This window comes from Salinifilum aidingensis (assembly GCF_054782015.1).
In genome coordinates, this window is record NZ_BAAGTH010000006.1 from 55,770 (window position 1) to 112,218 (window position 56,449).

The window sequence follows — 56,449 nt, forward strand, 5'->3', positions numbered from 1 at the left end:
AGGAAATGACCCTCCTTGAGCTCTCCGAGTTCGTCAAGCAGTTCGAGGAGACCTTCGACGTCAGCGCCCAGGCTCCGGTCGCGGCGGTGGCCGCCCCGGCCGCCGGCGCCGGCGAGGCCGAGGAAGAGGAAGAGCAGGACGAGTTCGACGTCATCCTCGAGGGTGCCGGCGACAAGAAGATCCAGGTCATCAAGATCGTGCGCGAGATCGTCTCCGGCCTGGGCCTGAAGGAGGCCAAGGAGATGGTCGAGGAGGCGCCGAAGCCGGTGCTGGAGAAGGTCGACAAGGAGAAGGCCGACGACGCCAAGGCCAAGCTGGAAGAGGCCGGCGGTCAGGTCACCCTGAAGTGAGTCGACTCGTTCCGCGCTGACGCATTCGCCGGCGCAGAACGCGAAGTGGGCACCTCCCGGAAGGGAGGTGTCCACTTTTTTGCGTCGGATCCCGCCCTCCTCCGCCGGGGCCGCCGCGAGGTGTTTCCGGTGCGCACCGAGGCCATTCCCGGGATTCGGGAAAACGTCCGGTTACCGCCGGCCCGACTTCGGTGAACTCGCCAGTAACCTCCGTGCGCCGCACTCGTTGCACAGGTGTGACGCGATAGACCTTCGGTTAACCGGGTCACATTTGGCAGGCTGCGGATTCCGGGGGCGCTCCCGGTTGCCGCGAAGCGAGGGAAGTGGAGGTCCGGATGGGCGTCGAGGTGGCCGTCGACGGGCTGTCCAAGTCTTTCGGGTCGCAGACCATCTGGCGGGGTGTCTCCCTGGATCTCCCTCCCGGTGAGATCAGCGTGCTGCTCGGCCCTTCGGGCACGGGGAAATCGGTGTTCCTCAAGGCCCTGGTGGGACTGCTCAAGCCCGAGGAGGGGCAGGTGCTCATCAACGGGGTCGATGTCTGCACCTGCTCGGAGCGCGAGCTCTACGAGATCCGGAAGCTTTTCGGCGTCCTGTTCCAGGACGGCGCGCTGTTCGGGTCGATGAACCTCTTCGACAACATCGCTTTCCCGCTGCGCGAGCACACCAAGAAGGGCGAAGGCGAAATCCGGAACATCGTCGGCGAGAAGATGGACATGGTCGGTCTCGTCGGTTCCGAGGACAAACTGCCGGGCGAGATTTCCGGCGGAATGAAGAAGCGCGCCGGGCTGGCGCGCGCCCTGGTGCTGGACCCCGAGATCATTCTCTTCGACGAGCCGGACTCGGGGCTGGACCCGGTGCGGACGGCCTACCTCAACCAGCTGATCGTCGATCTGAACGCGCAGACCGACTCCACGTTCCTGATCGTCACGCACGACATCAACACCGCCCGGACGGTTCCGGACAACATCGGCATGCTGTTCCGGCGCAACCTCGTCATGTTCGGCCCGCGGGAGCTCCTGCTGACCTCGACCGAACCGGTGGTCGAGCAGTTCCTCAACGGCCGGCGGGCGGGCCCGATCGGGATGAGCGAGGAGAAGGACACCGGGCAGATGGCCGCGGAGATGGCCGAGCTCGGGGAGCAGCACGAGGGACTGCCGCAGATCATCCCGCAGCTGAGCGTCTCGCCGGGGGTGCCCGACCGCGCAGCCGTGGTGCGGCGCAAGGACCGCGTGATGCAGGAGCTCGGCGGGCTGGACCCGGCCGCGCAGCAGGAGATCCTCAACACGCTCACGCCCGAGGAGCGCGCCCGCTACGGCGTCGACGGCCGGCAGCATCCCGCGCCGCAGGGGGCGCAACAGCCCCGGCCGGACGGCGGGCAACCGGCGCAGCAGGTCCCGCAGAGCGAACCGCAGGGCAGGCACGCGCAGGGGCAGTGGCTGCAGCCGGAAGCGCCGACCGCTCCGGTCCGGCCCGCCGCTTCGCACGAGGCGTGGTCGGGATCGCTGGACGCCGGGGCGGTGGCCCGGGTCCCGCAGCAGGACGCCGACCCGTCCGCGGGCGGCCCGGAGCCGAACCCGCACGGCGAGGGCCAGTCCGGCCCGGCAGCCGGTGGTGAACCGGCGCCGCCACCGTGGACGGTCGGCTACGAACCCGAGGACGAGCAGCCGTCGCGGCGTCGCTGGTTCGGCCGGAAGCGGGGGGATGCCCGGTGAGTCAGCCCGCCGGAACGCGCATGCCGGGGGCGGGGGCCGTCCGGGAGACCGGGCGGCTGTTCGCGCTCGCGCTCGAAGTGGGGCGGAACCTGCCCAAACGTCCGTTCCAGCTGCGCGAGTTCATCCAGCAGTGCTGGTTCATCGCGAGCGTGACGATCCTGCCGACCGCGCTGGTGTCGATCCCGTTCGGCGCGGTCATCGCGATGCAGCTCGGATCGCTGACCCGGCAGATCGGCGCCCAGTCGTTCACCGGTGCGGCCAGCGTCCTGGCGATCATCCAGCAGGCCAGTCCGATCGTCACCGCGCTGCTCATCGCCGGCGCGGGCGGATCCGCGGTCTGCGCGGACCTGGGTTCGCGCAAGATCCGCGAGGAGATCGACGCGATGGAGGTGCTGGGCGTCTCGGCGATCCAGCGCCTCGTGGTGCCGCGGGTGCTGGCGGCGATGCTCGTCGCCGTGCTGCTCAACGGCATGGTCTCGGTGGTCGGCGTGCTCGGCGGCTACTTCTTCAACGTGATCATGCAGGACGGCACGCCCGGCGCCTACATGGCGAGCTTCAACGCGCTGGCGCAGCTGCCGGACCTGTGGATCGGTGAGGTGAAGGCCTTGGCGTTCGGGTTCCTGGCGGGTGTCGTCGCCGCCTACCGGGGGTTGAACCCGCCGCCCGGTCCGAAGGGCGTGGGAGATGCGGTGAACCAGTCGGTGGTGATCACCTTCCTGCTGCTGTTCGCGGTGAACTTCATTCTGACGACGGTCTATTTGCAGCTCGTGCCGCCGAAGGGCATGTGACGGCGAGGGAACGCAGACATGGTGACGATCTCCCAACGCGCACGACGCGTGTTACGGCGACCGCTGGAGACGTTGGACGACCTGGGCGACCAGATGTCGTTCTACGTCCGCGCCCTGGTGTGGGTGCCGAAGGCGGTCGCGCGCTACCTCAAGGAGACGCTGCGGCTGCTGGCCGAGGTGAGCTTCGGCAGCGGGGCGCTCGCCGTCATCGGCGGCACGGTCGGTGTGATGGTCGGCATGACCGTGTTCACCGGCACGGTCGTCGGCATGCAGGGCTACGCGGCCCTGGACCAGCTGGGCACCTCGGCCTTCTCCGGGTTCGTCTCGGCGTACTTCAACACGCGTGAGATCGCCCCGCTGGTGGCCGGTCTGGCCCTGTCGGCCACCGTCGGGTCCGGGTTCACCGCGCAGCTGGGCGCGATGCGCATCTCCGACGAGATCGACGCGTTGGAAGTCATGGGCGTGCCGAGCCTGCCGTACCTGGTGACCACGCGCGTGATCGCCGGATTCGTCGCGGTGATCCCGCTGTACGTGCTGGGACTGCTCACCTCGTACGTGGCCGCGCGCGCGATCACGGTGTTCGGCTACGGCCAGTCGGCGGGCACCTACGACCACTACTTCAACCTGTTCCTCCCGCCCGAGGACGTCCTCTGGTCGTTCGGGAAGGTGCTGATCTTCAGCGTGGTGGTGATCATGACGCACTGCTACTACGGCTACCGCGCGAGCGGCGGTCCGGCCGGCGTCGGTGTCGCGGTCGGGCGCGCGGTCCGCACGGCGATCGTGACGACCGCACTGCTGGACTTCTTCCTCAGCCTCGCGATCTGGGGCACCACGACGACGGTTCGGATTACGGGATGAGCAGGCAGACGGTGGGGACCACGGTGCGGCGCCGGTTGCTCGGCGTGGCCTTCCTGATGTGCGTGGTGCTGTTCGTGACGCTGACGCTCGCGTTCTACAACCGCGCCTTCGAGTCCACTGTGGATGTCGTGATGAAGGCGCAGCGGACGGCGAACCAGCTGCTGCCGCGCGCGGACGTCAAGGTGCGCGGGATGATCGTCGGTCGCGTCGAGCGGATCGAACCGACCAGCGGCGGCGCGGACGTGCACCTGTCCATCGAGCCGGAGCACGCCGGCAAGGTGCCCAGCAACGTCTCGGGGCTGCTGCTGCCGCAGACGCTGTTCGGCGAGCGCTACGTCTCCCTGCAGCTGCCGGAGCAGGCCTCCACCCAGGAGCTGCACAGCGGCCAGACCATCCAGCAGGACCGCAGCCCCGCCTCGATCGAGCTGGAGCGGGTGCTGTCCAACACGATGCCGCTGCTGCAGGCGGTCCAGCCCGACGACCTGGCGGCCACGCTGAACGCGGTGGACCAGGCGCTCAACGGGCGCGGCGAGCAGATCGGGCGGACGATCACGCAGCTCAACGACTACCTGTCCGGGCTGAACCCCGCGGTGCCGGAACTGCAGCAGAACCTCCGCGAACTCGTCGGCGTGGCCCGCACGTACGAGCAGGCGGCGCCGGACGTGGTGCGGGCGCTGGACAACTTCAGCACCACGGCGCGGACGGTCGTGGAGCAGAAGAGGAACCTGCGGGACATGACCGGTCAGCTGACCACCACCTCGCAGGACACCACGGAGTTCCTGGAGAAGAACGGCGACACGATGGTCCGCCTCGGCGAGCGGACGCGGCCGACGCTGGACGTGCTGGCCAAGTACTCGCCGCAGTTCCCGTGCTTCCTCGAGGAGATGGCGCAGTACGTGCCGCGGATCCGCAAGGCGTTCGGCGAGGGAACCGACGAGCCCGGGCTGCACGTCAAGCTGGAGGTCGTCCCGCACCGCGGCAAGTACGAGCCGAACCAGGACGAACCCGAGTTCAACGACAAGCGCGGTCCGCGCTGCTACAACCTCGTGCCGATGCCGGAACCGATGCCCGAGTACCCGCCGGACGGCCCGTTCAAGGACGGGTCGAAACCGCCGGCCCCGTCCAAGCCGATCCAGGACGGCGTGTACCCGCCGGGCGGTGCGGAACCGTTCATCCCGCCGGGTGCGCAGGGCCAGGACCGGGGGCAGGACGGGGGTGCGTCCACGGCACCGGCCAGCACCCAGCCCAGTTCCGCCGGGCTGGGCACGCAGAACTCGCCGCGGGAAGCCGCGTGGGTGTCCACACTGGTCGCCCCGAACCTCGGCCGGCCGTCCGGTGACGTGCCCGGGTGGAGCTCGCTGCTGGTCGGCCCGGTGCTGCGGGGAACGGAGGTGAGCTACGAATGAACGGCCGCTCGATCGCAGCCCCGCTGACCAAGTTCCTCGTGTTCGTGCTGGTCACCGTGCTCGCCATGGGCGTGCTCGTGATGACCATCGCGAACGAGACCTTCGGCAGTTCGCGCAGCTACAGCGCGCGGTTCACCGATGTCACGGGCCTCAACGAGGGCGACGACATCCGCATCAGCGGGGTGAAGGTCGGCCAGGTGGACAGCATCGAAGTCGTCGACCGCCGCCACGCCGAAGTGGACTTCAGCGTGACCGACCGCCGGCTGCCCTCCTCGGTGACCGCGACGATGAAGTACCGGAACCTGGTGGGGCAGCGCTACATCGCGCTGGAGCAGGGCGCGGGCGACCCCAACCAGTACCTGCCGGAGGGGGCGACCATCCCGCTGGAGCGCACCAAGCCGGCGCTGGACCTGACGGTGATGCTCGGCGGGTTCAAGCCGCTGTTCCGGGCGCTGTCGCCGGAGGACGTCAACAAGCTCTCGCACCAGATCATCCAGGTGCTGCAGGGCGAGGGCGGCACCGTGGAGAGCCTGCTCACCCACATCGCCTCGCTGACCACCGCCATCGCGGAGAAGGACCAGGTGATCGGGCAGGTGATCAACAACCTCAACGGGGTGCTGGGCACGGTCAACCGCCGCGACGAGGAGCTGTCCGCGACGATCGGCCAGCTGCAGGAGCTCACCTCGGGATTGGCGGACGACCGGCGGGCCATCGGGGAGGCGGTCACCGCCATGGACGGCCTCACGCACACCACCGCCGACCTGGCCGAGCGCTCCCGCCCGGGTCTGAAGCGGAGCATCGCCGGGCTCGAGGACACCGCGGCCAACCTCAACGAGCACGAGAAGACCACGGAGCGCGTGCTGCAGAACATGCCGGACAAGCTCAACACCCTCGGCAGGACGGCCTCCTACGGATCGTGGTTCAACTTCTACCTGTGCCAGGCGGAAGGAACCGTCGGCGTGGGCGAGGCCGAGCTCCCGCTGCCCGTGATGCCGCAGACCCAGCCGAGGTGCCAGCGATGAAGCCGTTCACGCAGCGCAATCCCTTCACCATCGGCTTGGCCGGGATGGTCGTGCTGGTGCTGGCGTTCCTGCTGGCCATGAACTTCGAGCGGCTGCCGCTGGTCGGCGGGAAGGCGTACTCCGCCGAGTTCAGCGAGGCCGCCGGCCTGGCCTCGGGCAACGAGGTCCGCGTCGCGGGCGTGCGCGTCGGCGAGGTCACCGGCGTGGAGCTCGCCGGTGACCGGGTGCGGGTCGACTTCCGCGTCAGCGACACCTGGCTCGGTGACCGCACCGCCGCGGCGATCAAGGTCAAAACCCTGCTCGGGCAGAAGTTCCTGGCGCTCGACCCGAAGGGCTCGCAGGAGCTGAACTCCTCGAAGCCGATCCCGCTGCAGCGCACCATGGCCCCCTACGACGTCATGGAGGCGTTCAGCGACCTGTCCACCACAGTGGACAAGGTCGACACGGACCAGTTGGCGCGCAGTTTCCGCACCATGTCCGAGACGTTCGCCGGAACCCCGGACGACGTCCGCGGGGCGCTGGACGGGCTCTCGCAGCTGTCGCAGACCATCGCCAAGCGCGACGCGAAGCTCAAGGAACTGCTCAGCAACACCGAGAAGCTGTCGAAGACCGTCTCCGACCGCAACGCGGAGTTCGAGCGGCTGCTGCAGGACGGCAACCTGCTGCTGCAGGAGATCCGCAGCCGGCGCGACTCCGTGCACTCCCTGCTGCAGGGCACGCGCGAGCTCTCGCAGCAGTTGACCGCGCTGATCGACGAGAACAACCAGCAGATCGGACCGGCGCTGGAGCAGCTGGACCGCGTGACGAAGATGCTGCAGCGCAACCAGGACAACCTGGATCGCAGCCTGGAGAAGTTCGCGCCCTTCACGCGCCTGTTCGCGAACGTGCTGGGCAACGGCCGGTGGTTCGACACCTACATCTGCGGCTTGCTGCCGCCCGCCGTCGGTCCGATCAACCAGAAGGGCTGTCAACCATGAGCAGCGTGTCTCCGCGGCTGTCCAGGCCGGCGTGGGTGAGCCTGCTGGCGGTCGCCCTCGTCGTGCTGCTGGCGGCGACGGTGGCCGGGTGGTGGCTGTTCTTCGGCGCCACGCAGCGCAAGGTCACCGCCTACTTCGACTCGGCGGTCGGCGTCTACCCGCGCGGCGACGTGCGCGTGCTCGGCGTTCCGGTCGGATCCATCTCGGACGTGACGCCGCAGGGCGAACGCGTGCGGGTGGAGATGGACGTCGACCGGGACGTGGCGCTGCCGGCGGACGCCAGCGCGGTCGTCGTGGCGCCCACCGTCGTCAGCGACCGGTACGTGCAGCTCGCGCCGACCTACTCGGGCGGGCCGGAGCTCTCGGACGGCGCGATGATCCCGCCGGAGCGCACGGCCACACCGGTGGAGCTGGACCAGGTCTACAGCAGCCTCAACGAGATCACGAAGACGCTCGGGCCCGGCGGTGCGAACTCGCGGGGCGACCTGAGCAAGCTGCTCGACACCGCCGCGGAGAACCTCGACGGCAACGGTCGGAAGCTGGCCACGACGCTGCGGCACCTCGGCGAGCTCGGCGGGACGATGCAGGGCAGCAGCGAGGAGCTGTTCGCCACCGTCGACAACCTGCAGAAGTTCAGCTCCATGCTGCGCGCCAACGACGACCAGGTGCGACGGTTCAACTCGCAGCTGCAGGAGGTCAGCTCGCTGATGGCCGACGAGCGGCACAACCTCACGGCCGCGATGGCGGAGCTGACGGTCGCGCTGGAGAAGGTCGACTCCTTCCTCAAGAACAACCGCGAGGAGCTCAAGTCCAACGTGGACCAGCTGAACACGGTCGCGAAGACGTTGGTCGAGCAGCGCGCCGCGCTGGACGAGTCGCTGAGCAACGCCCCGCTGGCGCTGAGCAACCTGGCGAACTCCTACAACGGCGCCTCCGGCACGCTGGACACGCGCGCGGTGATCAACGAGCTCAACCAGCCCCCGCTGGCCGCGGTGTGCAAGCTGCTCAGCAAGCGCTCCCCGGACGACGTGCCGGGCCAGGTCTCGCGGCAGTGCGACGCCCTGGCGGAGCGGGGCGGCACCCGCAAGCCCGGCGGCACGCCGGCCGAGATCATCAACTCCGCGCAGAACGGTGACCTGCCGCCGCTGCCGCTGCTCGGCGGGCAGCAGAACGGGCAGAACTCCGGAGGTGGCCGATGAGCGCACACCCGCGAACCGGAACGCGCACGAGCGCCGGTGGCGGACACCGCCTCCGGGTGATCGGTGCCCTGCTGCTGGCCGTGACCGTGTTCGGCGGCTGCGGATTCCGCGGTGTCTACGACATGTCGCTGCCCGGCGGCGCGGACGTGGGCAACGACCCCTACCAGGTGCGGATCCACTTCCGGGACGTGCTCGACCTCGTGCCGAACTCGGGCGTGCGCGTGAACAACGTGCCCGTCGGGCGGGTGTCGGACATCCGGCTGACCGGCGAGTCGTGGCTGGCGGAGGTCACCGTGCAGCTCAACGGCGACGTGGAGCTCCCGGCCAACGCCGTCGCCCGGCTGCGGCAGTCCAGCCTGCTCGGGGAGAAGTACGTGGACCTGAGCGCACCCGCGAAACCGGAGGCCCCTCGGGGCGAGCTCCGCGACGGCGCGCTCGTCCCGGTCGAGCGCACCAACCGCAGCCCCGAGGTGGAGGAAGTGCTCGGCGCGCTGTCCATGCTGCTCAACGGCGGCGGTGTGGCGCAGCTGCAGAGCATCACCTCCGAGCTCAACACCGCGCTGGACGGGCGGGAGTCCGACGCGCGGGAACTGCTGCACAACATCGACGAGCTGGTGACACGGCTGGACGCGCAGCGCGACGACATCACGCGGGCGCTGGACAGCGTCAACCGGCTCAGCGCCAAGCTCAACGCCCAGCGGCAGAGCATCGACAAGGCGCTCACCGAGATCGAGCCCGGGCTGCGCGTGCTCAACCAGCAGCGCGAGGACCTGGTCGCGATGCTGCGCTCGCTCGACGAACTGTCCGGAGTGGCCACCGACGTGGTCGAGCGGGGCGGTGACGACGTGGTGCACAACCTCAACCAGCTCGCTCCGACGGTGCGCAAGCTCGCCGAGGCCGGCAGCGCCCTGCCGAAGTCCTTCGAGGTGCTGGCGACCTTCCCGTTCCCGGACAACGCGGTCGAGGGGATCAAGGGCAGCGACTACGTGAACCTGTACGCGGACGTGGACCTCAACCTCACCCGCATCATCGGCAACCTGGGGCGCTCGCAGCAGCCGCTGCTGCGCGCGCCCGACCTGCCCCTGCCGCTGGGGCAGGAACCCGGGGACCCGCCGGTGGGGCAACCCGAGCGGGACGACGGGCGGCAGACCCCGACGCAGCCCGTTCCCACGCCGAGCGAGCAGCCGCAGCCCTCGGAGCAGCCCGACGACGGCGGTGGCGACGGCGGGGGCGGCGACGGCCTCCTCGGTGGGCTCTTCGGAGGTAACTGATGCTGACGCGCAAAGTCCGCCTGCGAGTGCTCGCGTTCGTGGTCATCGCGCTGCTCGGCGTGGGGTACACCGGCGCCACCTACGCCGGCCTGGACAAGGTGCTGTGGGCGCGCGGTTACGACGTGACCGTGAAACTCGCCAGCACCGGCGGGATCTTCGCCAACGCCGAGGTGACCTACCGCGGTGTGCCCGTCGGGCGGGTCGGCGAACTGCGGTTGACCGAGGACGGCATCGCCGTGCCGCTGAACATCGAATCGGACGCGCCGCCCATCCCGCGCGACGTGCGGGCCGTGGTGGCCAACCGCTCGGCCGTCGGCGAGCAGTACGTCGACCTGCGGCCGCAGAACGACCGGGGGCCGTACCTCGCGGACGGGGCGGTGATCGAGGAGGAGCGCACCAGCACGCCGCTCCCGGTGCAGAACCTCATGATGAACCTGAACTCGTTCGCCGAGTCGGTCCCGAAGGACTCGCTGCGCACGGTGGTGTCCGAACTCGGCACCGCCTTCCGCGGCAACGGGCGGCACCTGCAGACCGTGCTGGACACCACCAGCGAGTTCACCGCCGAGGCGCAGCGGCACCTGCCGCAGACCAAGCGGTTGATCGAGGACAGCCGCGCCGTGCTGGCCACGCAGAACGAGCAGTCCTCGGCGATCAAGTCGTTCAGCGGTGACCTCCGCGCGCTGTCGGCGGAGCTGGAGGAGTCCGATCCGGACCTGCGGGGGCTCGTGCAGCAGTCGCCCGAAACCGCCCGCCAGGTCAGCGGATTCCTCGACGAGCAGGACCAACTCGGCCCGCTGCTGCGGAACCTGACCGGAACGTCCGAAGTGCTGGCGGACCACAACGACGGCATCGAGCAGCTCATGACGCTGTACCCGGGGGTCGTGGCCAACTCCAACAGCGTCGTGCCGGGTGACGGCAAGGCGCACTTCGGGCTCGCGCTCAACGCCTTCGACCCGTTGCCATGCACGGCCGGGTACGAGGAGACTCCGAAGCGCGCCGGCAACGAGATGGCGCCGCTACCGCTGAACTCCGAGGCGCACTGCGCCGAACCGCCGGGAAGTGAGACATCGGTGCGCGGGGCGCAGAACGCGCCGTGACGCGCAGCGCGAGACACGACGCCAGGTCGTTGATGGGAGTGGTTATGTCCGGCGAGAACTCAGCGCCGCGCCGGCGAACCGGGGTGCTGGTGGCGACGTCGCTGTGCGGGCTCAGCCTGGTGGCCTGCGCGGGTACCGGAATCGCGTGGGCGGTCAGCGCCCACGACGCCGACGTGCAGCGCGCGCAGGTGCGCGACGAGGCGCTGCAGGCCGGGCAGGCAGCGGTGGCCAACTTCAACAGCCTCGACCACCGCAACGTCCAGCAGGGCCTGGACCGCTGGGCGCGGAGCTCCACCGGCGCGCTGCACCAGGAGGTCCAGCAGGGGCGGCAGAAGTACGCCGAGCAGATCAAGAAGCGCAAGAGCGCCACCGAGGCGAAGGTCCTCGACGCGGGGCTGACCGAGCTCGACGAGCAGTCCGGAAAGGCCCGGATGATCGCGGTGGTGCAGGTGACGGTGCGTGCGGAGGGGCAGCAGCCGAGCACGCAGCGGCACCGCTACGCGGCGCAGCTCAGCCGCGACGGGGAGGACTGGAAACTCGCCCGGATCTCCCAGGTTCCCAACGGGGGCCAGCAGCCGAACGGGAACGGGGGCGGGCAGCAGAGCGGCTCCGCGGGCCGGCCCGGCGAAGACCCGTCCGCGTCCGGGCAGTGACGCCACCGCACCTCGACCAACCTCGCGCAAGGAGCGAACGCAGTGTCCACGAACCGCCACAACCGTCCGCGCGGCTCCGCCGCCCGCCGCGTCGCCGGTGCGCGGAACCGGCGCGCGGGCGACAACGCGCCCACCGGCGCGAGCACGGCTGAGCACACGGCCGCGGGCGGCTCCGGCCCCGCGACCGAGGGGTCCGCCGAGGAGCAGTCGGCCCCGGGCGGGTCGGAAGCGGAGGGGGCGCAGGCTCCGGCGGGGGCGGAGGGCCCCGCCGCCGGGGCGGCTGCCGGCGACACCGCCGCGACCTCCGGGAGCGGGTCCGCGGAGCACGACGAGGGGGCCGCGGCCGCGGAGGGCGCGGCGGGGGAGGACAGCACCCCGGAGGACGCGGCTGCGGAGGAGGCGGCCGAGGACGGCACCGGTGCTGCGGCAGCGGAAGCCGGTCCGGGCGCCGCGGCGGAGTGCACCGGTGCGGCGCAGGACGGCACGGACGGAGCCCCCGGCGGGGACGCCGGGACCGGGAGCGCCCGAACGCTCCGCTCCCCCTCGGCCAAGCGGCGCAGCGTCCGCGCTGCGCGCCGCGGAACCGCGGGCCAGCACCGCGCACCGGAGCAGGAACCCGCCGGTGCGGACACCGCGGGGGAACCCGCCCGCGCGGGTCGGCTCGCGCGGGTGCGCTCGCGCCCCGTTCCCGTGCTCACCGTGGTGACGGTGCTCGCCCTCGCCTTCGCCGGGTGGTTCGGCTACGAGACCTACGCGCTGCGCTACACCGGTGCCGCGGCCAACGCGGCGCTCACGGACGGCGCGGGAACCAGCGAGGCCAAGGGGCAGATCACCAGCGCCGTGGAGAAGGTCTTCTCCTACGACCACAACAACGTGCAGGCCTCCGAGAAGGCCGCCGACCGGCTGCTCACGGGGTCCGCTGTGGACACCTACGAGCAGCTGTTCGGCGTGGTCAAGAAGCAGGCCCCGAAGCAGCAGCTGGTGGTGACCGCGAGCGTGCGGGAGAGCGCGGTGACGCGCCTGGAAGGCGACCGGGCCGAGGTGCTCGTGTTCGTGGACCAGCGGTCGATGCGCGCGGGGACCGGTCAGAGCAACTCGGCTCCGGCCCAGCTCAGCATCGGCGCGCACCGCGAAGGCGACACCTGGAAGATCAACAACATCACGCTGCGCTGATCCGGCGCGCCCGGTCGGTCCGCGCAGCGGCTCGGTTTCCGGGTCGGTGCGGCGCGCGCGCCGGACGGGGCCCGCCGTCGGCCCCGCTTCGGCGGTGCGCTCGCCTCACGTGCGTGCCAGCCGGTCGCTGATGAGCCGGTTCCGGCCGATGCCGGACCGTCCCTACGGGCCCGCGTGGACGAAGGGCGCCCACTGGCTGGGCGCGTCCGGCTGCTCGTCGCGCAGCCGGCGGGCCGCGTCGTGCAGGGCGTACCCCGCGTGGTCCAGCTCGCCGCCGATGACCTCGCCGTACACGCCCTCCAGCACGGCGCACGCGTTGCGCTCCTCGACCTCCCACAGCGACCCGAGCACGTGCGCGTACCCGGCGAAGCCGAGGACGCCCGGCAGGCACGCGGCGGCCGGGGACGGGGCCTCCGCGGCCGTGGCGCAGTGGCTGAGCACGCACAGCTCGGCGGTGTCCAGCCGCGTCTGCCCGATCTCGACGACGCCGAGCGAGGGGTCCGGTTCGCGGGAGAGCACCGACGCGGCGGCGGGCCGGCTCGGGTACGCCGCGCTCCGCTCGCACACGTGCACCCAGCTGGCGCGCGGCAGCCGGCGCAGCACCTCGCCGGTGGAGACCTCCGCGCCGAGCACCTCGGCCCCGGGGCAGTGCCGCGCGGCGAGCTGGTTGCGCGGCGGCAGCTCGCGCGCGAGGCCGTCCACCGAGCCGGCCGCGACCAGCGCCGAGCCCGCCGCGGGCTGCTGCCCTCCGCGCGGGCGCCGCAACGCGCCCAGCGTCGGCACGTACGAGGACACCACGCACTCCAGCGCGCTCGTGCCGTCCGCCGCGGTCGCCGCGTGCAGCGGCAGGTACGCGGCGGGCCCGTGGGCGCACCACCACACGCGCGGCCAGCGCTTCCCGGCACCGGGGCTGCGGAGGTAGCCCATGCGCTCCAGCACGGGCAGCACCAGGTGGTCCCAGCTCCAGTGCAGGCAGCCGTTCAGCCGCTGCTCGTCCCGGCGCAGGGCCGCGGTGAGCGCGGTGTGCGCCTGCTCGGTGACCGCCTCCGGGGAAGCCCCGGGCAGCGGGAGGGTCACCACCCGCCCGCCGAACACGACCAGCGCATCCGAGCGGTACCGGCTGATGTTCGGCAGCACGATCGCGCCGTAGTCGGCCCCGGCCCGCGCGGCGGCGGTGGCCAGGTCGTCGAACCGGACCGGGCGCAGGTGCCCGCCGTCGACGGTGCGGATGCGCTCGAGCAGCTCGTCCCAGGCACCCGCGCTGCGCGTGCGGTCGTCGACCGGGGCGAGCACCGGTTCGGTGGTGGGCCGGTCGAGCAGGCGGCGCAGCCGCACCGCCTCGTCGGCCAGCTCGGGGCGCTCGCGGTGCAGCGCGCCGAGCTCGCCGCCGGTCGGCAGGAAGTCCGAGAGCACCGCGGTGCGCCCGTGCTCGAGCAGCTCGACCGCGCGGTGCGGCAGGCCTGCCTCGAGCGTGCACGCCACGGCGTCGGCGGTGAGCACGCCCCAGTCCTGCTGCACCGCGGGGGAGGCGACGACCCGCTTGCCGCGCGGCACCAGCGGGAGCAGCTCCACGGCCTGGGCGAACGACTCGGCGGCCTCGGACCAGCGCTGGGCCTCCGCTGCCGCGCGGGCCGCGGCCTCGGCCGCGCGCAGCCGCCGGTCGGCCGGGGCGGTGGGCTGCCCGGCGGCTTCGGTGAGGACCTTGCGCGCCCACCGGTAGTTCCGCCGCCGACCGGAGCGCCGGTGCAGCTCGCGGAGGGCTTCGCCGAGCAGGAGGGCGACGTCGGCGCGCGCGGGCATGCCCTCGGGGAGCCCGCCGAGGCCCTGGGCGAGGCGCTGGATCGCCGCGTCGAGGTCGCGCTCGCTGCGGGTCAGCCGGTAGCGGTGCAGGGAGAGCTCACCGCGCACCGCGGTGTTCTGCGCGGTGAGCGGGCCCGCGCTGCGCTCCTCGGTGGCCGCGTCCTCCGCGAGGTCCGCGGCGACCGCGGCGGCGCGGTCCAGGTCGGCCGTGCCGCCGGCGTGCTCGTGCCGGGCGAGGAGGCTGCGGATGAGCGACAGCCGCACCGGGTCGGCTCCCTCGTCCGCGGCCTGCCGGAGCGCCTCCTCCCCGGCGGTCACGGCGGTGTCCAGCGCGGTTTCGTCGGACTGCTGCGCGTGCTGGCGGCGCAGCAGCGCGCCGTGGAGCGCGAGCACCGCCACCCGGTACGGGTCGTCGCCGCGCATGGCGTGGGCGGCGGAGGCGAGCGGGCGCAGCACCTGCTGCAGGAGCTGCGGCTCGCCGGTGGCGTCGACGTGGTCGAGGGCGCACTCGGCGAGGTGGCGCGCGGCCCTGCCGAGCAGGGGGCTTCCCTCCGGGAGGGCGGCCACCGCCCCGAGGAGTTCCGCGACGGCCGAGTGCAGGTCGGCCACGTCGCCGCTGACGTGGAAGCGCAACCGCAGCGCGCTGGCGAGGTAGCACTGCGCCCGGTGCCGCGCCGGTCCCTCGGGCAGTGCGCTCGCCCCGGTGCGCAGGTGGTGCACGCTCTCGTCGAGCGCGGCGGGGTCGCCGCTGCGCTGGGCGCGCCGGGTGAGCGCGGCGCCGAGGTTGACCTGCAGTTCCGGCGCTTCCTCGTCCGGGGCGCTGCCCGCGGCTTCCCGGAAGGCGTCGATGGACTCCTCGTCGGCCTCGTTGTCGCTGGCCACGCGGGCGTGGGTGCGCAGGCTGGTGGCCAGGCGCACCGCGGCCACGTGCCGGCGCGGGTCGCCGCGCGGGGTCAGCCGGGCGGTCTCGCGCGCGTGGGCGGCGGCCTGCCCGCTCGACTCCGCGCTGCGGGTGCGCCCGGCGTGGTCGACCAGCGCGAGCACCAGGTTGTTGCGGTAGAGCAGCAGGTCCTCGTCGGTTTCCGGGGCCGACGTGACGGCCGAGCGGTAGTAGGCGATCGCGTCTTCCAGGTCGGCGACGTCCGCGCTGGTGACGAAGGTGAGCTGGGCGGCGGTGCCGAGGTTGTTGAGCACCGAGGCGCGTGCGGGGTCGTCCTCGGCGAGCACGCCGGCGGTCGCGCGGAAGACCTCGGTGACCCAGGGCAGCGCGCTGAAGTCCCGGCTGGTGACGACCCGGTTCATCGCCGCGACGGCGTCGGCGTAGCGCTGCTCGGGGGTGCGCTGCGGGTGCTCGCCGGTCGTGGCCACCGGCGGTCGGCCGCGGGGCTGCCCCGGCCCGGGCGAGGCGGTGCTCTCCGCCGCTGGTGGGGTCGGGCCGTCCGGGGGAGCCGGGGCGGGCGGGGGCGTGTCCTCGAGGTGCTCGCGGGAGAACCAACTGGACGCGGAACGCGTCCGGTCGGTGCGGGACCCCTGCCGCTCGCCGGACGAGCTCGCCGATCTGGCGTCGTCGCTCATGAGTCGGTACTCCTGTGCACTGCGGTCACCGGCTGTCTCGCTCCCCCGACTGAAGGACGCGTACACGTTACCGGGATGCGCCTCCTTCGTGGTGCGCTGTGCAACAACCCGCACCGCGCCGCGCCGGCGAGCGCGGGCGTCGTGCCGCGAATGCGGTGGTACGCCGGTGATCCGCACTGACGACCGATCCGCTCGTGGTGACCGATATCACGCAGCGCGGGCGGGAATTCCCGGAACGCGGGAGCCGTTGGACGAGTGCCTTCCGCCGGCGCGCGGGCCGCGGGAGGAGGGCCGCGCTCACCCCGCTTCGAGCGGGCGGACCCGCGAGCCGCCGCGCGGGCGCCGGGTCGTCCGGTGCTCCGCCGGCTGCCCCGGTGGTGTGTTCTTCGGTGTGGGGCACGACACATCTCGTCCGTTCTGCCCGGTTCTCCGTCGCGCCGCCACCGCGCCGCGCCGCGGCGGCGAGGTCGCTCGCGGCGGGCGCCCGCGCCCCCCGCGGCGCTCGGGTGACCAGCTGGTTCATCGTCGCGATCGGGGAGGTGGACCGATCGTGTCGTGCGCCACGAGGGTGATCAAAGCGCCTTCCCTTGACTGTGGGCGGTCGCGGGTTCACTCTGGATCCGAAGCGAGCACCCCCGCCGCTCCTTGCCGGGGGCCTCGACAGCTGCCGTCGTTCCGGCTAGACTGCTACGTTGCGCTGCCCTCTTTCCGCGTGCCCTCGAAGGGGCCCTAGGATCGTGGGCGCCATTGCACCCTTGACAGCCGTGTTAGCGATCAGGCCCTGTGTATCGGTCTCGGTGCATCGGCCTCGATGCCGCACCGTCCCCCGGTGCCGGGCACCGACCGCCGGTGCTGCGCATCGTCGATGCACCGTGCGTCGCTGACGCGGTTGCAGCCAGTTCAGAGTCCCGGAAGGACGCATCTTGGCAGTCTCCCGCGCGACCAAGGTCTCTGCAGCTTCCAACTTCACGTCGGAGATCCCTGGGGCACCCAAGCGGGTCTCGTTCGCGAACATTCACGAGCCGTTGAGCGTGCCGAATCTGCTCGACCTGCAGGTCCAGTCCTTCGAATGGCTCGTCGGCGACGAGACCTGGTTCCAGCGCCGGGTCGACGCCGGCGAGGAGAACCCCCAGGGCGGACTCGAAGAGGTCCTCAACGAGATCTCCCCGGTCGAGGACTTCTCCGGCTCGATGTCGCTGTCCTTCTCCGATCCGCGCTTCGACGAGGTCAAGTCGACCGTCGAGGAGTGCAAGGACAAGGACATGACGTACTCGGCGCCGCTGTTCGTCACCGCCGAGTTCACCAACCACTCCACTGGCGAGATCAAGAGCCAGACGGTCTTCATGGGCGACTTCCCCGTGATGACCGACAAGGGGACCTTCATCATCAACGGCACCGAGCGGGTGGTCGTCTCCCAGCTCGTGCGGTCCCCCGGCGTGTACTTCGACCAGTCGGTGGACAAGTCCACGGACAAGGACATCCACGGCGTCAAGATCATCCCGAGCCGCGGTGCGTGGCTCGAGTTCGACGTGGACAAGCGCGACACCGTCGGTGTCCGCATCGACCGCAAGCGCCGCCAGCCGGTCACCGTGCTGCTGAAGGCGCTGGGGTGGAGCGACGAGGCCATCCGCGAGCGGTTCAGCTTCTCCGAAACGCTGCTGGCGACGCTGGAGAAGGACCACACGGCAGGCCAGGACGAGGCGCTGCTGGACATCTACCGCAAGCTGCGCCCCGGTGAACCGCCGACGAAGGAGAGCGCGCAGACCCTCCTGGAGAACCTCTTCTTCAAGGAGAAGCGCTACGACCTGGCCCGGGTCGGCCGCTACAAGCTCAACAAGAAGATGGGGCTCGACCTTCCCTACCAGACCGGTGTCCTGACGGAGGAGGACCTCGTCACCGCCATCGAGTACCTGGTGCGGCTGCACGCGGGCGAGACCTCGATGCCCGCGCGCGGTGCGGTCGAGGAGGGCTCCGAGGACCCGTCCACCGTCCCGGTCGAGGTGGACGACATCGACCACTTCGGCAACCGCCGGCTGCGCACCGTCGGCGAGCTCATCCAGAACCAGGTGCGCGTGGGGCTCTCGCGGATGGAGCGGGTCGTCCGCGAGCGGATGACCACGCAGGACGTCGAGGCGATCACGCCGCAGACGCTCATCAACATCCGCCCGGTCTCCGCGGCGATCCGGGAGTTCTTCGGGACCTCCCAGCTCTCCCAGTTCATGGACCAGACCAACCCGATCGCGGGGTTGACGCACAAGCGGCGGCTCTCCGCGCTCGGCCCCGGCGGTCTCTCCCGCGAGCGCGCGGGCATGGAGGTCCGCGACGTCCACCCCTCGCACTACGGCCGGATGTGCCCGATCGAGACGCCGGAGGGCCCGAACATCGGCCTCATCGGTTCGCTGGCCACCTTCGGCCGGGTGAACCCGTTCGGCTTCATCGAGTCGCCCTACCGCAAGGTCGTCGAGGGCCGGGTCACCGAGGAGATCGTCTACCTCACCGCCGACGAGGAGGACCGGCACGTCAAGGCGCAGGCCAACGCGCCGATCGACGCCGACGGCAACTTCCTCGAGGAGCGGGTGCTGGGCCGGCGCAAGGGCGGCGAGGTCGAGCTGCTCGCGCCGACCGAGATCGACTACATGGACGTCTCCCCGCGGCAGATGGTCTCGGCCGCCACGGCGATGATCCCGTTCCTCGAGAACGACGACGCCAACCGCGCGCTCATGGGCGCGAACATGCAGCGCCAGGCCGTGCCGCTGCTGAAGTCCGACTCGCCGCTGGTGGGCACGGGCATGGAGCTGCGCGCCGCCTACGACGCCGGTGAGGTCATCCACGCGGAGAAGGCCGGCGTCGTCGAGGAGCTCAGCGCCGACTACATCACCGTGATGGCCGACGACGGCACGCGCCGGACCTACGGGATGTCCAAGTTCAACCGGTCCAACGCCGGCACCTGCTTCAACCAGAAGCCGGTGATCGACGAGGGCGACCGCGTCGAGGACGGGCACATCCTCGCTGACGGCCCGTGCACCGAGCAGGGCGAGATGGCGCTGGGCAAGAACCTGCTCACCGCGATCATGCCCTGGGAGGGGCACAACTACGAGGACGCCATGGTCATCTCCCAGCGCCTCGTGCAGGACGACGACCTCACCTCGGTGCACATCGAGGAGCACGAGGTCGACGCCCGCGACACCAAGCTCGGCGCCGAGGAGATCACCCGGGACATCCCGAACGTCTCCGATGACGTGCTGGCCGACCTCGACGAGCGCGGCATCATCCGGATCGGTGCCGAGGTGCAGGGCGGCGACATCCTCGTCGGCAAGGTCACGCCGAAGGGCGAGACCGAGCTGACCCCGGAGGAGCGGCTGCTGCGCGCGATCTTCGGCGAGAAGGCCCGGGAGGTCCGCGACACCTCGCTGAAGGTGCCGCACGGCGAGACCGGCAAGGTCATCGGCGTCCGCGTGTTCAACCGCGAGGACGAGGACGAGCTGCCCGCGGGCGTGAACCAGCTCGTGCGGGTCTACGTCGCGCAGAAGCGCAAGATCCAGGACGGCGACAAGCTCGCCGGCCGGCACGGCAACAAGGGCGTCATCGGCAAGATCCTGCCGGTCGAGGACATGCCGTTCATGGAGGACGGCACCCCGGTCGACATCGTGCTGAACACGCACGGCGTGCCGCGGCGCATGAACATCGGCCAGGTCCTGGAGAGCCACCTCGGCTGGATCGCCTCGCAGGGCTGGTCCATCGAGGGCGAACCGGACTGGGCGAAGCGGTTGCCGGAGGACCTCTACGACGTGGACCCCGGTACGAACACCGCGAGCCCGGTGTTCGACGGCGCCCGGGAGGAGGAGATCACCGGTCTGCTCGGCTCCACCAAGCCGAACCGCGACGGGCAGCGGCTCGTCGGCGGCGACGGCAAGGCGGCGCTGTTCGACGGCCGCAGCGGGGAGCCGTACCCGCACCCCGTGTCGGTCGGGTACATGTACATGCTCAAGCTGACGCACATGGTGGACGACAAGATCCACGCGCGGTCCACCGGCCCGTACTCGATGATCACGCAGCAGCCGCTGGGCGGTAAGGCCCAGTTCGGCGGCCAGCGCTTCGGTGAGATGGAGTGCTGGGCGATGCAGGCCTACGGCGCCGCCTACACCCTGCAGGAGCTGCTGACGATCAAGTCCGACGACGTGGTCGGCCGGGTGAAGGTCTACGAGGCCGTCGTCAAGGGCGAGAACATCCCCGAACCCGGTATCCCGGAGTCGTTCAAGGTGCTTCTCAAGGAGCTCCAGTCGCTGTGCCTGAACGTCGAGGTGCTCTCCAGCGACGGTGCTGCCATCGAGATGCGCGAGGGCGAGGACGAGGACTTGGAGCGTGCCGCCGCGAACCTCGGCATCAACCTGTCCAAGAACGAGTCGCTGTCTGTCGACGACGTCGCGCACTGACGACCTCGCCGCCGGCCCGCGGTGACGCCGCGGGCCGGCGCCCGACCCAACCTGGCAGGACTGCCGCTGCGGCGGCAGAACTTTCGATCAAGGGAGAAGACCCGACGTGCTGGACGTCAACTTCTTCGACGAACTCCGCATCGGCCTCGCCACGGCCGACGACATCCGCCAGTGGTCGTATGGCGAGGTGAAAAAGCCCGAAACGATCAACTACCGCACGCTCAAGCCGGAGAAGGACGGCTTGTTCTGCGAGAAGATCTTCGGTCCCACCCGCGACTGGGAGTGCTACTGCGGCAAGTACAAGCGGGTCCGCTTCAAGGGCATCATCTGCGAGCGGTGCGGCGTCGAAGTCACGCGCGCCAAGGTGCGGCGTGAGCGGATGGGGCACATCGAGCTGGCCGCCGCCGTGACGCACATCTGGTACTTCAAGGGCGTGCCGAGCCGGCTGGGCTACTTGCTCGACCTGGCCCCGAAGGATCTCGAGAAGATCATCTACTTCGCCTCCTACGTGATCACCTCCGTGAACACGGAGATGCGGCACAACGACCTGCCGACGCTGGAGAGCGAGATCGGCGTCGAGCGCAAGCGCATCGCCGACGACCGGGACTCCGAGCTGGAGCAGCGCGCGCAGAAGCTCGAGAGCGACCTGGCCCAGCTGGAGCAGGAGGGAGCCAAGAGCGACGCCCGCCGCAAGGTCAAGGAGGCCGGCGAGCGGGAGATGAAGCAGATCCGCGAGCGCGCCCAGCGCGAGCTGGACAAGCTCGAGGAGCTGTGGGAGACCTTCACCAAGCTGGAGCCGCGGCAGCTGATCTCGGACGAGACGCTGTTCCGCGAGCTGTACGACCGCTACGGCGAGTACTTCACCGGCGGCATGGGTGCCGAGGCGATCCAGGCGCTGCTGCAGAACTTCGACATCAACGCCGAGGCCGAGGGCCTGCGCGAGACCATCCGCACGGGCAAGGGGCAGAAGAAGCTCCGCGCCCTCAAGCGCCTCAAGGTCGTCGCCGCGTTCCAGAACACCGGCAACGACCCGGCCGGCATGGTGCTCGGCGCGATCCCGGTGATCCCGCCGGACCTGCGCCCGATGGTCCAGCTGGACGGCGGCCGCTTCGCGACCTCCGACCTCAACGACCTGTACCGCCGGGTGATCAACCGGAACAACCGGCTCAAGCGGCTGATCGACCTCGGTGCGCCCGAGATCATCGTCAACAACGAGAAGCGGATGCTGCAGGAGTCCGTGGACGCGCTGTTCGACAACGGCCGCCGCGGGCGCCCGGTCACCGGTCCCGGCAACCGCCCGCTCAAGTCGCTGTCCGACCTGCTCAAGGGCAAGCAGGGCCGGTTCCGGCAGAACCTGCTCGGCAAGCGCGTCGACTACTCCGGTCGTTCGGTCATCGTCGTCGGTCCGCAGCTGAAGCTGCACCAGTGCGGCCTGCCGAAGGAGATGGCGGTCGAGCTGTTCAAGCCGTTCGTCATGAAGCGGTTGGTCGACCTCAACCACGCGCAGAACATCAAGTCCGCCAAGCGGATGGTGGAGCGGCAGCGGCCGCAGGTCTGGGACGTGCTGGAAGAGGTCATCTCCGAGCACCCGGTGCTGCTCAACCGCGCTCCGACGCTGCACCGCCTGGGCATCCAGGCCTTCGAGCCGCAGCTGGTGGAGGGCAAGGCCATCCAGCTGCACCCGCTGGTCTGCGAGGCGTTCAACGCCGACTTCGACGGCGACCAGATGGCCGTGCACCTGCCGCTGTCGGCGGAGGCGCAGGCCGAGGCCCGCGTGCTGATGCTGTCGAGCAACAACATCCTCTCGCCGGCCTCCGGTCGCCCGCTGGCCATGCCGCGGCTCGACATGGTCACCGGCCTGTACCACCTGACCAAGGAGAAGGAAGGCGCCACCGGCGAGGGCAAGGCCTTCTCCTCGGTGGGCGAGGCCATCATGGCCTACGACCGCAAGGAACTGGACCTGCAGGCCAGGACCACCATCCGGCTGCACGACATCGTCCCGCCGCAGGGCGAGGTGCCGGAGGACTGGGAGCCCGGCCAGCCGTGGAGCGCCACGACGACGCTGGGTCGCGTGTGGTTCAACGAGCTGCTGCCGGAGGACTACCCGTACGTCAACGAGCTGCTGCCGAAGAAGAAGCAGGGCGGGATCGTCAACGACCTCGCCGAGCGGTACCCGATGGTGACCGTGTCGCGGACCCTGGACAAGCTCAAGGACGCGGGCTTCTACTGGGCCACTCGCTCCGGTGTCACCATCGCGATCTCCGACGTGGTGGTGCCGCCGAACAAGGAGGAGCTGCTCGACAACTACGAGTCCAAGGCCGACCAGGTGGAGAAGCGGTACCGGCGCGGTGCCCTGTCCCACCAGGAGCGCAACGACGAGCTGGTCAAGGTCTGGAACGCCGCCCGCGATGACGTCGCGGAGGCCATGGAGAACAACTTCCCGGACGACAACTCGATCAGCATGATCGTGAAGTCCGGTGCCGCCGGCAACATGACGCAGGTCGTGCAGCTGGCGGGCATGCGTGGCCTGGTGTCCAACCCGAAGGGCGAGTACATCCCGCGGCCGATCAAGGCGAACTACCGCGAGGGCCTGTCGGTGCTGGAGTACTTCATCTCCAACCACGGTGCTCGCAAGGGTCTCGCCGACACCGCGCTGCGGACCGCCGACTCCGGTTACCTCACCCGGCGCCTGGTGGACGTCTCGCAGGACGTCATCGTCCGGGAGCACGACTGCCACACCGACCGGGGCATCCGGATGCCGATCGCGCAGCGGCAGTACGACGGCACGCTGCTGCGGCACCCGAACGTGGAGACCAGCATCTACGCGCGGACCACGGCCGCGGACATCGCCGACGCCGACGGCAACGTGGTCATCGCCGAGGGCACCGACATCGGCGACCCGGCGATCGAGAAGCTCGTCAACGCCGGCGTCACCGAGGTGAAGATCCGCAGCGTGCTCAGCTGCGAGTCGGAGAACGGCGTCTGCGCGATCTGCTACGGCCGGTCGATGGCCACCGGCAAGCTGGTCGACGTGGGCGAGGCCGTCGGCATCGTCGCGGCGCAGTCCATCGGTGAGCCGGGTACGCAGCTGACGATGCGCACCTTCCACCAGGGCGGTGTCGCCGGTGACGACATCACCACCGGTCTGCCGCGCGTGCAGGAGCTGTTCGAGGCCCGGGTGCCGCGGGGCAAGGCGCCGATCGCCGACGCGCCGGGACGCGTCCGGATCGAGGACAACGAGCGCAGCTGGAAGATCACCATCACGCCGGACGACGGCGGCGAGGAGATCGTCTACGACAAGCTGTCCAAGCGGCAGCGCCTGGCGACGATCTCGGTGGACGGCACCGAGCGGCAGCTGCAGGACGGCGACCACGTCGAGGTCGGCAAGAAGCTGATGGAAGGCGCGGTCGACCCGCACGAGGTGCTGCGCGTGATGGGCCCGCGGGAGGCGCAGCTGCACCTGGTCGACCAGGTGCAGGAGGTGTACCGCTCGCAGGGCGTGGGCATCCACGACAAGCACGTCGAGGTGATCGTCCGGCAGATGCTGCGGCGGGTCATCATCATCGACTCGGGCGCCACCGAGTTCCTCCCCGGTTCGCCGGTGGAGCGCTCGCAGTTCGAGTCGGAGAACCGCCGCGTGGTCTCCGAGGGCGGGGACCCGGCCTCCGGTCGCCCGGTGCTCATGGGCATCACGAAGGCCTCGCTGGCCACCGAGTCGTGGCTGTCGGCGGCCTCCTTCCAGGAGACGACCCGCATCCTCACCAACGCCGCGATCGAGCGGTCCAGTGACAAGCTGGTCGGCCTGAAGGAGAACGTGATCATCGGCAAGTTGATCCCGGCGGGCACGGGCATCAACCGGTACCGCAACATCCAGGTGCAGCCGACGGAGGAGGCCCGGGCCGCGGCCTACGCGATCCCCTCCTACGACGACAGCTACTACACCCCGGACGTGTTCGGTGCCGGCACCGGTGCCGCGGTTCCGCTGGACGACTACGACTTCGGCCGCGACTACCGCTGAGTCCGCGGGCGCGAGTCCGAGCGTCACACCGGCCCCCATCCGCCTCGCGCGGGTGGGGGCCGGTTCGCGTTCGGCGGGGACCGGTGGTGCGCAGTGCGGTCCCGTTGGTCCGGCGCCGCTGGGCCGATCGCGGTCCGGCCGCGCCGCTGGTCCGGCCGCCGCTGGTCCGTGCCGGGTCCCGGTGGCGATTGCTGCCGATGTGGGCGATCCGCCCCGGCGGCGTGCGACCGGGCAGTACCCTCGATCCCTGATCGTGCGAACGTCGGGGTGCATCGCGCAGCGGTGCCCGGTTGTGGAGATCGAGCTATGACTCAGCCTTCGGGGCAGGCGCCGCAGGCCGCGGCAGCGGGGACGGCCGCCATCTCGCCCGTTGCGCGGCGCCCCCGCGCGCTCTACGCGCTGCTGGCCTTGTTCGCGGTGGACATGGCGCTGAACACGGCGGCCGTGGTGATCAGCGTGCCCGGGGAGTACTGGGACACCGTGCTGCTCGTCGGCGCCGGGGTGATCGCGGTCGCGCGCCTCGCTGCCTTCACCGGCCTGTGGCGGGGCAACGGCAGCGCCCGGGAACTGCTCGTGGTCGGGCAGACGTTTCTCGCCGGGGCGCTCGCCCTGGTCGCGTTCATCTTCTACTCGGGATTTCTGCACTCCGGCTCCGCCTTCGTCCTCGGACTGCGCAGCGCGGCGGTCGTGTGCATGCTCCTCGGAAGCTTGCTGGCGCTCTCGGGGGTCGTCCGCGAGTGGTGCTCGCACGGGCGGTTCCGGGTGATCCGCCGTCCCGGGCAGGGCGCGCCGGCGACGGAGGAGGATCCCGACGGGGGAACCGGCCTGGGGGAGTGGACCGGTGTCGTCGGCTGGGGCTGGGCCGCCGACGTCCCGATCGTCCGGATCGGTGGGTTCGACTCGGAACCGTTCGTGGAGGCCAAAGCCCGCAGGTGCCGCACACTCGTCTGGGGGACGTACCAGGGGTTCCCGGCGATGGTGGCGCAGATGCGGTTCATCAAGCGCGTCCCGAGCGGGACGGCGGGGCCGGACATGCGGACGGTGCACGAGGCGAAGCACTACGACGTGGTGTGCGCGGTGCTGGAGACGGACACCGCGCTGCCCGAGCTCACCGTGCGGCAGCGGAAGGACGCGACCGGGGTGGTGGCGGACGTGCTGAAGGGGGACAACGCGCGCGCCGCGCTCCAGCGGAGCAACGTGAGCCTGCCGGAACACCGGGCGGGTGGCCTGTTCTCCGCCCGTTCCAGCAGCGAGGAGTTCGCCCGGCAGCTGGTCACCCCGGAGCTGATGGAGGCCGTGGCGCCCGCTCCGGGGATGGACGTGTTCCGGTTCAACTTCCGGTTCACCGGGAACAAGGTCGTGGTCTGGTCGATGATGACCGCTGACATGCGCCCGGAGTCCATCAAGCAGCAGCTCGGCCGTGCCCACGACTTGTACCGGCGGGCGGCCCCGCTCGCGCGGACCGCGCCCGCGTCGAAACCGGCCTTCGCCCCGCTGCAGGAGCTCACCGAGCAGTTGCGGTAGTCGCGCGCCGGCCCGTTCAGCGCGGCCTCGGCCTATCGGTCCCTGCGATGGCCGAGGCCGCGGGAGACAGGTGGTGCGGAACCTCTGCGTGCCGCTCAGACGTCCAGCTGTCCTTCGATCGTCTCGTTCGACGGGACGTCGCTGAAACCGCCCTTGTCCGCCTGCTGTTCGAGGTCGTCGGCGGCCTTGTCCATGGCGTTGCCGTAGTGTCCGGCGGCCTTGCTCGCGCCGCTGCTGAGCGTTTGCGCGTCGACGGTGGGTTTGTTTATTCCTGTGTTCGTGCCTTCGTTCCCCTGCTGCGCTTCGCGCATCAGGTTGTCGTGGTGTTCCCCCGGGGCTCTGTCGTACTCGTACTTTTTCTTGGCCGTGTCGGCTGAGCTCTTGAGGTCTTTCAGGTCGTCGCTGTGCTCCTTGGCGGAGCCGCCATCCCCGTCCTTCCCCTCCTTGATGTCGTTCATGGCATCGGCCACGCGGGTCGTGTCGATCGCCGCCTTGATCAGGGTGATGGCGTTGACGACCAGGTCGAGGATGTCGACGATCTGTTTGACTTTTTTCGTCGCTTTGGTGGTTGCGACGCTGGCTTCGACGGCGGTCGCGGCGCTGGCCGCGCCGTAGGATGAGCCGAATGTTACGGGAGCTGACGCTGATGCCGAAACCCACGTCATGATCAGCCAGGTGACGAAGTCCGCGATGATGCCTCGAACAACGCCTTCAGCGGCCTCCGCCAGCGTCGAACTTATCTGCAGGAGCTCGGAAACGTTGTGCGCCTGTTTTCCGGTGTTTTCGACGCCCGCGGCGAATGCGGCCAGTTTCGTGCGCGCTGCGTCGGCGGCCTCGCCGTTCCAGTCTTTGAGTCCGCTCTCGGCCTTGTCGATTATTTCCTGCGACAGGTCGCTGAGCTTGTCCTTGACCTCGCCGAAATCCTCGCTTCCCTTTTGCAGGGACTCCTTGTCGCCGCTGACCAGCTGCAGGGCTTCCTCGAGGGGCTGGATCCACTCGAGGAGGAAGCCGAGGCCTTTGTTGATGAGCCAGCTGGCGGGGTTGCTCGCGAAGCTCAGGGCCTCCGAGGCGAGCCCTTCGACGCTTTGCTTGATTCCGGACAGGTCGACTTCGTCGCCTTCAGTGGCCTTCTGGAATTGGTCCCACTGCTTCTTTACGGGAAGGGAATCTTTGGCGCTGTCGTCGAGCATGCCCTCTTGGGTGAGATCTTTGTCGATCATGCCTTGCCGCCCATTGTGAACTTGTCCTCGACCTGCTGGATGGCGTCCTGGTGGGCCCTGTCGACCTCGTCGTAGTCCTTGGCGGTTTCGGTGAGCTTGTCCCCGATGTCCGCGATCCCCTGCTTGATCTGGTCGAGGTGGTCGTCGACCTGCTGCAGCAGGTCGTCGTAATCGCTCTTCACGAAGAGGCCGACCACGCCCCAGGCGGTGTCGGCGACCTCGGCCTCGGAGCTCTTGTCCTTGATGGTCCCGGCCTTGTCCTCCAGCCCCTTGATCTCCTGGCCGGTGTTGTCGATCGCCTCGGTGGGCGCGTTGAAGCCGTTGCCCTTGCCCATCGGTCACCTCCGCCCGTAGAACGTGCCGTCCTCGAAGCCGTCGTCGTCCTCGTCCTCGTCCGGGGCCGGGCGGGGGCGTTCCGCCTCGCCGGGGTCGATGCGCACGCCGAGCATCTCCTCCTGGGTCTGCCGCACCCGTTCGGCGACGTCGCCCTCCGGGGCGAACTCCTGCACGATGCCGGCTTGCTCCCGCGCGGCCTGCGCCACGGCCTGGCGCAGCGTGCTCATCACGGTGCTCGACAGCTGGATGGGCGAGAGCTTGGTGGCGTCCTTGGTGAACTCGATGTTCGTCACCGAGCCGCCGGGCCCGGCGGTGACCGTGACGGCCTTGTCCGCGGAGGTCACCTTGGCCTCGATGGCGCTGATCTGCTCGCGCATCCGGTCGGCGTCGGCCAACCGCTGCTCCGCCTGGTCGCCCATCTCGCGCAGGCGGTCCAGCTTCCGCTGGAGGTCTTCGATGTCCGGCACGTCCTCTCCCGTTGGTCGTGGTGGCCTGCTGCTGGGACGGAAGTATCGACGATCAGGTTCCGCGATGGGGGCGAAATGCGTGAATCGGGGTGCCGAACGCGAAAACGCCGCCCGGTGCGCGACCGGACGGCGTCCTCGGCGACCCCGGTGACGACATCGCTGCCGGGGAGGTGGGGTTTCTCGGGAGGTGCGGCTGCCGGGGAGGTCAGCCCTCGAGGTCGGCCAGCTGCCGGCGGACCCGCTCGACCTCGGCCTCCAGCTCGGCCAGTTTCGCCTCGTGCTGCTCGCGGGCCTGCTGCAGCACGTTTTCGATCGTGTCGGAGATGTCCTCGTGCAGCTCCTTGGCCGCCTTCGACACGGCGGCGGCGGGGACCTGGATGCCCTGCACGACGCGCTTGCCGCCGTGCATGAGCTCGGCCTGCCACTCGCCTTCGGCCGTGCCGGTCACGGTCAGCGTCAGCTCGACGGTCCGGGTCTTGCGGGCGGTGCTCTTGGTGCGCTTCTTCTTCGACTGGGTGCTTTCGCCGCTGTTCTCGTCGCTCGTCGCGGTGCCCGCGTCGCCCTCCGGGGTCGCGGCCCGTTCGGCGCTCCGGTCCTGCGCCTGCTCTTCGGCCGCCTGCGCCGGGGCCTGCTCGGTCGTCTCGGCGTTCGCGGCGGAAGCGGCCTGCGGGTCCTGCTCCTCGGTCACGATGTCACTCCTTCGGCTGGTCGGACTCGGTCGTGCGTGTGATGCGCGCCCTGCTCGCGAACGGTCCCGCTCGCGAACTCCCGGGGAAGGGGCGGCCGCAACAGCACACCCCACGATAGAACAGGAGTTCGCCGCGGGGAGGTGGTGCGGCGGGCCCGCGGGTGGGCAGCGCGGTGGTCGCGGGCGGTGGGCAGCGCCGGAGACGGGGTCACCGGCACGCCACTCGTCCGCTCCCGAGCCAGCCCGCGCGGACGCGGCGGCCGCCGCACGGCCCCGGGCGCCCGGCACCCTGGACACGTTCCGGCGAGATCGCATGCGGCACCATTGCAGACAGCCGCGCGCGCCACGTAAACCGCCAGCGAACATCACGGTGACACGGGACGGAGATGCCCACCATGACCACACCCGGCTCGTCTGCCAGCCCGCTGAACTGGGCAGACAGATTCCGCGCCGCGATGCTCGGTGGCGCGGTCGGTGACGCGTTCGGCGCCGCCGTCCGCAATTCGTCCACTGCGGACGTCCAGCGGTGGTACGGCCCGCGCGGGTTGACCGACTACGCGCCCGCCTTCGGGCGCAGGGGCCAGGCCAGCGACCTGACGCAGCTGTCCGCCTTCACGCTGGAGGCGGTGCTGCGCACCCGGGCCAACGCCGGTGCCGACGGGCAGGTGCTGTCGTACGTGTTCCGCAACCAGCTGCGCTGGCTGCACACGCAGGGGGTGCCGTGGCCGTTCGCGATGCGCCGCTACCTGCACGAGGAACCGGCGCCGACCGGCTGGCTGCTCGGTCGTCCCGAGCTGTACTCGACGCGCAATCCCGGCGGTCCCGCGCTGGCGGCCCTGGGCGGGATGGCGCAGCAGTCACCTGTGGACGCGCGGGGCGGGGTCCGGCCGGCGAGCGCGGCGGAAGGCCCGGTGGACTGCCTCGTGTGGACGGCGCCGCTGGCGGTGTGCGCCGCGCGCCCGGACACGGCCTTCGAGTTGGCCTCCGCGCTGGCCAACGTGTTCACCAGCGCGAGCAACACGCGGGCGGCCGCGGGCACGCACGGTTGCGTGCTCGCCAGGGTGCTGCGCGGCAGCTCCCTGTGGGAGGCGGTGGCCCAGGCCGACGAGCAGCTCGCCGTCACTTCGGTGGGCGAGGAGACCGGGCGGTTCCCCGCCGCGGTGCGGCAGCTGCTGCACGGCGCCATGTTCGTCTCCCGGCGGGAGCGCCCGGTCGGCCCCGGTGAGCTCGACGTGGAATTCGACCTGGCCAGCGGGTTCGGCGAGCTCGGCGTGGCGTTGACCGCCGTGGGCCGCACCCCCTCGTTCGCGGACGCGGTGCGCGCCGCGGTGAACCACTCCGCCGACAGCGCGGTGGCCGGGTCGCTCGCCGGGCAGCTCGCCGGCGCGCTGTACGGGCCGGCGGCGATCCCCGCGGGCTGGCTGGACGAGCTCGAACTGCGGGAGGTCCTCGAAACGCTGTCCCAGGACGCGGTGGACGCCTTCGGCGTTCCGCGCTGGGCCCGGCGCTACGCCGAGCAGCAGACGCCGGTGCTGGCGCACCAGCCCGGTGGGCCGGAGCGGAGCGAGCGCGCGGACCGGACGATGGTGCTGCCCGCGATTCCCGCCTCCGACGAGGCCGACGAGCCGGGCGCGGCGGAAGGGGGCACGGAGCCGCTGCCGGTGGCCGCGGTGCGCACCTCCGCCGCGGAGACCGGCGTCTCCGGCGGTGCGGGTGCGCTCGGGGACGGAGCGGTGACGTGGGAGTTCGCGGGCGGCGGCGCCGACACCGGGCCGGACACCGCGTTCGAGTCGGGGAGCGCGTTCGGGCCGGACACCGCGTTCAGCGCGCCGCACCGGGGGCGCGTCGGGACCGAGGACCCGCCGACCGCGGTGTTCCCCGCGGCCGAGGCCGCGCCGTTGCCCGCCCGCGATGTCGCGGACACCTCCGCGCGCTCGGAGGAACCCGCTGCTGCGGAACCCGCTGTTGAGGCCCCGGCGTGGGAGACCCCTCCTCGGGAGGAAGGAGCCCAGGGGGGAGCGGGTTCAGCGCTCGGCAGCACCGCGGAGGAGGCCCGCTCGGAACCGGGTGCCGCCCCCGCGGCGGAGCAGCTCGCTCCCGAGGCGGAGACGGGGGCAGATGCGGCCCGCGGGGCGGAGGAGCGCGAGACCCCGAGCGGCGCGCCGGAAGCCGAGGTCTCCCGGAGCGGCGCTGCCGGGCTCGGCCCGGATCCGGAGCCGGAGCCGGCGGACGGTCCGCGGCACGCCGAGGTGCGGGGGTGGGGCTGGCAGGACTGGCGCCACGAGTCGTTCCACGACACCGCCGCGGCGGGTGGACCCCGGGACAGCGCGTTCTCCGCAGCCGAGCACGCGGTGCGCGAGTTCTGGTTGCGTTCCGCGGAGTCCCAGCGGGACACCCCGGTGGAGGAGGGCCCTGTGGAGGGGTCCGTGGAGGCTCCGGCGGGGAACGGTTCCGCCGCGGACACCGGTTCGGCGCTCCAGGAGGGGACATCGGCCGGCCCCGCGCATGAGCCCCTCGAACGCCCCGGGACGGCGTCCGCTGCGGAGGAGTCGCTCGCCGAGCGGTGGGAGCGCTCCGCGGAGGCCGCACCTCCCGTGGAGGCCGCACCTCCCGCGGAGGCCGCACCCCCCGCGGCGGAGGGCGCGCGCGGCAGGCACGAGTCCGCCGGGCCCGCACCGGTGCACGCGGTGCCCGAGGGGCAACAGGGCGCGGCGCGCACCGCAGAAGCGGGACGGGCCGAGGCCGGGCGCGGCGGGGAGCACGCCCGCGGCGGTGCTCCCGTGGCGGACGCCCCGTCGCTGGCCGAGCGGGTTCTGGGCGGGTTCCTCGGCAGCGCCCTCGGGGACGCGTGCGGCTACGGGCCCGCCGACGCGCCGGCGGGGTTCGGCGCCGCGGGGGCCGCGAGCGTCACCGAGGTCACGCGGTCGACCCTGTTCACCGCGGAAGGCCTGATCCGCGCCAGCGTCGCCCGGCGCGCGCTCGGCGAGAGCGATCCGCTGCCGGAGCTGCGCCTGGCCCACCAGCGCTGGCTGCACGCGTGCGGGGTGGAGTGGTCCGTGGCGGCCGGCCCGTTCCGCGAAGCGGTCCCGCAGCCCGACGGGTGGTTGGTCGACGTCGCCGGGATGCACGTCGACGGCGGCGCGAGCGGCACCGTGCTGGAAGCGCTCATCGGCTACGGCGCGGGCGGCACCGGAACGCCGGACAACCGGGCCGACGATGCCGGCGCGGTGCCCAGGGGTGCTCCGATCGCGCTGCTGTCCGCCGACCCGGCCGAGGTCTTCGACCTGGCCGCGCGCACGGCGGCGTTCACCCACGCGCACCCGGACGGCCACCTGCCCGCCGGGGCGTTCGCCGTGGTCGTGCAGCAGGGGCTGCTGGGACGCGAGCTCGACGACGGCGTGTGGCTCGCCCTGCAGGTCCTGGAGACCTGCGAGGACTCCGCGCTGACCAGCGGGCTGCTGAGGAGTGCCGTCGAGCTCGCGCGTGCGGACATCCCCGCCGAGGAGGTCCGCGAGCGCCTCGGCGCGGGCAGCACGGGTGCGGAAGCGCTGGCGATCGCGGTGTACGCCGCGCTCACCGGTGGTGCGGACGTGGCGCACGCCGCGGTGCGGGCCGCGCGGCACTCGGGCGAGCCCTGCGTGGTCGGCGCGCTGTGCGGCTGCATCCTCGGTGCGCTGCGGGGGGTCGGACGGCTCCCCGTGGACAGCTTGGCCGGGCTGGAGCTGCGCGCGGTGGTGCAGCGCATGGCGCTGGACTGCGTCGCGGAGTTCGCCGATGACGAGGCCGCGGTCGAGGACGGAGCGGTCGAGGGCGAGACGAGCACCACCCGCCCGGACGACGAGGAGTGGCACGAGCGGTACCCGGTGCGCGCGCTCGGCTCCGAGGCCGCGACCGGCGGGGCTCCGCTCGGTGCGGCCGGCGGTGCTCCGCTCGAGGAGGGGGCGACCGGGTGGCCCGCCGAGTTCGGCGCACCGCTGCCCGCGCCGGCCGAACCGCCGATCCCGGAGTCCGCGAGCGCGCCGGAGGGCGCGGCGCCGGTGAGCGAGCCCGCGCACGTGCGGGCGGCCTGGGAGGGCGGATCCGAGCGCGCCGACTGCGAGGACTCCTCCGAGGAGGGCTGCGCGGAGGTCGCGGCCGAGGACGTCGCGGAGGAGCTCGACCCGGTGGCCGAGACCTCGCCGGAACCGCCCGCGGTGGAGTTCGACGCACCCGATGACGACGTGCCGACCGCTGATCCCGGCAGCGCACGGTTCCGCGAGGAGCCGGGACCGCGTGCGGAGCCGGGGCCGCGCGTCGTGCTGCCGGACGAACCTCCGCTGGGAGCGGACGAGGCGGCCGAGGGCGACTCCGCCGCGGACGAGCAGGCGGAATTGCCGCACCGGGTCGGGCCGGTGGACACCGCGCCCCCCGCGGAGGGGCCCGAACCCCTCGCGGGAGGTCCCGACGGCGCCGCGGCCGAGGCGCCGGACGGCGGCGCGCCGGAACCCGCCGGGGTCGAAGAGGACGCCGGGGTCGATGAGGACGCCGGGGAGGTCGCGGGTGTCGAGCTCGCCGACGAGTTCCCCGCGGGTGCCGCGGAGCCTGCGGCGACCTCCCCGAGCGGAGCGGAGGTCTTCTCGAGCGGAGCGTCCGATGCCTCGCGCGCACGCGCGGAGGATGCGGAGGATGGTGCCCGGCACGCACGCGCGGAGGTTGCGGAGGCGGGGACTCCGCAAGTGGAGGCCTCGCAGGCGGCGGAGTTCTCGTGGGAAGTCGGGACCTCGGAGGAGGCGGCCGAGGGCCGCAGCACCGCGGCGGTGTGGGTGGAGCCCCGCGCCGCGGCGGAGGCGCCGCAGGCGCGCTCCGGTGCGCACGAGGTTGATCCGGCCCCGGAGGCGGGGTTCCCCGGGACGGGGCTGCAGGCTCCCCGGCTTCCGGACGACGGCGCGCGCGAGGTCGAAGTGGACAGCGGGCCCGACGGGACTGCTGAGTCCGTTGGGACTGCTGGGGCCGAGGCGGACGCCGGCGGTGACCGGGCCGACCCCCTGCCGGTGCGATCCTCCGCGATGTCACTCGATCGGGCATTTCCCGGTGCGGACGGGGAGGCCGGGTCGGTCCGCGAGCACGAGCAATTCCGCTCCGCCGGTTCTCCGGCCGAACCCGCCGGGCCGTTGACCGGCACCACCGGGTCGCCGACCGGCCTCGCCGATCCGGCTGCCGGAGCGGCCGATCCGCTGGCGGGGACCGCAGGGGCGGGTGACGTCTCGGACAGGACCGAGCGGTTGCACGTCGGTGCTGGCCTGCCTGCAGGGGCCGGCCGCTCCGCGGACGGGACCTCCGGTGCCGGGGCGGACGCCGAGGAGCGCGCGACGGGATCGGACGGCGCGCGGGCCCCGGAGGACGCGGCGCGCACCGGGGAGCAGTTCCCCACGCCGAAGCCGGCCCCCCGGCGCATCAACGGAGTGGTGGACACCACGCCCCCGGCTCCCGAGGGATCGCAGGAACCAGAGGGGTCTCCGGAGCCGGAGGCCTCCCCGGCCTCGAGGAGTGACCCGGCCCCCGAGGAGTGACCCGGAACCCCCGGCCCGGAACCCCCGGTCCGGAACCCGGGGCGCCCTCCGGGCGGTCCCGAACGGCGGCGGCCCGGACGCGCGGACGGATTCCCCCGTTTCGCGCATGTCCGGGCTTGTCCGGGCGAGTACGCTGGCGGCACAAGCCAAAGCGCTCACCGGTGCCGCGTTCCGCCACCGGTTCGGCCGGGTCAGCCTGGGGGAGCTCCGCGGGCAGTCGGAGCCGCCGCGACCTCGCCGGGACCGGGAATCGGCGGGAAACAGCACCGCAAGAGCGAGCGGTCAAACCGACCCCCGTTTTGACCCCCTGTGAACGGGGCAGGTATCTTTGATTCCTGGACCCGAGCTCATCGGGTCGGTCCGTGTGCTGTTCGCGCGGTGCGCCTCGGGTGGCCCACGCATGCGTCATACGGACAGTGCGGAACTCCTCCCGCAGGCACTGGGCATCCGCGCTGGGCATCCCAGGGTGGCTGCAGTGTCCACACCGAGGAGTGGGCAACACGCCCGACTTCGGGGGTCGGAGGGTTTCCGGAACCAGGACGGTGCCCGGCCGGCGATCGACGGGTGTTCGACGCCGGGGCACCCCGAGGCTCGAACGAGCGCGGCTTGGTCGAGCACCCGAAGAAGACGCGAACGCTGACAGAAAGCCGGTCCATGCCCACCATCCAGCAGCTGGTCCGAAAGGGCCGCCAGGACAAGCCCGCGAAGCTGACGACTGCCGGGCTCAAGGGGAGCCCGCAGCGGCGCGGTGTGTGCACCCGCGTGTACACCACCACCCCGAAGAAGCCGAACTCGGCACTGCGTAAGGTCGCCCGTGTCAGGCTGACCAGTGGCGTCGAGGTGACGGCGTACATCCCGGGCGAAGGCCACAACCTGCAGGAGCACTCGATCGTGCTCGTTCGCGGTGGTCGTGTGAAGGACCTCCCCGGCGTCCGTTACAAGATCGTCCGCGGTGCCGCTGACACGCAGGGTGTGAAGAACCGCAAGCAGTCTCGCAGCCAGTACGGCGCGAAGAAGGAGAAGAGCTGATGCCCCGTAAGGGTCCGGCCCCGAAGCGGTCGTTGTACGCTGATCCGGTCTATGGTTCCCCGCTGGTCACCCAGCTCGTGAACAAGGTGCTGGTGGACGGGAAGCGGTCCTTGGCCGAGCGGATCGTCTACGGTGCGTTGGAAGGCTGCCGGGAGAAGACCGGCACCGACCCGGTGGTCACGCTCAAGCGCGCGCTGGACAACGTCAAACCCACCCTGGAGGTCCGCAGCCGCCGCGTCGGTGGCGCGACGTACCAGGTCCCGGTGGAGGTGCGCCAGGGTCGCTCCACGACGCTGGCCCTGCGCTGGATCGTCATCTACTCCCGGCAGCGGCGCGAGAAGTCCATGGTCGAACGCCTGACCAACGAGCTGCTGGACGCGAGCAACGGTCTCGGCGCGAGCGTGAAGAAGCGCGAAGACACGCACAAGATGGCGGAGTCCAACAAGGCTTTCGCGCACTACCGCTGGTGACGTCGGGTCGGCCCACTGCCCGCTCGGCGCACCGCTTCGACAGCTTGCACCTGCTGTAGGAACGGGGAAGATCTCGTGGCACGCGACGTGCTTACGGACCTCACCAAGGTCCGCAACATCGGCATCATGGCCCACATCGACGCGGGCAAGACCACTGCGACCGAGCGGATCCTCTTCTACACGGGGATCAACTACAAGCTCGGGGAGACGCACGACGGTGCGTCTACGATGGACTGGATGCAGGAGGAGCAGAAGCGGGGGATCACCATCACCTCGGCTGCTACCACCACCTTCTGGAACAACTACCAGATCAACATCATCGACACCCCCGGGCACGTCGATTTCACCGCCGAGGTGGAGCGCTCGCTGCGCGTGCTGGACGGCGCCGTCGCGGTCTTCGACGGCAAGGAAGGCGTCGAACCGCAGTCCGAGCAGGTCTGGCGCCAGGCGGACAAGTACGACGTCCCGCGCATCTGCTTCATCAACAAGATGGACAAGCTGGGCGCGGACTTCGACTACAGCGTCGGCACCATCCGCGAGCGCCTGAACGCCAAGCCGCTGGTGCTGCAGCTGCCGATCGGTCGGGAGTCCGACTTCGAGGGCGTCGTCGACGTGGTCAACATGCAGGCGCTGACCTGGCGCGGTGATGTTGAGAAGGGCGCCAAGTACGCCGTCGAGGACATCCCGGAGGAGCTGCGCGAGAAGGCGGAGCGCGCTCGGGAGGAGCTCGTCGAGTCGGTGGCCGAGAGCTCCGAGGAGCTCATGGAGGCCTACTTCGGCGGCGAGGAGCTCACCGTCGACCAGATCAAGGCCGGCATCCGCAAGCTCACCATCGACCGCGAGGCGTTCCCGGTGCTGTGCGGCTCCGCCTTCAAGAACAAGGGCGTGCAGCCGATGCTGGACGCGGTGGTCGACTTCCTGCCGTCGCCGCTGGACCTGCCGCCGGTGCAGGGCACGCTGACCGACGGGGAGACCGCCGACGAGCGCAAGCCGGACACGAAGGCGCCCTTCTCCGCGCTGGCGTTCAAGGTCGCGGTGCACCCGTTCTACGGCAAGCTCACCTACGTCCGCGTGTACTCCGGGACGATCCAGCAGGGTCAGCAGATCATCAACGCGACCCGCGGGCGCAAGGAGCGCATCGGCAAGCTGTTCCAGATGCACTCCAACAAGGAGAACCCGGTCGATGAGGCGCAGGCCGGGCACATCTACGCCGTGGTCGGCCTCAAGGAGACCGGCACCGGTGACACGCTCTCCGACTCGAACAGCCCGATCGTGCTGGAGTCGATGAGCTTCCCCGCCTCGGTCATCGACGTGGCCATCGAGCCGAAGAGCAAGGCGGACCAGGAGAAGCTGTCCACCGCCATCCAGAAGCTGGCCGAGGAGGACCCCACGTTCCGGGTGCACCGGGACGAGGAGACCGGCCAGACCATCATCGGCGGCATGGGCGAGCTCCACCTGGAGGTCCTCGTCAACCGGATGAAGACGGACTTCAAGGTCGAGGCCAACATCGGCAAGCCGCAGGTCTCCTACCGCGAGACCATCCGCAAGCCGGTGGAGAAGTTCGAGTACACGCACAAGAAGCAGACCGGTGGCTCGGGTCAGTTCGCGCGCGTGATCATCAACCTCGAACCGATCGAGCAGACCAACGACAGCGCGACCTACGAGTTCGAGAACAAGGTCGTCGGCGGGCGGGTTCCGAAGGAATTCATCCCGTCGGTGGACGAGGGCGCGCAGGACGCCATGCAGTACGGGGTGCTCGCGGGCTACCCGCTGGTCGGCGTGAAGGTGACCTTGGTCGACGGCCAGTACCACGAGGTCGACTCCTCGGAGATGGCCTTCAAGGTCGCGGGTTCCATGGCGATGAAGGAGGCCACCGCCAAGGCCAGCCCCTGCCTGCTGGAACCCATGATGGCGGTCGAGGTGACCACGCCCGAGGAGTACATGGGCGACGTCATCGGCGACCTGAACTCCCGCCGTGGTCAGGTCCAGGCCATGGAGGAGCGCAACGGCACGCGGGTCGTGAAGGGCCTCGCTCCGTTGTCCGAGATGTTCGGGTACGTCGGCGAGCTCCGGTCCAAGACGCAGGGGCGCGCCAACTACACGATGCACTTCGACTCCTATGCCGAGGTTCCCGCGAACGTGGCGAAGGAGATCATCGCGAAGGCGACCGGGGAGTGACTCCCCCGTAGAAACCGGTGCGGCGGAGCACCGGTCCCGCACCCGGCGGTGGTGCCGCCGGGCGGTGGTTCCGGTGGTCCGCCTCCCACCACCCGACAGGACTCCGCCTGGCGCACCAAGGTCGTATGGCGGAAAGGTAACAAGTCCAGGAGGACATTCCAGTGGCGAAGGCGAAGTTCGAGAGGGACAAGCCGCACGTCAACATCGGGACCATCGGTCACGTTGACCACGGCAAGACCACCCTGACGGCAGCCATCACCAAGGTGCTGCACGACAAGCACCCGGAGCTCAACCCCTTCACGCCCTTCGATGACATCGACAAGGCGCCGGAGGAAAAAGAGCGCGGCATCACGATCCAGATCGCGCACGTCGAGTACCAGACCGAGGCGCGCCACTACGCGCACGTCGACGCCCCCGGTCACGCCGACTACGTGAAGAACATGATCACCGGTGCCGCCCAGATGGACGGTGCGATCCTGGTGGTCGCCGCGACCGACGGCCCGATGCCGCAGACCCGCGAGCACGTGCTGCTGGCCCGGCAGGTCGGCGTCCCCTACATCGTGGTGGCGCTGAACAAGGCCGACATGGTCGAGGACGACGAGATCAGCGAGCTCGTCGAGATGGAGGTTCGGGAGCTGCTCTCCGAGCAGGAGTTCCCGGGCGACGACATCCCGGTCGTGAAGGTCTCCGCGCTCAAGGCCCTGGAGGGCGACGAGCAGTGGGGCGACCGGATCATGGACCTGCTCAACGCCTGCGACGAGAAGATCCCGGACCCGGTCCGCGCGACCGACCAGTCCTTCCTGATGCCGGTCGAGGACATCTTCTCGATCACCGGTCGCGGCACCGTGGTCACCGGCCGTGTCGAGCGCGGCATGATCAAGGTGAACGAAGAGGTCGAGATGGTCGGCATCAAGGACAAGCCGATCAAGACCACCGTCACCGGCGTCGAGATGTTCCGCAAGCTGCTCGACCAGGGCGAGGCCGGCGACAACGTCGGTCTGCTGGTCCGCGGTGTGAAGCGCGAGGACGTCGAGCGCGGCATGGTCGTCGTGAAGCCCGGCAGCACCACTCCGCACACCGAGTTCGAGGCGCAGGTGTACGTCCTGTCCAAGGACGAGGGTGGCCGCCACACGCCGTTCTTCAACAACTACCGGCCGCAGTTCTACTTCCGCACCACGGACGTGACCGGTGTCGTGACCTTGCCCGAGGGCACCGAGATGGTCATGCCCGGTGACAACACCGAGATGTCGGTGCAGCTCATCCAGCCCATCGCGATGGAGGAGGGGCTGCGCTTCGCGATCCGCGAGGGCGGCCGCACCGTCGGCGCCGGTCGCGTCACGAAGATCACCAAGTGAGTTGACGGGGGCCTGCCCTTCCGCGCGGAGGGCAGGCCTTCTGCGGTTTGCGGGCGTTCCACGCCAACAAACCACCCCGATGAGCAGCGGCGTACTCCGGTATGTCATGCTGTTCGGGTTGCTCGTGTGGGGCGGTTGCGAGCACCGCACGCCGGTGCTCGCGGTCGCTCCGTTGCGAGGGCCTCGCGGCCCTGTCTCGGGCCGGGCCCACCCACCGGACCTCCTCGGTCCGCGGCGGCGGTGCGGCGATCCGGACCGGACTGGCAAGCAGGTGTACGGGTTTTCCCATCCTCTGCGGCGACGTTCGCGGGGGACCGGTGCGCGGCAGTGGGCCGACACGCCCGACCGCGTGTTCCGGGCACCAACAAGCTGAACAGGGTGAACCGAGGGCTGTGCGATCCGGGATCCGGCTCGCCGGCCGCGTCCTGTGCCGCACCGCGCAGCGGTGGCCCGGTACCGCCCGGGCGGGCACGGACGCGCCGGAGCCGGACGACGGTCGGGCTTCCCGGAGATCGGGGTCTGGCGGGCATCGGGGGCGACACCCGGCCGCCACGGCCAGGTGACCGCGCGGTGGGCGCACCGCCGCGGCCGGCGCACCCGGTCCCACAACGAAACCGCGGCACGAGACCAGAAGGAACGGCAAGCCACTATGGCGGGACAGAAGATCCGCATCCGGCTCAAGGCCTACGACCACGAGGCGATCGACGCGTCCGCGCGCAAGATCGTCGAGACCGTGACGCGCACCGGCGCTCGGGTCGTTGGGCCGGTGCCGCTGCCCACGGAGAAGAACGTCTACTGCGTCATCCGCTCCCCGCACAAGTACAAGGACTCGCGGGAGCACTTCGAGATGCGTACGCACAAGCGAATGATCGACATCCTCGAACCGACGCCGAAGACGGTGGACGCGCTCATGCGCATCGACCTGCCAGCCAGCGTCGACGTGAACATCCAGTAAGGCACGGCGACCAGAGGTAGCTGGAGAGAACGAGACCCATGTCTGAGAAGCAGATCAAGGGGATTCTGGGCACCAAGCTCGGCATGACCCAGGTCTTCGACGAGAACAACCGGGTGGTGCCGGTGACCGTCGTGGAGGCCGGGCCGAACGTGGTCACTCAGATTCGCACCCCTGACAAGGACGGCTACTCGGCCGTGCAGCTGGCGTTCGGCGGGGTGAAGCCGCGCAAGGTGAACAAGCCCCGCGCCGGTCACTTCGCCAAGGCCGGTGTCACCCCGCGCCGGCACCTGATCGAGCTGCGCACGGCCGATGCGGGCGACTACGAAGTCGGCCAGGAGATCACCGCCGAGCTCTTCGACAGCGGCGCGGTCGTCGACGTGGTCGGCACCAGCAAGGGCAAGGGCTTCGCGGGCACCATCAAGCGGCACGGGTTCCACCGGCAGCCGATGAGCCACGGTACGCAGGCCGTGCACCGCAAGCCCGGTTCGATCGGCGGCTGCGCGTACCCCGGCCGCGTGTTCAAGGGCATGAAGATGGCGGGCCGGATGGGCTCGAACCGGGTCACCACGCAGAACCTGAAGGTGCACCAGGTCGAGCAGGACTCCGGTCTGCTGCTGATCAAGGGCGCCATCCCGGGTCCCAAGGGCGGCCTGGTGCTGGTGAAGAGTCCTGCGAAGGGTGGTGCGTGATGGGCGCGACGCTCGACGTCCGTACCCCGGACGGCAAGACCGACGGCACGGTCGAACTGCCCGCCGCGATCTTCGACGTGCAGGCGAGCATTCCGCTGATGCACCAGGTCGTCGTGGCGCAGCTGGCCGCCGGCCGGCAGGGTACCCACGCGACCAAGACTCGCGGCATGCGCGCCGGCGGCGGCAAGAAGCCGTACCGGCAGAAGGGGACCGGCAACGCCCGGCAGGGCTCGACCCGCGCCCCGCAGTTCAAGGGCGGCGGCGTCGTGCACGGCCCGCAGCCGCGCGACTACGACCAGCGCACGCCGAAGAAGATGAAGGCCAAGGCGCTGTTCGGCGCGCTGTCCGACCGGGTGCGCGCCGACCAGCTGCACGTGGTCACGCACGTGGTCGGTCCGGAGAAGCCGTCCACGAAGCAGGGCAAGGCGGCGCTGCGCAACTGGACCGATGCCCGCAAGGTGCTGGTCGTGTTGGACCGCCAGGACGAGGAGAACTCCTGGCTGAGCCTGCGGAACCTGCAGGGCGTGCACCTGCTCGACGCGAGCCAGGTCAACACCTACGACGTGCTGAACAACGACGACGTGGTGTTCACCAAGTCCGCGTTCGAGCGGTTCGTCAGCCGCGCGTCGCAGCAGGGTCGTCCGGCCACGACCGCCGCGTCTTCCACAGAGGAGGCTGAGCAGTGAGTGCCGACCCGCGTGACGTGATCATCAAGCCGGTGATCTCCGAGAAGAGCTACGGCTTGATGGAGGAGAACCAGTACACGTTCTTGGTGGACCCGCGGTCGAACAAGACCGAGATCAAGATCGCCGTCGAGAAGATCTTCGACGTTCGGGTTTCCAAGGTAAACACGATCAACCGCGAGGGGAAGCGCAAGCGCACCCGCACCGGGTGGGGCAAGCGCAAGGACACCAAGCGGGCGATCGTCACGTTGTCCCCGGACAGCAAGCCGATCGAGATCTTCGGCGGTACGGCTAGCTGACCGCGTTGACGAGGACGAGGTTGCATTAGGAATGGGCGTTCGCAAGCACAAGCCGACGACGGCGGGCCGTCGCGGCTCCAGCGTGTCCGACTTCGCCGAGCTCACGCGGTCGAAGCCGGAGAAGTCGTTGGTCCGTCCGCTGAACAAGAAGGCGGGCCGGAACAACAAGGGCAAGATCACCACACGCCACCAGGGCGGCGGGCACAAGCGGATGTACCGCATCATCGACTTCCGCCGTCATGACAAGGACGGTGTGCCGGCCAAGGTCGCGCACATCGAGTACGACCCGAACCGCAGCGCTCGGATCGCCCTGCTCAACTACAAGGACGGCGAGAAGCGCTACATCATCGCGCCGAACGGCGTCCGCCAGGGCGACTGGCTCGAGAACGGGGCCAAGGCCGACATCAAGTCCGGGAACAACCTCCCGCTGCGGAACATCCCGCTGGGCACCGTGATCCACGCGATCGAGCTCGCCCCGGGCGGCGGCGCCAAGATCGCGCGGGCCGCGGGCACCCGGGTGCAGCTGGTGGCCAAGGAGGGCCGCTTCGCGCAGCTGCGGATGCCCTCCGGCGAGATCCGCAACGTGGACGCGCGCTGCCGCGCCACCATCGGCGAGGTCGGCAACTCCGAGCACTCCAACATCAATTGGGGCAAGGCCGGCCGGATGCGCTGGAAGGGTCGTCGACCCACGGTCCGCGGTGTCGTCATGAACCCGATCGACCACCCGCACGGCGGTGGTGAGGGTCGCACCTCGGGTGGTCGCCACCCGGTCAACCCGAACGGCAAGCCGGAAGGCCGCACCCGTCGGAAGAAGCCCAGCGACAAGCTGATCGTCCGGCGTCGTCGGACCGGCAAGAAGAAGCGCTGAGCAGGGAGGTAACAACGCATGCCACGTAGCCTGAAGAAGGGCCCGTTCGTGGACGACCACCTGCTCAAGAAGGTGGACGCGCTGAACGAGTCCGGCAAGAAGACGGTGATCAAGACCTGGTCCCGCCGGTCGACGGTCATCCCGGACATGATCGGTCACACCATCGCGGTGCACGACGGGCGCAAGCACGTCCCGGTGTTCGTGACCGAGGCCATGGTCGGGCACAAGCTCGGCGAGTTCGCTCCGACCCGGACTTTCAAGGGTCACGTCAAAGAAGACCGGAAGTCGCGCCGCCGCTGAGCGGGTCTGTGACACGAACGAGGAACAGCAAGGGGTAGCAGGATGACAGCCCGTACTGAGGACACCGCCGCGGCGAACCCGCGCGCGGTGGCGCGGGCCCGCTACGTCCGCGTGTCGCCGCGCAAGGCGCGCCGCGTGGTCGAGCTCATCAAGGGCCGGAGCGCCAGCGATGCCCAGGTCGTGCTCCAGTTCGCGCCGCAGACCGCCAGCGGTCCGGTGTCGAAGGCGCTCGCCAGCGCGGTCGCCAACGCGGAGAACAACCAGTCCCTCGACCCCGACACCCTGTGGGTGCACCGGGCGTATGTGGATGAGGGCCCGACTCTGAAGCGGTTCCGGCCGCGGGCGCAGGGGCGCGCATTCCGCATCCGCAAGCGCACCTCGCACATCACGATCGAGGTCGAGTCGCGGTCGAAGGCGGCGAAGGCCGGCAAGTCCCGCAAGAGCCAGAAGGGGAGGGCCCGGTAGTGGGTCAGAAGATCAACCCGCACGGCTTCCGACTCGGCATCACCACGGACTTCAAGTCCCGCTGGTACGCCGAAAAGCAGTACTCGGATTACGTGGCGGAGGACGTCAAGATCCGCCGTCAGCTCTCTCGCGGCATGGAGCGCGCCGGGATCTCCAAGGTCGAGATCGAGCGCACCCGCGAGCGGGTCCGGGTGGACATCCACACCGCGCGGCCGGGCATCGTCATCGGCCGCCGGGGTGCGGAAGCGGACCGGATCCGCGGCCAGCTGGAGAAGCTGACCGGCAAGCAGGTTCAACTGAACATCCTCGAGGTGAAGAACCCCGAGGCGGACGCGCAGCTGGTGGCCCAGGGCATCGCCGAGCAGCTGTCCAACCGCGTGTCCTTCCGGCGCGCGATGCGCAAGGCCATCCAGTCGGCCATGCGTTCGCCGCAGGTCAAGGGCATCCGCGTGCAGTGCGCCGGCCGTCTGGGCGGTGCGGAGATGTCCCGCTCGGAGGTCTACCGCGAGGGCCGCGTGCCGCTGCACACGCTGCGCGCCGACATCGACTACGGCTTCTTCGAGGCCCGCACGACCTTCGGCCGCATCGGCGTGAAGGTCTGGGTCTACAAGGGCGAGCTGCTCGGTGGGCTGAAGCAGAAGCAGCAGGAGTCCGAGGTTCGTCCGCCGCGCAGCGGCGAACGCGGTGAGCGCGGCGAGCGCGGCGAGCGCGGCGGCCGTTCGGAGCGCGGTGGCCGTCGGCGCGGCGACCGTTCCAAGGGCTCGGCGCAGAGCCCGCAGCAGGCGCGAACCGCAGGGGATGCGGCCACTGCCAGCGCTCCGGAGGTCGCTGAGCCGAAGGCCGATGAGAAGACGGAGGGCTGACACGTGCTCGTCCCACGCAAGGTGAAGTGGCGGAAGAGCCACGCGCCGAAGCGGAAGGGCTTCGCCAAGGGCGGCACCCGGATCAACTTCGGCGAGTACGGGATTCAGGCGCTGGAGCACGGTTACGTGACCAACCGCCAGATCGAATCCGCCCGTATCGCGATCAACCGGCACGTCAAGCGTGGCGGCAAGGTCTGGATCAACATCTTCCCGGACCGCCCGCTGACGAAGAAGCCGGCGGAGACCCGGATGGGTGCCGGCAAGGGCTCCCCCGAGTACTGGATCGCGAACGTGAAACCGGGCCGGGTCATGTTCGAGTTGACCTTCCCGAACGAGAAGACCGCTCTCGAGGCGCTTCGGCGCGCGGCCCACAAGCTCCCGATGAAGTGCAAGATCGTGTCCCGCGAGGGTGGTGACTTCTGATGGCTGCTGGTGTCACCGCGGCGGAGCTGCGTGAACTGAACGACGAGGAGCTCGTGCAGCGGCTGAGGGAAGCCAAGGAGGAGCTGTTCAACCTCCGCTTCCAGATGGCCACTGGACAGCTGCAGAACAACCGTCGGCTGCGCACGGTCCGCAAGGACATCGCCCGGATCTACACGATCATGCGCGAGCGCGAGCTGGGCTTGGTCGACTCGCCCGAGAGCGCTGAGGAGGGCGCTGCATGAGTGAAACGACGCAGGGCGCAACCCGCAATCAGCGGAAGGTCCGGGAAGGCTACGTCGTCTCGGACAAGATGAACAAGACGGTCGTCGTCACGCTCGAGGACCGCAAGCAGCACGCCCTCTACGGCAAGATCATGCGCATGAACAAGAAGGTCAAGGCGCATGACGAGGAGAACTCCGCGGGCGTGGGTGACCGGGTGCTGCTGATGGAGACCCGGCCGCTGTCGGCGACGAAGCACTGGCGGATCGTCGAGATCGTGGAGAAGGCCAAGTAGTGACAGGCGCCCAAGCATGAGGGGCACGCGGTCGGCCGGCCGCCGGACGGTCACCTGCGGTCGGCCGGAGTGCGTGTTGGCATGACCGCGCGTGTCAGGTCGGAAATTTGGCGCGCCAGAGTGTGCTCGGGCACTCCCCGGGCACTTAGGGTCAGGAGTCGGACGTGATCCAACAGGAATCGCGACTGCGTGTCGCCGACAACACCGGGGCTCGGGAGATCCTCACCATCCGAGTGCTCGGTGGTTCCGGTCGGCGGTACGCGGGAATCGGGGACATCGTGGTCGGCACGGTGAAGGAAGCGATCCCCGCCGCAAACGTGAAACGGGGCGATGTCGTCAAGGCCGTCATCGTCCGGCAGAAGAAGGAGAAGCGTCGTCCGGACGGTTCCTACATCCGGTTCGACGAGAACGCCGCCGTGCTGGTGAAGCCGGGCGGCGAGCCGCGGGGTACCCGCATCTTCGGCCCCGTGGCGCGGGAGCTGCGTGACAAGAAGTTCATGAAGATCATCTCGCTCGCTCCGGAGGTGCTGTGATGAAGATCAAGAAGGGCGACGAGGTCGTCATCATCTCCGGCAAGGACAAGGGCGCCAAGGGCAAGGTCATCCAGGCCTTCCCGCAGGACGAGCGCGTCCTCGTCGAGGGTGTGAACCGGATCAAGAAGCACACCCGGGTCTCCCGGAACGAGCGGGGTGCGGAGTCCGGCGGCATCGTCACGCAGGAGGCGCCGATCCACGCCAGCAACGTGCAGGTGCTGGACTCCGACGGCAAGCCGGCCCGGGTCGGCTACCGGTTCGATGAGAACGGCAAGAAGGTTCGGATCTCGCGTCGCAACGGTAAGGACATCTGATCATGACGACAGCAGAGAAGATCGTCCCGCGGCTGAAAACCCGCTACCGCGATGAGATCCGGCAGGGCCTGACCGAGGAATTCGGCTACGACAACCCGATGAAGGTCCCCGGCCTGGTCAAGGTCGTGGTGAACATGGGCGTCGGGGACGCCGCTCGGGACAGCAAGATCATCGAGGGCGCGGTCCGCGACCTCTCCGCCATCACCGGCCAGAAGCCGGAGGTGCGCCGGGCGCGCAAGTCCGTGGCCCAGTTCAAGCTCCGCGAGGGCATGCCGATCGGTGCGCGCACCACGCTGCGCGGCGACCGGATGTGGGAGTTCCTCGACCGGTTGAACAACATCTCGCTGCCGCGCATCCGCGACTTCCGCGGGTTGTCGCCCAACCAGTTCGACGGGCACGGCAACTACACCTTCGGCGTGAGCGACCAGTCGATGTTCCACGAGATCGACCCGGACGAGATCGACCGTCCGCGGGGCATGGACATCACCGTCGTCACGACGGCCAACACAGATGAGGAAGGTCGGTCGCTGCTGCGGCGGCTGGGCTTCCCGTTCAAGGAGAGCTGAGCCGATGGCGAAGAAGGCGCTGATCGAGAAGGCCAAGCGCAAGCCGAAGTTCGCCGTTCGTGCGTACACCCGTTGTGGCCGGTGTGGACGTTCGCGCGCGGTGTTCCAGAAGTTCGGCCTGTGCCGGATCTGCTTCCGCGAGATGGCGCACGCGGGCGAGCTGCCCGGCGTGAGCAAGTCGTCCTGGTGAGTCCCTCCTGCCGGGGGCCGGCGCAACGCCGGTACCCTCGGCGGGCGTGACCAGCGCGTTCGCTCGCGCTCCGCGTCGCGGGAGTCGTGTCGCACACGGCGTGCCAGAAGGGCCTGCCCTCCGGTAGGCGAACATCCACTGTTTCGTCCAGGCCAGGGTCCAGACCTCAGGGCGCCGGACCGGCCCGCCGCCGGCCGGCGGCCGCGCGTTGGGGCCCGTCGGAACCAGACGAGAAAGGTTGTACAGGTCACCATGACGATGACCGATCCGATCGCAGACATGCTGACGCGTCTGCGCAATGCCAACTCGGCATTCCACGACGAGGTCGTGATGCCGCACTCGAAGATCAAGGCGAACGTCGCCGACGTTCTGCAGCGGGAGGGCTACCTGGCCGGCTCCCGCGTCGAGGACGGTCCGAAGAGCAAGCAGCTCGTCTGCGAGCTCAAGTTCGGCCCGAACCGCGAGCGGAGCATCGCGGGCCTGCGCCGGGTGTCCAAGCCGGGTCTGCGGGTGTACGCGAAGTCCACGAACCTGCCGAAGGTGCTGGGGGGTCTCGGGATCGCCGTGATCTCGACGTCCCAGGGCCTGATGACCGACCGGCAGGCCATGCGCAAGCGAGTGGGCGGGGAAGTCCTCGCCTACGTCTGGTGAGGGAGGAGGAACGGACATGTCGCGCATCGGAAAGCTGCCGATCACCGTCCCCTCCGGTGTCGAGGTCACCATCGATGGCCAGCAGGTCACGGTCAATGGCCCCAAGGGCACGCTGGAGCAGGTGGTCCCCGAGCCGATCAACGTCGAACGCGACGAGGACGGCGCGCTTCTGGTCAACCGCCCGGACGACGAGCGCCGCAGCCGCTCGATGCACGGGCTGGCTCGGACCTTGGTCAACAACATGGTCGTGGGCGTCAGCCAGGGTTTCCAGAAGGACCTGGAGATCCAGGGCGTCGGTTACCGCGTCCAGCAGAAGGGCTCGAACCTCGAGTTCGCGCTCGGCTACAGCCACCCCATCGTGATCGAGCCGCCGCAGGGCATCGAGTTCTCGACTGAGGGCCCGGGCAAGTTGTCCGTCAAGGGCATCGACAAGCAGCTGGTCGGCGAGGTCGCCGCGCGGATCCGCAAGTTGCGTCGCCCGGACCCGTACAAGGGCAAGGGTGTTCGCTACGCGGGCGAGAACATCCGCCGCAAGGTCGGAAAGACGGGTAAGTGACGATGAGCGAGAACACCACGACGAAGCGCAGGCCGGTGGGCAAGAGCATCGCGAAGCAGCGTCAACTTGCCCGTCAGAAGCGGCACGTGCGCATCCGCAAGAAGGTCAGCGGTACCGCCGGGCGGCCGCGGCTGGTCGTGAGCAGGTCCCTGCGGAACATCAACGCCCAGGTGATCGACGACCAGCGGGGGCACACCCTGGCCTCGGCCACCTCGCTGGAGCACGACCTGCGCTCCTTCGAGGGGGACAAGACGGCGATGGCCACCAAGGTCGGCGAGCTCGTCGCGGCTCGGGCGAAGCACGCCGGCGTCGAGCAGGTCGTGTTCGACCGCGGTGGTCACGCCTACCACGGCCGTGTCGCAGCGTTGGCCGACGCCGCGCGAGACGGTGGTCTGGAGTTCTGACAAGTGCGTAAGACAGAGAACGGAAGGGACGCCTGATGCCTGGACGCACTCGGCGTGAGGGCGGGGAGTCCGGCGGCAAGGACCGTCGGGACCGCCGCGACGGTGGCCGTGGCGGGGCGGCCCAAGAGAAGACCCCGCAGTTCGAGCGTGTCGTGACCATCAACCGCGTCGCGAAGGTCGTCAGCGGCGGCCGGCGGTTCGCGTTCACGGCGCTGGTCGTGGTCGGCGACGGCGACGGCATGGTCGGTGTCGGTCACGGCAAGGCCAAGGAGGTCCCCTCGGCGATCGCCAAGGGCGTCGAGGAGGCGAAGAAGAACTTCTTCCGCGTCCCGCGCCTGGAGGGCACGATCACGCACCCGGTCCAGGGCGAGGACGCGGCCGGCAAGGTCCTGCTCCGCCCGGCCAGCCCCGGTACCGGTGTCATCGCCGGCGGGCCGGTCCGCGCGGTGCTGGAGTGCGCGGGCGTGCACGACGTGCTGAGCAAGTCGCTGGGCAGCGGTAACCCGATCAACATCGTCAAGGCGACGGTGCACGCGCTCAAGCATCTGCAGCGTCCGGAGGCGGTGGCGGCGCGGCGCGGTCTGCCGCTCGAGGACGTCGCCCCGGCATCCATGCTGCGTGCGCGTGCCGGTCAGGGAGCGTGATCGCGATGGCACAGCTGAAGATCACCCAGGTGCGCGGCCTCGTCGGAACGCGCCAGGCCCAGCGGGACACCATGCGTACCCTCGGCCTGCGCAAGATCCGCCAGTCGGTCGTGCGCCCGGACACCCCGGAAACCCGCGGCCAGATCAAGGCCGTCCACCAGTTGGTGGCGGTTGAGGAGGTCGACTGACATGGTCATCAAGATCCACGACCTGAAGCCGGCGCCGGGCGCGAAGCGCAAGCCGCTGCGCGTCGGCCGCGGCGAGGGCTCGAAGGGCAAGACCGCCGGCCGCGGTACGAAGGGCACCACGGCCCGGAAGACGGTGCCGCCGATGTTCGAGGGTGGGCAGATGCCCATCCAGATGCGCCTGCCGAAGCTGCGCGGCTTCCGCAACCCGTCGCGCATCGAGTACAAGGGCGTGAACGTCGGCCGGATCGCCGAGGTCTTCCCGCAGGGCGGTCAGGTCGGCCTGGCCGACCTGGTCGACGCGGGCCTGGTGAAGAAGAACGAGCTCGTGAAGGTGCTCGGTGACGGCGACGTCGACGGCGTCAAGCTGGACGTCTCCGCGCACGCCTTCACCGGCAGCGCCCAGGAGAAGATCACCAACGCCGGTGGTTCGGCGAACAAGGTGAAGATCACGCGCAAGCCCAACAAGTGATCTGCCGGTGACCACGCCGCGTAGGCGTGGCACTCGACCTGCGGGCCGGCCGTCAGCACCGACGGCCGGCCCGTTCGCGTGCGGCCGTCCCGTGCTCCGGGACGTCCTCGTGCGCTGCGGTGCTTCCCGCCGTTCGAGTCGGGGCGGCCACGGGTGCGCGGCCCGCGGCAGCGCGTCCGGGCAGCGCGTCCGGGGCTTGCGCAAGGTGCCGTGCTGGTCGCTGACGGTGGTCAATTTCCCGGCTGCTAGAGTGCCGAACGCAGTGTCGTGTCCGGACGCCCGTACCAGTGCGGCCGTACCAGTGCGGCTCTACCGGTACGGGCCGCGTGCGGCCGCCCGCGTGTCGGCCTCGCGGTGCACCGGTTCCCGCGCAGCGGTCGTGCCGGTCTTCCCGCGCAGCGGTCGTGTCGGTGCGGACGTGGCGGGGCGGTACTGTGCACCTGTGCCCGGTGAAGCGGGCGTCCCAACCATCGCGCCGGCTGACGCCAAGCCGGCCACCGTCCCAGCCGGTTGCGACCGGTGTAGGAGGAGGTTCGCGTGCTCGGCGCCTTCCGCTCGGCTCTGACGACGCCGGACCTGCGCCGCAAGATCCTGTTCACGCTGGGCATGCTCGTGCTGTATCGGCTCGGCGCGCTGATCCCGTCGCCCGGGGTGTCGTACCCCAACGTCCAGCAGTGCATCGAACAGGTCCAAGGCGGCGACAACCAGAGCGTCTACTCGCTGCTCAACCTCTTCAGCGGCGGCGCCCTGCTGCAGTTGTCGGTGTTGTCGCTGGGCATCATGCCCTACATCACCGCCAGCATCATCGTGCAGCTGCTGCAGGTGGTGATTCCGCGCTTCGAGCAGCTGAAGAAGGAAGGCCAGTCCGGGCAGGCGAAGCTGACCCAGTACACGCGCTACCTCACGGTGGCGCTGTCGATGCTGCAGGCCACCGGCATCGTGGCGCTGGCGGTGCGCGGGCAGCTGTTCCCCGGCTGCACCGTCCCGCTCGTCCCGGACAACTCGGTGCTCAACCTCGTGACGATCGTGGTCGTGATGACCGCGGGCGCCATCCTGCTGATGTGGATGGGCGAGCTCATCACCGAGCGCGGCATCGGCAACGGCATGTCGCTGCTCATCTTCACCTCGATCGCCGCGCAGATCCCGAGCCAGGGCGGCCGCATCCTGAACTCGCACGGCGGGCTGGTCTTCGCCGTGGTGCTCTGCTTCGCCGTGGCGATCATCGCGACGGTCGTGTTCATCGAGCAGGCGCAGCGCCGCATCCCGGTGCAGTATGCCAAGCGCATGATCGGCCGCCGGATGTACGGCGGCACGTCGACCTACCTGCCGCTGAAGGTCAACCAGGCGGGTGTCATCCCGGTCATCTTCGGGTCCTCGCTGCTGTACCTCCCGCAGCTGCTCGGGCAGCTCGCCGGCGGGCAGGAGACCTGGTGGGCGACGTTCATCCAGACCTACATCGTCGACCCGTCCAGCTGGGTGCACATCCTGCTGTACATGGCGTTGATCGTGTTCTTCGCCTACTTCTACGTGTCCATCACGTTCAACCCGGAGGAACGTGCCGAGGACATGAAGAAGTTCGGCGGGTTCATCCCGGGGATCCGCCCCGGGCGGCCGACGGCCGAGTACCTGAGCTTCGTGCTCTCCCGAATCACGCTGCCGGGCGCCCTCTACCTCGGCATCATCGCGATCCTGCCGAACTTCTTCCTCGGCATCACCGGCGATGGCGGCGGAGGAGCGCAGAGCGCGCAGAACTTCCCGTTCGGCGGCACGGCCGTGCTGATCATGGTCAACGTCGGCTTGGACACGGTCAAGCAGATCGAGAGCCAGTTGACGCAGCGCAAGTACGAGGGTTTCCTGCGCTGAGCCCGGACGGGAGGCATCGAGCCGGTCCAGTCAATGGGATCGGACTATGAGATGTCGGGTGCGCACCTGTATACCTCGGTCCGGTGCGCGCCACGTAAAGTCGGCGCGACGCCGGCGGCGCCGGCGTGGTGAGGGCAGCGGGCGCGCGCCGCGATGCGCGCGTCAGCGATTGGATTCGGAGGCAAACCCTTGGTGCGATTGGTTCTCTTCGGCCCCCCGGGGGCGGGTAAGGGCACGCAGGCCGAGGTGCTCAGCGAGCGGTTGTCGGTTCCGCACATCTCCACGGGCGACCTGTTCCGCTCCAACATCGGGAACCAGACCCCGCTCGGGGTGAAGGCGAAGTCCTACCTGGATGCCGGTGAGCTCGTGCCGGATGAAGTGACCAACGAGATGGTGCGCGTGCGCCTGGCGGAGCCGGACGCGCGCGAGGGCTTCCTCCTGGACGGGTACCCGCGTACCACGCCGCAGGCGGACGTGCTCGGTGAGATCCTGGCCGAGAACGGCGTCGAGCTCAGCGCGGTGCTCCAGTTCGAGGTCGGCGAGGACGAGTTGGTGCGGCGCATGCTGGAGCGCGGCCGGGAGGACGACAACGAGGACGTGATCCGGCGCAGGCTCGCGGTCTACCGGGAGGAGACCGAGCCGCTGCTGGACTACTACGGCGACAAGGTCGTCACGATCGACGCGGTCGGGACGATCGAGGAGATCTCCGAGCGCGCGCTGCAGGCGGTGCGCGCGCGCAGCTGAGGCAGCGGGCCGGACCGGGGGACTCCGCCGGTCCGGCCGTTCCGCCGGCGCCCGGGGTTCGGCGGCGCCCGGCGGGTACGAACGGGAGGGGAGCGCGACGTGTTGCGACGTGGTCGGGGCATCGAGTTGAAGTCCGCCGGCGAGATCGAGGCGATGCGCGCGGCGGGCCTGATCGTGTCCCGCACGCTGGCCGAGGTGACGCGGCAGGCGCAGCCGGGTGCGAGCACGGCGGAGCTGGACGAGGTCGCCGAGCAGCTCATCCGCGACGCCGGCGCGGTCCCCTCGTTCAAGGGCTACCACGGGTTCCCCGGGTCGATCTGCACGTCGATCAACGAGAAGATCGTGCACGGCATCCCGTCGGGCGGGGACGTCCTCGCCGACGGTGATCTGCTCTCGGTGGACTGCGGTGCGATCCTCGACGGGTGGCACGGCGACTCGGCCGTGACGATCGAGGTGGGCGAGGTCGCCGAGGGCGACAGGGCGCTCTCCGCCGCGACGCGCAAGGCCATGTGGGCGGGCATCGAGAAGATCCGCCCCGGCAACCGGCTGACCGACATCTCGCACGCGGTGGAGACGGCGGCGCGGGACGCCGCGGCGGTCGACGGCCTCGACTACGGCATCATCGCCGAGTACGGCGGGCACGGCATCGGTACGCAGATGCACATGGAGCCGTTCCTGCCGAACCTGGGCAAGCCGGGGCGGGGTCCGAAGTTGCGCGTCGGCATGGCCATCGCGGTGGAGCCGATGCTCACCGGGGGGACGGCGGAGAGCGAGGAGCTCGACGACGAGTGGACGGTGGTCACGCTCGACGGTTCCCGCGCGGCGCACTGGGAGCACACCGTCGCCGTGACCGAGAACGGGCCCTGGGTGCTCACCGCTCCCGAGGAGTGATCCGGCCGGCTCCTGAGGAGTGATCCGGCCGGCCGACTGAGCTCCTCCTGGCAGCGAGGCCGCACCCGGCGGTGACCGCTTGATGCACGCCCGATGGTGTGGTGATCGTTCGTCCCCCGGTCGGGTGGGGATGATTCACAATTTTCATGAAAATTGCGCTCTCTGGAACGAGTCCAGTTCGGCGGGGTCGGGGAGGACTGGTGAGCTGCGGCTGATTCCCGCCTCGCGGCATCAGCGCGGTCGGACCTTGGGGCGGCGGCAGACGTAGATCTTCGCCGGCGGGACGTTCCGCATCACCACGCTCCGCGGCAGCACCTCGTCGAAGGTCGCGCCGAGCAGCGCGAGGAAGTCGCGGGTGGAGCGGCGCCACAGCGTGGTGACGTAAGTGACGGTGGTGAACGGCGCCGAGGGTTCGAGCACGCGTGCGCAGACATCGAGCAGGCGGCGCTGGCGGTCCGCGTCGAGCAGCGTCCAGGGGATGCTCGTGACGAGCGCGTCGACGGTTCCGATGCCGCGCTCGGCGAGGTGCTCGGGCAGATCGGCGAGGTCCCCGTGGATGACGTCGAGCCAGGGCTTGTGCCGGCGCAGGTAGGCGACGAGCTCGGGGTCGACTTCGATGGCGAGTTGTCGGGTGGCCGGGCTGACGCGCTGCGCGATGCGCTCGCTGAGCGCTCCGGTTCCGGGGCCGACTTCGACGACGACCGGGGCGCGTCCGTCGTCGGGGGCGGCGACGGCGGAGCTGGGGACCACACCGGCCACGGCCGCGCCGACCCGGCCGCTGGTGGGCAGCACCGCGCCCACGGTGGCCGGTGCGCGCAGCGCCCGGCGGGCGAACGTCCAGTACTCGCGTGCCGTCTCCGCGGGGTTGTGCGATGCGGTGTTCACCGGGCCTCCCTGCCGGTCGGGAACGGGCTGCCCCACCAGGAGCGTCCCGCCGCGGTCCTCGCGGGGCAATTCCGCAGTCGCCCCGCGGTCTCTCCGGGGCCGACCTCTCCGGGCCGCTTCCGCGGAGGCTCGGACGCCCGGAGGTCCGGTGCCCCGAGTCCTGGGACTTCCGAGCCCCGGGAGTTGCGCGTTCCGGGACCTCCGCGGTCCGGCGGTGCGCCCGGAGCGCTCGCGCGGCCGGGTGGCGCCGCCCCGGCTCGACGCAGGGCTGACTCGCCGGGCCCGGCCCAGTGCGGAGCGCAGGCCCGGCTCAGCGCAAGGCCGGCTCGCCGGCCCGGCTCAGCGCAGGGGGCGGCGGCACAGGTAGTGCAGGATCGGCGGGAGGTTGCGCCACGTGGTGTGCGTGAGGACCTCGTCGAACGTGCGGTCGATCCGCTGGCGGAAGCGCCGGCCGCTGGAGCTCCGCGCCACCGGCAGGTAGGTGACGGCGGTGAACGCGCCGGCGCCGCCGAGGACCCCGGCGGCCTGGTCGAGGATGCGCTGCTGCTGCTCCTCGTCGAGCAGGGACCACGGGATGCTGCTGATCACCGCGTCGGCCCGCTCGACGCCGAGTCCGGCCAGCAGCGAGCCGAGCTCGCGGGCGTCGCCGTGCACGACCTCCATCCAGGGCTTGTGCGTGCGGAGGTGGTCGGCGAGCTCCGCGCCGAGCTCGATGCCGATGTGGCGGGCGCCACCGGGCAGGCGCCGGTGGATGCCCTCGCTGAGCGAGCCGGTTCCCGGGCCGAGTTCGACGACCACGGGTTCCCCGGTGGTCGGCACCACCTGCGCGACCGTGGCGGCGACGGCGGACGAGGTCGGCGTGGCGGCACCCATCATGCGGGGTTTCCGCACCGCGTTGTCCAGGAAGGTGCGGTACTCGCTGACCTTGTTCCCGAGCCCGGTGCTGCCGGGACGCGCGGCTGCGGCTCGGCGCGGGAGGGCGAGCGGGCGGGAGCGCTGCGGGCTGGCTGTCACTTTTCTCCTCGGTGTGTGCCGTGCGGACCGACGGTGGGGCGGTCCTGGCGGGCGCGGCGGTGCGGGCACGGCCGCGCCCAGCGGGCGGTGGCGACCGCCCGCGAACCGGGCTCGGGCGGGGGCCGCCCTCCGCAGGTCACGACGCCGTGCCCGGCAGGAGCGGGCCTTCGGCGGGGGTGCCCGGATGCGGGGCGTTGCGGACCCGATGCGCGGGACCCCGAGGCGCCGGGCCAGCGGTGCGGGCCGCGGGCGTCGGAACCGGTGTCGCGGACCGCGCGGCGAGTCCTGCATCGAACGTGATCGAACTTAGTGAGGGGGAGTGGCCGGGTGCAACCTGCGCGCCGCGCTGGTGATGCGTGCGATTCCCGGCCTGTACACTGTGTGGCGGTACGCGAGATGAGCAGCCCCGATGGCGGGGGCCGGAGCTCCGAGGCGTACGATGGAGCATCGGCGCACTCGTAGTGTCGGGAATGCATGTCCGACGCCTGCGTACGCCAGAATCTCAGTTGATCCGGTGTTGTTCCGGTCACGCCCGCTCGGGCTGCCCGGATGCGGCACCGGGCCGTGAGCGGCTCGCCCCGCGCGGGCCGCGGCGGTCACCGGCTCCATGATCGTAGTGGTTCCGCGCGGCGGGGCGCTGGGGTCATCGGGCAACCGCGGTCGCAGGGGCGTTTCGGCGGCAGCGGGGCGCGGACTGGGAACGGCGTGCGGGGTCCGGTCGGGACTTGCGTTCGGGTTGCGACCGCGTTCGCACCGGTGCTGCGCAGGGCGCTGTCGTGAGGTCGGCCCCGACCCCGCGACGCGGACGACCGTCCGATCAACCGTCACCGTCACGAAACGCGGAGGACATGGGCAAGAAAGACGGGGCCATTGAGGTCGAGGGTCGGGTCATCGAACCGCTCCCCAACGCGATGTTCCGCATCGAGTTGGAGAACGGCCACCAGGTCCTCGCACACATCAGTGGCAAGATGCGACAGCACTACATCCGCATCCTGCCCGAGGACCGGGTCGTCGTGGAGCTTTCCCCGTACGACCTTTCCCGTGGGCGCATTGTCTACCGCTACAAGTAGTGACCTCCACGGTGTCCGGGAGCACCGGGCACGTGTCCGAGCAGGAGAGCAGCGGCCGTGAAGGTCAAACCCAGTGTGAAGAAGGTCTGCGACAGCTGCCAGATCATCAAGCGGCACGGCAACGTGCTGGTGATCTGCACCAACCCGCGCCACAAGCAGAAGCAGGGCTGACGCAGCTTCGCTCGCAGCGACAGCGAGAGAAGGCCTCCTCCGGCCTGCCGGCCCACGAGTCGGGCCGGCTGACCCCCGGGCCAGGCCGG

At 70.4% G+C, this 56,449-nt stretch carries 53 protein-coding genes (1 of these 53 running past the window's edge); 46 read left to right on the top strand and 7 right to left on the bottom strand.

Translation table 11 applies throughout. From position 1 onward, the window contains the following. From rplL to ACYVJE_RS10135, 12 genes are all read left to right on the top strand, one after another. On the top strand, positions 1 to 350 hold the 3' portion of the coding sequence (rplL, locus tag ACYVJE_RS10080; protein WP_459157409.1) for a 50S ribosomal protein L7/L12. It extends 40 nt beyond the left edge of the window; the window shows 350 of its 390 coding nt (coding positions 41–390); the start codon falls outside the window, past its left edge; its stop codon occupies positions 348 to 350. A gap of 335 nt (positions 351 to 685) precedes the next feature. Further along, a complete protein-coding gene (locus ACYVJE_RS10085; protein WP_461144267.1) occupies positions 686 to 2,062 on the top strand; it encodes an ABC transporter ATP-binding protein in 1,377 nt (458 codons plus the stop codon). A gap of 20 nt (positions 2,063 to 2,082) precedes the next feature. After that, on the top strand, positions 2,083 to 2,850 hold the full coding sequence (locus ACYVJE_RS10090) for an MlaE family ABC transporter permease (protein ID WP_459160085.1): 768 nt from the start codon (positions 2,083 to 2,085) through the stop codon (positions 2,848 to 2,850). A gap of 18 nt (positions 2,851 to 2,868) precedes the next feature. Next, the gene (locus ACYVJE_RS10095; RefSeq protein ID WP_459157407.1) at positions 2,869 to 3,708 is read left to right on the top strand and encodes an MlaE family ABC transporter permease; all 840 of its coding nucleotides are present in this window, start codon (positions 2,869 to 2,871) and stop codon (positions 3,706 to 3,708) included. Continuing rightward, positions 3,705 to 5,114: an MCE family protein gene (locus ACYVJE_RS10100; protein ID WP_461144268.1), complete on the top strand. Its 1,410-nt coding sequence runs from the start codon at positions 3,705 to 3,707 to the stop codon at positions 5,112 to 5,114. The genes ACYVJE_RS10095 and ACYVJE_RS10100 overlap by 4 nt, the downstream gene beginning before the upstream one ends. Next, the gene (locus ACYVJE_RS10105) at positions 5,111 to 6,136 is read left to right on the top strand and encodes an MCE family protein (RefSeq protein ID WP_459157405.1); all 1,026 of its coding nucleotides are present in this window, start codon (positions 5,111 to 5,113) and stop codon (positions 6,134 to 6,136) included. The genes ACYVJE_RS10100 and ACYVJE_RS10105 overlap by 4 nt, the downstream gene beginning before the upstream one ends. After that, entirely contained in the window at positions 6,133 to 7,113 is a 981-nt protein-coding gene (locus tag ACYVJE_RS10110; protein WP_459157404.1) for an MCE family protein, read from the top strand. Before ACYVJE_RS10105 ends, ACYVJE_RS10110 begins: the two co-directional genes overlap by 4 nt. Then, on the top strand, positions 7,110 to 8,312 hold the full coding sequence (locus ACYVJE_RS10115; protein ID WP_461144269.1) for an MCE family protein: 1,203 nt from the start codon (positions 7,110 to 7,112) through the stop codon (positions 8,310 to 8,312). Before ACYVJE_RS10110 ends, ACYVJE_RS10115 begins: the two co-directional genes overlap by 4 nt. Continuing rightward, positions 8,309 to 9,583 carry an MCE family protein gene (locus ACYVJE_RS10120; RefSeq protein ID WP_461144270.1) on the top strand — a complete coding sequence of 425 codons (1,275 nt, stop codon included), beginning with the start codon at positions 8,309 to 8,311 and terminating at the stop codon, positions 9,581 to 9,583. Before ACYVJE_RS10115 ends, ACYVJE_RS10120 begins: the two co-directional genes overlap by 4 nt. Next, positions 9,583 to 10,680, top strand: coding sequence for an MlaD family protein (locus tag ACYVJE_RS10125; protein WP_459157401.1), 1,098 nt, complete (start codon positions 9,583 to 9,585; stop codon positions 10,678 to 10,680). The genes ACYVJE_RS10120 and ACYVJE_RS10125 overlap by 1 nt, the downstream gene beginning before the upstream one ends. 44 nt (positions 10,681 to 10,724) lie before the next feature. After that, positions 10,725 to 11,333 carry a hypothetical protein gene (locus ACYVJE_RS10130; RefSeq protein ID WP_459157400.1) on the top strand — a complete coding sequence of 203 codons (609 nt, stop codon included), beginning with the start codon at positions 10,725 to 10,727 and terminating at the stop codon, positions 11,331 to 11,333. Positions 11,334 to 11,375: 42 nt separating this feature from the next. Beyond that, positions 11,376 to 12,506 carry a hypothetical protein gene (locus ACYVJE_RS10135; protein WP_461144271.1) on the top strand — a complete coding sequence of 377 codons (1,131 nt, stop codon included), beginning with the start codon at positions 11,376 to 11,378 and terminating at the stop codon, positions 12,504 to 12,506. 162 nt (positions 12,507 to 12,668) lie between these two features. Here the strand turns inward: ACYVJE_RS10135 and ACYVJE_RS10140 are convergent, their stop codons facing one another. After that, on the bottom strand, positions 12,669 to 15,881 hold the full coding sequence (locus tag ACYVJE_RS10140) for a CHAT domain-containing protein (RefSeq protein ID WP_461144272.1): 3,213 nt from the start codon (positions 15,879 to 15,881) through the stop codon (positions 12,669 to 12,671). Between the two features lie 923 nt (positions 15,882 to 16,804). On the opposite strand from ACYVJE_RS10140, the gene rpoB reads away from it, so the two are divergent. From rpoB to ACYVJE_RS10155, 3 genes are all read left to right on the top strand, one after another. Beyond that, positions 16,805 to 20,314 (top strand): DNA-directed RNA polymerase subunit beta, encoded by a 3,510-nt coding sequence (gene rpoB, locus ACYVJE_RS10145; RefSeq protein ID WP_459157397.1) that lies wholly within the window; start codon positions 16,805 to 16,807, stop codon positions 20,312 to 20,314. A gap of 106 nt (positions 20,315 to 20,420) precedes the next feature. Further along, on the top strand, positions 20,421 to 24,332 hold the full coding sequence (locus ACYVJE_RS10150; RefSeq protein ID WP_461144273.1) for a DNA-directed RNA polymerase subunit beta': 3,912 nt from the start codon (positions 20,421 to 20,423) through the stop codon (positions 24,330 to 24,332). 306 nt (positions 24,333 to 24,638) lie between these two features. Continuing rightward, positions 24,639 to 25,856, top strand: a complete 1,218-nt coding sequence (locus ACYVJE_RS10155) for a hypothetical protein (protein ID WP_461144274.1) — start codon at positions 24,639 to 24,641, stop codon at positions 25,854 to 25,856. A 95-nt stretch (positions 25,857 to 25,951) separates the two neighbouring features. On the opposite strand, the gene ACYVJE_RS10160 is transcribed toward ACYVJE_RS10155, so the two are convergent. The 4 genes from ACYVJE_RS10160 to ACYVJE_RS10175 form a co-directional block, all read right to left on the bottom strand. Then, a complete protein-coding gene (locus tag ACYVJE_RS10160) occupies positions 25,952 to 27,076 on the bottom strand; it encodes a hypothetical protein (RefSeq protein WP_461144275.1) in 1,125 nt (374 codons plus the stop codon). Further along, positions 27,073 to 27,411, bottom strand: a complete 339-nt coding sequence (locus tag ACYVJE_RS10165; protein WP_461144276.1) for a hypothetical protein — start codon at positions 27,409 to 27,411, stop codon at positions 27,073 to 27,075. The genes ACYVJE_RS10160 and ACYVJE_RS10165 overlap by 4 nt, the downstream gene beginning before the upstream one ends. Positions 27,412 to 27,414: 3 nt before the next feature. Then, positions 27,415 to 27,879: a YbaB/EbfC family nucleoid-associated protein gene (locus tag ACYVJE_RS10170; RefSeq protein ID WP_461144277.1), complete on the bottom strand. Its 465-nt coding sequence runs from the start codon at positions 27,877 to 27,879 to the stop codon at positions 27,415 to 27,417. Positions 27,880 to 28,084: 205 nt separating this feature from the next. Further along, entirely contained in the window at positions 28,085 to 28,567 is a 483-nt protein-coding gene (locus ACYVJE_RS10175; protein ID WP_459157391.1) for a DUF6319 family protein, read from the bottom strand. Between the two features lie 395 nt (positions 28,568 to 28,962). Here ACYVJE_RS10175 and ACYVJE_RS10180 point away from each other — a divergent pair, with 395 nt between their 5' ends. The 29 genes from ACYVJE_RS10180 to map all read left to right on the top strand — a co-directional run bounded on the left by ACYVJE_RS10180 (position 28,963) and on the right by map (position 53,220). Next, entirely contained in the window at positions 28,963 to 34,116 is a 5,154-nt protein-coding gene (locus ACYVJE_RS10180; RefSeq protein ID WP_461144278.1) for an ADP-ribosylglycohydrolase family protein, read from the top strand. A gap of 654 nt (positions 34,117 to 34,770) precedes the next feature. Further along, entirely contained in the window at positions 34,771 to 35,145 is a 375-nt protein-coding gene (gene rpsL / locus ACYVJE_RS10185; RefSeq protein WP_459160084.1) for a 30S ribosomal protein S12, read from the top strand. Continuing rightward, positions 35,145 to 35,615 (top strand): 30S ribosomal protein S7, encoded by a 471-nt coding sequence (gene rpsG / locus ACYVJE_RS10190; RefSeq protein ID WP_459157389.1) that lies wholly within the window; start codon positions 35,145 to 35,147, stop codon positions 35,613 to 35,615. The genes rpsL and rpsG overlap by 1 nt, the downstream gene beginning before the upstream one ends. 75 nt (positions 35,616 to 35,690) lie before the next feature. Beyond that, positions 35,691 to 37,793 (top strand): elongation factor G, encoded by a 2,103-nt coding sequence (gene fusA, locus ACYVJE_RS10195; protein ID WP_461144279.1) that lies wholly within the window; start codon positions 35,691 to 35,693, stop codon positions 37,791 to 37,793. Positions 37,794 to 37,954: 161 nt separating this feature from the next. Continuing rightward, complete coding sequence (tuf, locus tag ACYVJE_RS10200) at positions 37,955 to 39,148, top strand: elongation factor Tu (protein WP_459157387.1); 1,194 nt, start codon at positions 37,955 to 37,957, stop codon at positions 39,146 to 39,148. A 649-nt stretch (positions 39,149 to 39,797) separates the two neighbouring features. Continuing rightward, positions 39,798 to 40,103, top strand: coding sequence for a 30S ribosomal protein S10 (rpsJ, locus tag ACYVJE_RS10205; RefSeq protein ID WP_459157386.1), 306 nt, complete (start codon positions 39,798 to 39,800; stop codon positions 40,101 to 40,103). A 38-nt stretch (positions 40,104 to 40,141) separates the two neighbouring features. Continuing rightward, complete coding sequence (gene rplC, locus ACYVJE_RS10210) at positions 40,142 to 40,792, top strand: 50S ribosomal protein L3 (RefSeq protein WP_459157385.1); 651 nt, start codon at positions 40,142 to 40,144, stop codon at positions 40,790 to 40,792. Then, positions 40,792 to 41,478 (top strand): 50S ribosomal protein L4, encoded by a 687-nt coding sequence (gene rplD / locus ACYVJE_RS10215; RefSeq protein WP_459157384.1) that lies wholly within the window; start codon positions 40,792 to 40,794, stop codon positions 41,476 to 41,478. Before rplC ends, rplD begins: the two co-directional genes overlap by 1 nt. Then, positions 41,475 to 41,774 (top strand): 50S ribosomal protein L23, encoded by a 300-nt coding sequence (rplW, locus tag ACYVJE_RS10220; protein WP_459157383.1) that lies wholly within the window; start codon positions 41,475 to 41,477, stop codon positions 41,772 to 41,774. Before rplD ends, rplW begins: the two co-directional genes overlap by 4 nt. 31 nt (positions 41,775 to 41,805) lie before the next feature. Then, on the top strand, positions 41,806 to 42,642 hold the full coding sequence (gene rplB / locus ACYVJE_RS10225; RefSeq protein ID WP_459157382.1) for a 50S ribosomal protein L2: 837 nt from the start codon (positions 41,806 to 41,808) through the stop codon (positions 42,640 to 42,642). 18 nt (positions 42,643 to 42,660) lie between these two features. After that, complete coding sequence (gene rpsS / locus ACYVJE_RS10230; RefSeq protein ID WP_459157381.1) at positions 42,661 to 42,942, top strand: 30S ribosomal protein S19; 282 nt, start codon at positions 42,661 to 42,663, stop codon at positions 42,940 to 42,942. A 42-nt stretch (positions 42,943 to 42,984) separates the two neighbouring features. Continuing rightward, positions 42,985 to 43,407, top strand: coding sequence for a 50S ribosomal protein L22 (gene rplV, locus ACYVJE_RS10235; RefSeq protein ID WP_459157380.1), 423 nt, complete (start codon positions 42,985 to 42,987; stop codon positions 43,405 to 43,407). Beyond that, the gene (gene rpsC, locus ACYVJE_RS10240; protein WP_459157379.1) at positions 43,407 to 44,270 is read left to right on the top strand and encodes a 30S ribosomal protein S3; all 864 of its coding nucleotides are present in this window, start codon (positions 43,407 to 43,409) and stop codon (positions 44,268 to 44,270) included. Before rplV ends, rpsC begins: the two co-directional genes overlap by 1 nt. 3 nt (positions 44,271 to 44,273) lie before the next feature. Continuing rightward, a complete protein-coding gene (rplP, locus tag ACYVJE_RS10245; protein ID WP_459157378.1) occupies positions 44,274 to 44,693 on the top strand; it encodes a 50S ribosomal protein L16 in 420 nt (139 codons plus the stop codon). Next, the gene (gene rpmC / locus ACYVJE_RS10250) at positions 44,693 to 44,935 is read left to right on the top strand and encodes a 50S ribosomal protein L29 (protein ID WP_459157377.1); all 243 of its coding nucleotides are present in this window, start codon (positions 44,693 to 44,695) and stop codon (positions 44,933 to 44,935) included. Before rplP ends, rpmC begins: the two co-directional genes overlap by 1 nt. After that, a complete protein-coding gene (gene rpsQ, locus ACYVJE_RS10255; RefSeq protein WP_459157376.1) occupies positions 44,932 to 45,207 on the top strand; it encodes a 30S ribosomal protein S17 in 276 nt (91 codons plus the stop codon). Before rpmC ends, rpsQ begins: the two co-directional genes overlap by 4 nt. Before the next feature lie 164 nt (positions 45,208 to 45,371). Further along, a complete protein-coding gene (rplN, locus tag ACYVJE_RS10260) occupies positions 45,372 to 45,740 on the top strand; it encodes a 50S ribosomal protein L14 (protein ID WP_459157375.1) in 369 nt (122 codons plus the stop codon). Next, positions 45,740 to 46,054, top strand: a complete 315-nt coding sequence (rplX, locus tag ACYVJE_RS10265; RefSeq protein ID WP_459157374.1) for a 50S ribosomal protein L24 — start codon at positions 45,740 to 45,742, stop codon at positions 46,052 to 46,054. The genes rplN and rplX overlap by 1 nt, the downstream gene beginning before the upstream one ends. 2 nt (positions 46,055 to 46,056) lie before the next feature. Next, a complete protein-coding gene (rplE, locus tag ACYVJE_RS10270; RefSeq protein ID WP_459157373.1) occupies positions 46,057 to 46,620 on the top strand; it encodes a 50S ribosomal protein L5 in 564 nt (187 codons plus the stop codon). A 4-nt stretch (positions 46,621 to 46,624) separates the two neighbouring features. After that, a complete protein-coding gene (locus ACYVJE_RS10275) occupies positions 46,625 to 46,810 on the top strand; it encodes a type Z 30S ribosomal protein S14 (protein ID WP_459157372.1) in 186 nt (61 codons plus the stop codon). A gap of 252 nt (positions 46,811 to 47,062) precedes the next feature. Then, a complete protein-coding gene (rpsH, locus tag ACYVJE_RS10280; RefSeq protein ID WP_459157371.1) occupies positions 47,063 to 47,461 on the top strand; it encodes a 30S ribosomal protein S8 in 399 nt (132 codons plus the stop codon). A gap of 16 nt (positions 47,462 to 47,477) precedes the next feature. Beyond that, positions 47,478 to 48,017, top strand: a complete 540-nt coding sequence (rplF, locus tag ACYVJE_RS10285) for a 50S ribosomal protein L6 (protein WP_461144280.1) — start codon at positions 47,478 to 47,480, stop codon at positions 48,015 to 48,017. A 2-nt stretch (positions 48,018 to 48,019) separates the two neighbouring features. Next, positions 48,020 to 48,421 (top strand): 50S ribosomal protein L18, encoded by a 402-nt coding sequence (gene rplR, locus ACYVJE_RS10290; protein ID WP_459157369.1) that lies wholly within the window; start codon positions 48,020 to 48,022, stop codon positions 48,419 to 48,421. Positions 48,422 to 48,456: 35 nt separating this feature from the next. Continuing rightward, positions 48,457 to 49,065, top strand: a complete 609-nt coding sequence (rpsE, locus tag ACYVJE_RS10295; RefSeq protein WP_459157368.1) for a 30S ribosomal protein S5 — start codon at positions 48,457 to 48,459, stop codon at positions 49,063 to 49,065. Between the two features lie 5 nt (positions 49,066 to 49,070). Then, a complete protein-coding gene (gene rpmD / locus ACYVJE_RS10300) occupies positions 49,071 to 49,253 on the top strand; it encodes a 50S ribosomal protein L30 (RefSeq protein ID WP_459157367.1) in 183 nt (60 codons plus the stop codon). 1 nt (position 49,254) lies between these two features. Then, positions 49,255 to 49,722 carry a 50S ribosomal protein L15 gene (rplO, locus tag ACYVJE_RS10305; RefSeq protein ID WP_459157366.1) on the top strand — a complete coding sequence of 156 codons (468 nt, stop codon included), beginning with the start codon at positions 49,255 to 49,257 and terminating at the stop codon, positions 49,720 to 49,722. Between the two features lie 537 nt (positions 49,723 to 50,259). Beyond that, positions 50,260 to 51,585, top strand: coding sequence for a preprotein translocase subunit SecY (gene secY, locus ACYVJE_RS10310; RefSeq protein WP_459157365.1), 1,326 nt, complete (start codon positions 50,260 to 50,262; stop codon positions 51,583 to 51,585). Between the two features lie 189 nt (positions 51,586 to 51,774). Beyond that, positions 51,775 to 52,329, top strand: a complete 555-nt coding sequence (locus ACYVJE_RS10315; protein ID WP_461144281.1) for an adenylate kinase — start codon at positions 51,775 to 51,777, stop codon at positions 52,327 to 52,329. Between the two features lie 99 nt (positions 52,330 to 52,428). Continuing rightward, positions 52,429 to 53,220: a type I methionyl aminopeptidase gene (gene map, locus ACYVJE_RS10320; RefSeq protein ID WP_459157363.1), complete on the top strand. Its 792-nt coding sequence runs from the start codon at positions 52,429 to 52,431 to the stop codon at positions 53,218 to 53,220. 231 nt (positions 53,221 to 53,451) lie between these two features. On the opposite strand, the gene ACYVJE_RS10325 is transcribed toward map, so the two are convergent. Further along, entirely contained in the window at positions 53,452 to 54,105 is a 654-nt protein-coding gene (locus tag ACYVJE_RS10325; RefSeq protein ID WP_461144282.1) for a class I SAM-dependent methyltransferase, read from the bottom strand. Positions 54,106 to 54,444: 339 nt separating this feature from the next. Continuing rightward, positions 54,445 to 55,119, bottom strand: a complete 675-nt coding sequence (locus ACYVJE_RS10330) for a class I SAM-dependent methyltransferase (protein ID WP_461144283.1) — start codon at positions 55,117 to 55,119, stop codon at positions 54,445 to 54,447. 848 nt (positions 55,120 to 55,967) lie between these two features. On the opposite strand from ACYVJE_RS10330, the gene infA reads away from it, so the two are divergent. After that, a complete protein-coding gene (infA, locus tag ACYVJE_RS10335; RefSeq protein WP_114451020.1) occupies positions 55,968 to 56,189 on the top strand; it encodes a translation initiation factor IF-1 in 222 nt (73 codons plus the stop codon). A 57-nt stretch (positions 56,190 to 56,246) separates the two neighbouring features. Continuing rightward, on the top strand, positions 56,247 to 56,360 hold the full coding sequence (gene rpmJ / locus ACYVJE_RS10340; protein WP_459157360.1) for a 50S ribosomal protein L36: 114 nt from the start codon (positions 56,247 to 56,249) through the stop codon (positions 56,358 to 56,360). Positions 56,361 to 56,449: the final 89 nt, after the last annotated feature.

What these genes read in the sequence shown, in the direction of transcription:
- ACYVJE_RS10085 (WP_461144267.1), top strand. Translation starts at nt 686, where the DNA reads ATGGGCGTCGAGGTGGCCGTCGACGGGCTGTCCAAGTCTTTCGGGTCG.
- ACYVJE_RS10090 (WP_459160085.1), top strand. Translation starts at nt 2,083, where the DNA reads ATGCCGGGGGCGGGGGCCGTCCGGGAGACCGGGCGGCTGTTCGCGCTC.
- ACYVJE_RS10095 (WP_459157407.1), top strand. Translation starts at nt 2,869, where the DNA reads ATGGTGACGATCTCCCAACGCGCACGACGCGTGTTACGGCGACCGCTG.
- ACYVJE_RS10100 (WP_461144268.1), top strand. Translation starts at nt 3,705, where the DNA reads ATGAGCAGGCAGACGGTGGGGACCACGGTGCGGCGCCGGTTGCTCGGC.
- ACYVJE_RS10105 (WP_459157405.1), top strand. Translation starts at nt 5,111, where the DNA reads ATGAACGGCCGCTCGATCGCAGCCCCGCTGACCAAGTTCCTCGTGTTC.
- ACYVJE_RS10110 (WP_459157404.1), top strand. Translation starts at nt 6,133, where the DNA reads ATGAAGCCGTTCACGCAGCGCAATCCCTTCACCATCGGCTTGGCCGGG.
- ACYVJE_RS10115 (WP_461144269.1), top strand. Translation starts at nt 7,110, where the DNA reads ATGAGCAGCGTGTCTCCGCGGCTGTCCAGGCCGGCGTGGGTGAGCCTG.
- ACYVJE_RS10120 (WP_461144270.1), top strand. Translation starts at nt 8,309, where the DNA reads ATGAGCGCACACCCGCGAACCGGAACGCGCACGAGCGCCGGTGGCGGA.
- ACYVJE_RS10125 (WP_459157401.1), top strand. Translation starts at nt 9,583, where the DNA reads ATGCTGACGCGCAAAGTCCGCCTGCGAGTGCTCGCGTTCGTGGTCATC.
- ACYVJE_RS10130 (WP_459157400.1), top strand. Translation starts at nt 10,725, where the DNA reads ATGTCCGGCGAGAACTCAGCGCCGCGCCGGCGAACCGGGGTGCTGGTG.
- ACYVJE_RS10140 (WP_461144272.1), bottom strand. Translation starts at nt 15,881, where the DNA reads ATGAGCGACGACGCCAGATCGGCGAGCTCGTCCGGCGAGCGGCAGGGG.
- ACYVJE_RS10155 (WP_461144274.1), top strand. Translation starts at nt 24,639, where the DNA reads ATGACTCAGCCTTCGGGGCAGGCGCCGCAGGCCGCGGCAGCGGGGACG.
- ACYVJE_RS10160 (WP_461144275.1), bottom strand. Translation starts at nt 27,076, where the DNA reads ATGATCGACAAAGATCTCACCCAAGAGGGCATGCTCGACGACAGCGCC.
- ACYVJE_RS10165 (WP_461144276.1), bottom strand. Translation starts at nt 27,411, where the DNA reads ATGGGCAAGGGCAACGGCTTCAACGCGCCCACCGAGGCGATCGACAAC.
- ACYVJE_RS10180 (WP_461144278.1), top strand. Translation starts at nt 28,963, where the DNA reads ATGACCACACCCGGCTCGTCTGCCAGCCCGCTGAACTGGGCAGACAGA.
- rpsL (WP_459160084.1), top strand. Translation starts at nt 34,771, where the DNA reads ATGCCCACCATCCAGCAGCTGGTCCGAAAGGGCCGCCAGGACAAGCCC.
- rpsG (WP_459157389.1), top strand. Translation starts at nt 35,145, where the DNA reads ATGCCCCGTAAGGGTCCGGCCCCGAAGCGGTCGTTGTACGCTGATCCG.
- rpsJ (WP_459157386.1), top strand. Translation starts at nt 39,798, where the DNA reads ATGGCGGGACAGAAGATCCGCATCCGGCTCAAGGCCTACGACCACGAG.
- rplC (WP_459157385.1), top strand. Translation starts at nt 40,142, where the DNA reads ATGTCTGAGAAGCAGATCAAGGGGATTCTGGGCACCAAGCTCGGCATG.
- rplD (WP_459157384.1), top strand. Translation starts at nt 40,792, where the DNA reads ATGGGCGCGACGCTCGACGTCCGTACCCCGGACGGCAAGACCGACGGC.
- rplB (WP_459157382.1), top strand. Translation starts at nt 41,806, where the DNA reads ATGGGCGTTCGCAAGCACAAGCCGACGACGGCGGGCCGTCGCGGCTCC.
- rpsS (WP_459157381.1), top strand. Translation starts at nt 42,661, where the DNA reads ATGCCACGTAGCCTGAAGAAGGGCCCGTTCGTGGACGACCACCTGCTC.
- rplV (WP_459157380.1), top strand. Translation starts at nt 42,985, where the DNA reads ATGACAGCCCGTACTGAGGACACCGCCGCGGCGAACCCGCGCGCGGTG.
- rpmC (WP_459157377.1), top strand. Translation starts at nt 44,693, where the DNA reads ATGGCTGCTGGTGTCACCGCGGCGGAGCTGCGTGAACTGAACGACGAG.
- rpsQ (WP_459157376.1), top strand. Translation starts at nt 44,932, where the DNA reads ATGAGTGAAACGACGCAGGGCGCAACCCGCAATCAGCGGAAGGTCCGG.
- rplX (WP_459157374.1), top strand. Translation starts at nt 45,740, where the DNA reads ATGAAGATCAAGAAGGGCGACGAGGTCGTCATCATCTCCGGCAAGGAC.
- rplE (WP_459157373.1), top strand. Translation starts at nt 46,057, where the DNA reads ATGACGACAGCAGAGAAGATCGTCCCGCGGCTGAAAACCCGCTACCGC.
- ACYVJE_RS10275 (WP_459157372.1), top strand. Translation starts at nt 46,625, where the DNA reads ATGGCGAAGAAGGCGCTGATCGAGAAGGCCAAGCGCAAGCCGAAGTTC.
- rpsH (WP_459157371.1), top strand. Translation starts at nt 47,063, where the DNA reads ATGACGATGACCGATCCGATCGCAGACATGCTGACGCGTCTGCGCAAT.
- rplF (WP_461144280.1), top strand. Translation starts at nt 47,478, where the DNA reads ATGTCGCGCATCGGAAAGCTGCCGATCACCGTCCCCTCCGGTGTCGAG.
- rplR (WP_459157369.1), top strand. Translation starts at nt 48,020, where the DNA reads ATGAGCGAGAACACCACGACGAAGCGCAGGCCGGTGGGCAAGAGCATC.
- rpsE (WP_459157368.1), top strand. Translation starts at nt 48,457, where the DNA reads ATGCCTGGACGCACTCGGCGTGAGGGCGGGGAGTCCGGCGGCAAGGAC.
- rpmD (WP_459157367.1), top strand. Translation starts at nt 49,071, where the DNA reads ATGGCACAGCTGAAGATCACCCAGGTGCGCGGCCTCGTCGGAACGCGC.
- rplO (WP_459157366.1), top strand. Translation starts at nt 49,255, where the DNA reads ATGGTCATCAAGATCCACGACCTGAAGCCGGCGCCGGGCGCGAAGCGC.
- infA (WP_114451020.1), top strand. Translation starts at nt 55,968, where the DNA reads ATGGGCAAGAAAGACGGGGCCATTGAGGTCGAGGGTCGGGTCATCGAA.